This window comes from Streptomyces sp. NPDC005774 (assembly GCF_042871645.1).
Classification (GTDB): domain Bacteria; phylum Actinomycetota; class Actinomycetes; order Streptomycetales; family Streptomycetaceae; genus Streptomyces; species Streptomyces pratens.
Genome location: NZ_JBIAIV010000015.1, coordinates 1 through 57671 on the forward strand (window position 1 = coordinate 1; position 57671 = coordinate 57671).

The following is a 57671-nucleotide window of genomic DNA, read 5'->3' on the forward strand; positions in this document are numbered from 1 at the left end:
TTGTTGGAAGCGTCAGAACTCCCATCATCCCAGGTCAGCGGGCACCTCTTCTGATTTCTCCGTCCACAGCCCGACCGCTACGCGGTGGATCGAGGCTGAGGGGGGACCGCTGCAGCAATGCAGCGGTCCTACCCGACGAGCGGTGGTTCGGCTTTCTGGCCGACCAGATGATCCGCCGCGGCGCGCACAAGAACGTGCAGGCGCTCGAAGCCGACATCCGCGCGTGGGTCAAGGACTGGAGCGAGGACCCCAGGCCGTTCATCTGGACGAAGACAGCCGAGGAGATCCTCGAATCCCTCGCCCGCTTCTGCCGACGGATCTCTGGCGCAGGACACTAGTCCCGCTCTCCCTCCGCTTGCGAGGGAGTGGTCCGGTCAGGCTCCGTGAGCTGTTCCTCCTCGTCCCGTTCTCCCTCGGCCTGGGAGGGAGTGGTCCAGTCAGGCTCCATGAACCGTTCCTCCTCGTCCCGCTCTCCCTCCGCCTGTGAGGGGGTGGTCTCGCTCATCACATCGCCTTCTTTCCGGTTTGCGGTTTCCGGTTTTCGCGGGCCGGGTCGTGGCCGGGGAACCGGAAGCCGCCGCCACGGGCTTTCGAGTTCCCCGGGTCCCCGGGGAAAGCGTGCGTCAACCATCCGCGGGTGCCCCGTAGTGGCCAGTGCCGTGCGGCACCAGCCGACGGAGGTGCCGCCGAACCCGCTCCGGGGACGACATCGCCCGGATTGAGAGCGTTCGAGGAGGGCACTCGATCGCGCGGGTGTACGGCCCCCTGACCCGTGGTGGAGAGGAGAGGCGCCCATGAGCGTCATCGAAGGCGCTGTCGACGTCGACGTCCCGGTCCGTATGGCCTACAACCAGTGGACCCAGTTCGAGTGCTTTCCCCGGTTCATGCGCGGCGTGCGCCGGGTGGACCGGTCGCGATCCTCCATGACGCACTGGGTGACCAGGTTCGGCGGCGTGACCCGCGAGTTCGACGCGGAGATCACCGAACAGCGCCCCGACGACCGGGTGGTGTGGCGCACGGTGGGGACGCCCCGCCTGACCGGTGAGGTGAGCTTCCGGGCGCTGGGGGAGACCCGTTGCCGCGTCGCCTTCCGTATCGATTTCACTCCGCGCGGTGCCGCCGAGCGGGCCGGGGACGCCCTGGGGCTGGTCCGCCGGCAGGTGCGGGAGGACTTCTGGCGCTTCAAAAAGTACATCGAGGGCCAGGGCCGGGAGAGCGGACAGTGGCGGGGAACGATCAGTGGCGGCCATGTGAAACCGGACTCCGACCGTCTGCCGCCGCGAGTGCCGAACTGGCCGACCGGCTGAGAGCCGGCCGTGACACCATATTCCATAAGGTGATATTCCGTAGATAGCCATAATTTGCCCCCTTCCATGCTCGGTGGGGAGCGGAGCAGGCGAGTGGAACAGAGCGGAAGGCTGACGTGGTGCGAGAGTCATCGAACGGCGATCCGGGCGGCGAGCAGGCGAAGGTCACTCCGCCGAAGACATGGGCGGCCGGTGTCCCGGCGGTGGCCCACGCGGTGCGGTACTCCCTCGCCGAGACTTCGGCCCGACGTACGGCACTGAACCTGCTCGACATCAACCAGACCAAGGGCTTCGACTGCCCGGGCTGCGCCTGGCCGGACCCCGCGCCGGGCCAACGCCACACGAACGAGTACTGCGAGAACGGCGCCAAACACGCCAACGACGACGCCACCACGCGACGCATCACCCCCGAGTTCTTCCGGCGGCATTCGGTCTCCGAACTGGCACGCAGCTCGGACCGGTGGCTGAACCAGCAGGGGCGGCTCACCCAGCCCATGGTGAAGCGGCCGGGCGCGGATCACTACGAGCCGATCAGCTGGCACGACGCCCTGGGGCTGATCGCCGACGAACTGCGGGCCATGGACTCGCCCGACGAGGCGATCTTCTACACCTCCGGCCGGGCCGGCAACGAGACGGCCTTCGTCCTCCAGCTCTTCGCCCGGGCCCTGGGGACCAACAACCTGCCCGACTGCTCCAACATGTGCCACGAGTCGAGCGGCGCGGCGCTGCACGAGACGCTGGGCACCGGCAAGGGCAACGTGAGCCTGCTGGACATCCACCACGCCGATCTCGTGCTCACCCTGGGGCAGAACCCGGGCAGCAACCACCCCCGCATGCTCTCCGCGCTGGAGGAGACCAAGCGCGGAGGCGGGCAGATCGTCGCCGTCAACCCGCTCCCCGAAGCGGGCCTCATGCGCTTCAAGAACCCGCAGAAACCAAGCGGGATCGTCGGCCGGGGCACCAACATCGCCGACCAGTTCCTCCAGATCCGGCTCGGCGGCGATCTCGCCCTCTTCCAGGCTCTGAACCTGCTCCTGCTGGAGGCCGAGGACGCCGCGCCGGGGACGGTGCTGGACCGGGAGTTCATCGACCACCACACCAGTGGGTTCGAGGAATTCGCCGACCACATCCGCACCACCGTCTCCTGGCCGGACGTCCTGGCGGCCACCGGCCTGGCCCGCCGCCAGATCGAGGAACTGCGGGACCGGGTCCTGGCCAGCGAGCGGATCATCGTCTGCTGGGCGATGGGACTCACCCAGCACAAGCACGCCGTGCCCACCATCCGTGAACTGGTGAACTTCCAGCTCCTGCGGGGGAACATCGGCAGGCCCGGAGCCGGCGTCTGCCCCGTACGCGGACACAGCAACGTCCAGGGGGACCGGACCATGGGCATCTGGGAGCGGATGCCCCAGGAATTCCTGGACGCCCTCGAACGCGAGTTCTCCTTCACTCCGCCCGCCCGGCACGGCCTGGACACGGTGAACTCCGTCCGGGCCATGCTCGAAGGCCGGGCCAGGGTCTTCCTCGGCCTCGCGGGCAACTTCGTACGGGCCGCCCCCGACAGCGACCTGACCGAGAAGGCGATGCGTCGCTGCCGCCTCACCGCGCACATCTCCACCAAGCTGAACCGCTCCCACGCCGTCTGCGGCGACACCGCGCTGATCCTGCCGACCCTCGGCCGCAGCGAGAGGGACTGCCAGAACGGCGAGGAGCAGTTCATCACCGTCGAGGACTCCATGAGCCAGGTGCACGCCTCGTCCGGACGCCTGGAGCCGGCCTCCAGCCACCTGCTCAGCGAGGTCGCGATCCTCAGCAGGCTGGCCCGCCGGACACTGGCCGACAAGGTGCCCGTGCCCTGGGAGGACTTCGAGGCGGACTACGGCACCATCCGGGACCGCATCGCGCGGGTCGTCCCCGGCTTCGAGAACTTCAACAGCAGGGTGCGCAAGCCGGGCGGCTTCGGCCTGCCGAACCCGGTGAACGAGGGTGTCTTCCCCACCCCCGGCGGCAAGGCGCTGTTCACCCTCAACGGCTTCGATTCGCTGCGCGCCCCCGACGGGCATCTCCTCCTGCAGACGCTGCGCTCCCACGATCAGTGGAACACGGTGCCCTACACCACCAACGACCGGTACCGGGGCATCCACGGCTCGCGTCGCATCGTGCTCGTCCACCCCGCCGACCTGCGTGCCCTCGGATTCGAGGACGGCTCCCAGGTGGACGTGGTCAGTGTCTGGGAGGACGGCACCGAACGCCGTGCAGAGGACTTCCGGCTCGTCTCCTATCCCACGACCGCCGGCTGCGCCGCCGCCTACTACCCGGAGGCCAACGTCCTGGTGCCGCTGGACAGCGTGGCCGACACCAGCAACACGCCGACGTACAAAGGCATCGTCGTACGCCTGGAGCCACGCTCGGGCGACCGCGCATCCGGGGCCGTGGAGCGCCCCTGACGACACCGGTGAGCGGCGTCGACAACGGCAGGTCGATGATCGGGAGCCGTGCCCATACCTCCCGATCCAGCCGTCCTGTATCCCGACATCGCGATCCATGGCAGCCTCGGCGCGGCGCTGCGGGCCGTGACAGAGGACCGTCTGACCTCTGTCCCGATGGCGAGCTCGGAATCCGAGCCACTGACCTTCGCCTCGATCGACTGCACCCTGCCGTACCGCAACCCATTGCGGATCGACGCCCGGCTCCACGAGCGGCGATGGTCGATCAGGGGCACCGACTCGTTCCAGGACCTGGAACTCCTCGACGGCAGGACGGATGATCTGGCGCAGGTCGCCGCAGCCGCACGGGCATGGCGCGACGGGGAAGCACTCGGCGACATCCGACGAGCCGCCCCGTTCGTGCACCTGAGCGGCCGCTTCGAGGTGCCGGACCTCGACCCCGCCCGCTTGACGGAAAGCGAGTGGCACCACCTGCGCACGGAGGCAAGCGAGCTGGAGTACCCCTGGGGACCCGCCTACCAGGCATTGGTCGAAGCAGCCCACGCCGAACCGGCACTGCGCCGGCTCTATCCCTTTACCAGCCACTGGGCCCTGCGTTTTTCCACCACAACTCGCCCGGGTATTACTGTCGTGGGACCGATACTGACCGCCCACGGTGTCGACCGGTACACAGTCTCCATGGCCATGGCAAGCGGGGACGGCTTCCAGTTCAGCACGGCACGTGAGGCGGTGGCGGCGGCCGTGCGCCAACTGGCTTCCGATCTTGCCCCGGTCGCCCTCGGCGGTTGACACAGGACCCGACTGCGGGGGCGGAATTCGGGCCGAGCCGCGAGGGCCCTGCTCGCCTTGTTCAGGCGGGTGAGGCATTCCTGCACGTCAGCGGGCTGAGCGGTGAGCGCTTCGGTTGTCGACGTTGCTCGGCTTGTGCAAATCACCAACGCCCAGCGCGCCGACGCCCGCCAGTTTCTCGGTGCTGCGGTTGAGAAGCGACCTACGACGCAGAACCGACCGCCTTCGTGATCTGCACGCGCATCCGGGCCGACGGGACGATGGCGTCCCGCTGTGTGGCGCAGGGGATCTCCGCGGCCCCGACACCGCGGGGCCGGAGACGGGTGCCCTGCGGAAAAGCGTGAGCAGTCGGCGGACATGTGTCATGTAAGCGCTCAAACGAGCGGCATCGGGACAGTGGTGGCCAAAGTGCTCACGCTTTTGGGGCGGTGTGTCGCCCCCGGGGCGTGGGCGAGTGTCCCGGGGGGCGACACGCGGCGAGGCCGCCCTCCCCCGGAGCGGTCACGGAGGACCGCCCGCACGAGCAGCCGGCCGCCCCCGGCAAGGCCCGGTACACCGCCTTGCCGGGTCGCTCGATCTCCCTCCCGCCGAGCGGCGCGACCGGCCCCGACCCGCGACGCCATCTTCAGATTCCTTACACCACACAGCGGGACGCCACGACGGGACGCACACCCCCATCCGCTTCGACCATGCCCGCAAGACCCGCAGGGCCTCACTGTCCCGCCCCTACGGACAGGCCGGAGGGAGCGGCGGCGGGTGGCCGTCGGGTGCAGGGCCGCCGATTCCGACCTTGGGCCCCATCGGGGCAGCGGCCAAGCCTTGGGAGGCCACCCGTCGCGGGTCGGCAGCGGTGCCGCCGCTTGCTCCATCAGTGGTCGAGGTCGACTCCCTCTCCAGCCGACGCGCGAAAACCTGTGATCGTCAGGGTAGACATTGGGCGGTGGTGTGGTTATGGTTTCTCTCGTAGCCGAGATCGAGCAAGGCCCGGCAGAGATGAACTGCCGGGCAGCGGTACACGCAGTTGCAGTACGTAGTGCGCAGGACGGTGCGGTGGTGGAGTTTCGAAGCCAGAGCGGTTGCAGGGCGGCGACGGGGCTGACGACCGGACCGGGTGGCCCGCAGTGATCAGGGGCCGCCGCCGGCAGGACCGCGGTTGACGCGGTGGCAGTACCGGTAAGTGCAGTTCGCGGTACCCCGCAGTGAAGTCAGTGAGCAGTACCTCGGTGAAGGCGTCGGCTGCGGGCGCGCGCACCGGGAGGTTCGGCAGTGGGGTTCCAAGCCGGAGCAGGCGCAGGACGGGCGACGGGGCTGGCTGTCGAAGAGTGGCGCTTCGCGAGGCCACCAGTAGTTCGCATCACCGGTAGTACGCAAGAGAGCAGTACCAGCAGTAGGCAAGTGATTGATCACCGAGGGAAGAACGGAGGAGCCAGGCGCCATCAGGATCGCCCGGGCGGATGTCTGAGCCCGGGTACCGCAGGACATCGATAGTGAGGTGGTCTCCGGTCGAGCAACCGCGATCCCCGCACCCCCGACAGCATCTCGGTCGGGTCTGCGGACACAGAAGGCCGGCGCAGTACCAGGGTCGGCAGATGGTATAGCAGTTCCTTCGGGGCCCTGGTGCCAATGGCACCAGGGCCCCTCCACGCGTTCCGCGGGGAGGGGCGGTGGCGGCACGCGACTCGTACGGCCGTCTCGATGACGACGGCCACCCCACCCGCACCATGGACCGGACCACCGGACCACCGGACCACCGGACCACCGGACCACCGGCGTCCTGGGGCGGTGCACCCGGGTTCCGGCGGATCGGCACGGCGGCGCCGACGTGTTCGTGAACGGTGACCGCTCTGCCCGCATCTTTGCGCTCCGGGTGGATTAATAGCTACGACCGCGAGGTGAGAGTTCAACGCGCCGCGTCGGGAGTGTTCTTACCCCACCAGACAGAATGGAATTACATATCACACGCCGGCCACTATGGCGTGCTACTGTCGATATCAGTTGCAGTCTTGGTTCCCATACTTCAAGCGCCTCCAGCGGCACTTTCAGCCGGGGAGCATTTTTGTATTTCCGGTCGTTCCGGGAGGGGCATCATCGCGGCGACCCGGTATCCGCATATTACGGGTCCCGGCGTGCTTACTGCCCCAAAGGAGATATGACATGGCGTCTGGCACCGTGAAATGGTTCAACGCGGCAAAGGGGTTCGGCTTCATCGAGCAGGAGGACGGCGGCGCCGACGTGTTCGCCCACTTCTCGAACATCGCCGCCCAGGGCTTCCGCGAACTGCTCGAAGGCCAGAAGGTCACCTTCGACATCGCGCCGAGCCAGAAGGGCCTGACGGCCGAGAACATCGTTCCGGCCTGACGCCGACGCCCACTCTGCGGCGGGGGTCCGCACCTCTCGGGGTACGGGCACCCGCTGCGGGCATTTCCCGTAGTGGGCTCACACGCGGGGCCGCCATTGCCCGCATCCGTACCTGATTCACTACAGGTCGGATTTTCTTTCCCATTCCGTTCGGCTCTTTCCGGTGATCCTCGCACCGCTTTCGCGTGACGGGAATTCCTTGATACGGGCCGCATCGAGGAAGGTTCTGAATGAACCCCGCACCTACGGAAGGTCACTCCTCCCACAGCCGGACCAGCGGCCCCGCTTTCGGCTCGCTCGCCCCGAGTGGTGGGAAAACGGTGGGCATGGATATCCGTCGCAGGAACAACATCACCGTCACCGGCCGTGTGGACGGGCCGGTGCTCCTGCTGGCGCACGGGTTCGGCTGTGACCAGAACATGTGGCGCCTGGTGGTCCCCCTGCTGGCCGAGGAATTCCGGTTGGTGCTCTTCGACTACGTGGGCTCCGGCCGCTCGGACCCTTCGGCCTGGAGCGAACAGCGCTACAGCTCTTTGGAGGGTTACGCCTCGGACGTGCTGGATGTCTGCGAGGAACTGGACCTGCGGGATGTGATCTTTGTGGGGCATTCGGTCAGTGCCATGGTCGGGGTCCTCGCAGCGGCCGAGGCACCCCAGCGGTTCTCCCGCCTGGTGATGGTGGCGCCGTCGCCCTGCTACATCGACGAGGACGGGTACCGGGGCGGGTTCAGCGCGGACGACATCGGTGAGCTGCTGGAGTCGCTGGAGTCGAACTACCTGGGCTGGTCGGCGGCGATGGCCCCGATGATCATGGGGAACGCGGACCGGCCCGAACTCGGCCAGGAGCTGACCACCTCGTTCTGCGCGACCGACCCGGACATGGCCCGGGTCTTCGCCCGCACGACGTTCCTGTCCGACAGCCGCGAAGACCTCAAGACGGTCACGGTGCCGACGCTGGTGCTGGAGTGCGAGAAGGACGTGATCGCCCCCCGCGAGGTCGGTGCCTACGTCAACGACGCGATCCCGGACAGCCGCCTGGTCACCTTGGATGCGACGGGGCACTGCCCGCAACTGAGCGCACCGCAGGCCACCGCGGTGGCGATCACCGACTTCATAAAAGCGGTCCGCTGATGGGCCGCGGCGGCCAACGTCCGGACGGGGAGCAGGACATGGAAGCCACCAATGTGGCCTTCGCCGTCCTGCTGGAGGACAGCGCGGAGGAGCTGTACGACCAGGCGCCCTGCGGCTATCTGTCGACGCTGATGGACGGCACCATCGCGAAGATCAACGCCACCCTTCTGGAGTGGCTGGGCCTTTCACGGCAGCAGGTGGTGGGACGGATGCGGTTCACCGATCTGCTCACCGTGGGCGGCAAGCTCTACCACGAGACGCACTTTGCCCCGCTGTTGCAGATGAACGGCGAGGTCGGCGGCATCGCCCTGGACATCAAAGCCACCGACGGGCAGCGGATGCCGGTGCTCGTCACCTCGAAGGTGAAGAGCAGCGACGACTGCGAACCGATGCTCATCCGCACCACGATCTTCGACGCCCGAGACCGCCGCGCCTACGAGACCGAGCTGCTGCGCGGACGCCGGGAAGCCGAAGAAGCGCGCCGGCAGGCCGAGGTCGACCGCAAACGACTCCAAGAGGCCCTCGCCGTCCTCCAGCAGAGCCTGCTGCCCGCCGAGCTCCCCACGGTTCCGGGACTGGAAACCGGCTCCCACTACCACACCGCCTCTCCGGATCTCCTCGGCGGAGACTTCTACGACCTGTTCCCCCTCGGCGCGGACCGGTGGGCGTTCTTCCTCGGCGACGTGTGCGGCAAAGGCCCCCAGGCCGCCGCAGTCACCTCGCTGGCCCGCTACACGCTGCGGGCGGCAGCCCTGCACGACCCGGACCCCGTCACCGTGCTGACCACCCTGAACACCGTGCTGCACGAGCGGTACACCGGCAGCGACCCCCGGTACTGCACCGCCGTCTTCGGCGTCCTGCACCCGGGCAGCGACCACGTCGGCGTGCACTTGGCCTCCGGCGGCCACCCCTCCGCACTGATCCAGCGCGCCGACGGCACCGCGCATTACCTGCCCACTCCCGACGGCATGCTCATCGGCGCCCTGCCCCAGGCCCAGTTCACCCCCGCCCGCACCAGGCTGTCCCCCGGCGACACCCTGCTGCTCTACACCGACGGCCTGACCGAAGCCCGCACCGGGCCCCAGCGTGAGCTCTACGGTGAGGACGCCCTGCGCGCCTTCACCTCCGAACAGCCCGCCACGGGACCCCAGGCCCTCATCACCGCTCTGACCGGGCTCCTCGCCGGCTTCGGCGACGGACTCGACGACGACACAGCGCTGCTCGCCCTCGGCGTGCCCGCCCCGCTCCCCACCCTCACGAGTGAAGACCTGACATGAGCCCGCTGACGATCACTGCCCGAGACGCAGCCACCGGTCCCGTACTGGAGATCACCGGTGACCTCGACCACACGACGGCACCCGAACTCCGTCAGGCCGTGAACCGTCTCACCCTGGCCGGTGGGCAACTGCTGGTCCTGGACCTGGCCGGCTTGGAATTCTGCGACTCCAGCGGCATCACCGCTTTACTGGCGGCACGCAACCTGGCTGTGGAACAGAGCGGCGACATGGCCTTGGCCGCAGTCCCCGCCAACACCGCCCGGATCCTGCGCATCGCCGGCCTGGACCGAGTCTTCACCCTCCACCCCGACACATCGACAGCCACCGAGTCCAGCTCCACATCCCGTTGATCATCAGGACCGCGCCACCGGACACCGGATCGAGCCCGCAGGAAGGGAGCGATCACCCTCTCGACGTGACGTGACGTGCCGATGACCTCGCACATGGAGTGCGTGGCGATTCCCGCGCCCACCGCGGAGGAGCTCTGCCCTGCGGTGGTGCGGCCAGGGTGTGTCGCTCGGGCCGTTTCCCTCAACGGGGTCGATGAGCAGTGTCCGCCCCCGTGCTGCTCCGGAGCCGTTGCGACCCTTGCCGCGCGACTTCCGCGAAGCCGAAGGTGCCGCCGCTCGGGCGGCCGACCGCGGGCTGCGCGTCCGCCGTGAGTGCGCCGCTCCGTTCGGGCACGGCCTCCGGGCGGGCGGCGGCAGACGGTGCGGCGGCAGAGGGTGCGGCGGCAGGGGGTGCGGCTTCCAGTTCGGCCGGTGCCCCGGTCACCGCTCGTGGCCCGTGGGCCGAGTCCGCCCGGCGTCGGCGGTGCCTCTGGGCGCGGCCGGTCGCCTGGTACCAGGAGGCGGCCAGCACGACTCCGAGCGCGGCTTCCACCAGATCGCCGCCGTAGTACATGACCTGGACGCCGGTGTGCAGGTCGGCGGTGGCGAGGACGGTGCCGGGCGACGGAGACGCGTACAGGGTCTTGGCGAGCACGGCGTGCGCGGCGCCGGCGGCCAGCAGGGTTGTCCCGCACAAGGGCAGGCCCCAGCGGCGGCGCACCGGGTCGAGCCGGCAGACGGCGAAGGTGAAGAGCAGCCCGGCGGCCAGGACGTGCGCGTGCACCACGGCGTGCAGCGGGGGACGGTGCTGCATGGCCGAGAACAGTTCCGTGCGGTACAGCAGCCACAGCCCTCCGACATCGAGCAGAGCCGCCAGTGGTGGGAAGACCAGCCAACCGACGGGGCGGGAACGCGCGAGAGACAGCAGACCCCGCCGCGCCGGGCCGGGAGGCAGAACGCGCAGGGCCAGAGTGAGGGGGCGGGCCAGTACGAGCAGCAGAGGGGCCGCCATGCCCAGGATCAGGTGCTGGACCATGTGGGCGGTGAACGGCCCGCCCGGCCGTGGGCCCGCGGCCGCCCACGCCACACCGGCACTCCCGGCGGTGAAGGACGCCCCCCGCCACCAGGACCAGGTGTCCCCGCGACGCCACAGACGGCGCGTGGCCGTCCCATAGGCGACGGTCACCAGGAGCGCGACCACCACGGAGGCCAGTTCCCACAGGTCAGACGGGCCGGGGCCCGCGGCCGGATGGGCGTGCGCGAGGATCACGACGCCGACCCGGACCGCCCGAGGCGGGCGGCGCGGACACCGAGCACCAGGCCGGTCAGGAGCAGAACCAGACCGCCGAGGTTCCAGGCCCAGTCGTACGGGGCGAGGTCCACGCCGTAGCGGATCTGGTGCAGGCGCAGCAACTTGTGGTCGACGATCCCGTCGAACAACTGAAAGAGCCCCAGCCCCAGGAAGAAGCCGGCCCACGAGTGGACCGGGGCCAGAGCGCCGCGGCGGCGAAGATCCGCGTAGAGGAAGAACCCGGCGACCAGCGCCAGCAGCTCACCGGTGTGCAGCAACCCGTCCGACAGGAGACCCACGCCGGTGGTGGAGCGGTCGTAGAAGTGGTGCCACCCCAGGATCTGGTGGAAAACGATCTCGTCGACCGCGGCCATCACCGCCGCCCCGATCACACCGCACACCACCATCGACCTGCGTGGCTCAGGCCCTGCCCGGCGGACGGGGGGCCGGTGGACCGATGCGTTCATGGGGGCTGCCTTCCCGATACGGACTCCACCTGCCGACCCGTACGCCTACCCACTCGCAGGGCGGCGAGGCGGCCGACCGCGGCATCCGGGTGAGCCGCCCGGCAACCGGACGGCGCCCCGTCCGGCCGGAGACTTCAGGGGGACGGGACGGGGTACTCGGCGGGGCGTGATCAAGCACGCACCGCGGCAGGGACCGGCCGCGAACGACCGCCCGGCACCGCAGGCGCTCCCGCGCCGCGTCGGGGGAGGAGGACGGTGTCACCCGTGAGGCTGCTACTGGTCTCCGATACGCATGTGCCGCTACGCGCCAAGCAGCTGCCCTCCGAACTGCTGGACGAGGTGGAGCGAGCCAACGTCGTGGTGCACGCGGGGGACTGGGTCGACGCCCCCACGCTCGACCTGCTGGAGGCACGGGCACGGCGGCTGATCGGTGTGTTCGGCAACAACGACGGTCCCGAGCTGCGCGAGCGGCTGCCCGAGGTGGCCCGAGCGGAGCTGGGAGGCCTGCGGTTCGGCGTCGTTCACGAGACGGGCCCGGCACGGGGGCGGGAAGCCCGCTGCGCCCAGCGGTTTCCCGACCTGGACATCCTGGTCTTCGGTCACAGCCACATCCCCTGGGACACCAGTGCGCCGGGCGGCCCGCGCCTGCTGAACCCGGGGTCGCCGACGGACCGCAGGCGGCAGCCGTACTGCACGTACATGACGCTCGCCGTGACGGACGGCGTGCCGGGCGAGGTCACCCTGCACCGGCTGCCGAGGCGCTGACCGGCGGTCCGCCCGCCACGCGGCAGAAGCCGGTGGAAGCCGGTCAGGTGACGTTCACCGTCGGGCCGTCCGGCGTGATGGTCGCCACCCGGCCCCGGTCGCAGTGGACGACTCGCTCACCGAGGCCGCGACGGTCCATCTCCTCGAGAAACGCGCTCAGCGGCGACTTCATCACCGTGTAGTCGTCATAGTGCACGGGAAGCACGAACCGCGGACCGAGACGCCGGCTGAGTTCCGCTCCTTGCCTGCCGTCCATGGTGACCACGAAACCCCCCGGCAGCCGAGTGCCGCCCAGGTGCAGAACCGCGAGGTCCGTGTCCGGGTAGCGCCTGCCGATCTCCTCCACTCCGTCGAAGAAGAGCGTGTCCCCCGACACGTACACGCGCAGGCGCACCGGCCCGCCCACCGGGCCGAACTCCAGCATGCTCCCCATGACCGGCGGCAGGAGACCGCGCAGAGGCCCGACGGCGTGGCGTCCGGGCAGCGCGGTCAGGCGAACCTGGTGGTCTTCCTTGGCGAGGGTGTGGTGCTGCCACTCCCGCAGACCCCTGACGTGGGGGAAACCCTGAAAGACCCGGAGACGTCGCGCCGCGTGCGGGGTGGTGAGGATGGGCAGGGCCCGGTCGAGGTTTCTGCGGGCCACCCGGTCCCAGTGGTCCCCGTGCAGATGGGAGAGAACAACGGCGTCCAGGTCGGCGGGAAGCTGGTCCACGGTGACGGCCGGCTCCTTCAGCCGCTTCGTCAGCAGTCCGTACCCCAGATGCGCGTGCTGCCCGCGGTGCAGGAAGTTCGGGTCGGTGAGCAGGTTCAGGGATCCGTACCGTACGAGCAGGGTCGCGTTGCCGATGAACTGGACGTGCACCGCCGAGTCGACCGATGACAGCATCGTGACTCCTTCCCTGTCCGGCGCGCCCCCGCAGCACGCGCTCCGCGTCACAGGCAACCTCTTCCCGAGGCGCCACCTCCGTCAGGCAGGCGCTGGGGCTCTGCCTGACGGACGCTCGCGAGGACGGCCGTCGGGTGGGCTACGGAAGAGGGGTGCCGCCGGTGGCGTTGACGATCTCGGCGGTGATGTAACTCGCCTGGGGCGAGGCGAGGAAGACGTAGCAGGGGGCCATTTCCGCGGGCTGGGCGGGCCGGCCCAGAGGGGACTGCTTACCGAACTCGGCCGTGTCGGGCAGGGTCGCGGGAATCAACGGCGTCCAGACCGGGCCGGGTGCCACCGCGTTGACCCGGATACCGTCCTGCGCCACCATCTGCGCGAGGCCCTGGGTGAAGGTGACGATCGCGCCCTTGGTCATGGCGTAGTCCAGCAGATGCGGGCTCGGCTTGTACGCCTGGACCGAAGCCGAGTTGATGATGCATCCGCCTTTGGGCATGAAGGGCAGCGCCATTTTGGACAGCCAGAACATGCCGTAGAGATTCGTGCGGACCACACGGTCGAACTGGTCCGTGGAGATGGCGCTGATTCCGTCGGGCTGGGACATCTGGTAGGCGGCGTTGTTGACGAGGATGTCGATGCGCTCGAACTCGGAGACCGCTCGTTCGACGAGTTCCCGGCATTGCGTTTCTTCGCGGATGTCGCAGGCGACCGCTACGGCCTTTCGCCCCGCTTCCTCGATCAGCCGCACCGTCTCGCGGGCGTCCTCCTCCTCCGATTCCAGATGGCTGAACAGCACGTCGGCGCCCTCGCGGGCGTAGGCGAGCGCGACAGCCCGCCCGATGCCGGAGTCCCCGCCCGTCACCAGGGCCTTGCGGTCGGTGAGGAGACCGTGCCCCCGGTAGGACTTCTCGCCGTGGTCCGGCGGCGGGTCCATGGGGCCCGTCCAGCCCGGAACCGACTGCTCCTGCTGGGGGAATTCCGGCTGGGGGTGCTTGGTCACGGGGTCGTGGGAGCCCTGTTCGCCGTTCGTCATCTTCCGCCTCCTGCGTCAGTAGAGGAGAACTTTCCTGTTCCCGGAACGGAGCGACCGAATCCAGGTGGTCTTCCCACGTGGGCCATGGGGAAAGGGCGGTACCTGGCGCGATGTCCGGCGGGCGGCGGATCCCTCGGATGCCTGCGAGAGTGAACGAATGAGGCCGGAGGGGCCGGGTACCGGAAGGCCTGGTGCGTCCGACGAGAGCTGGAGGACCGATGGCTGTACGACACCGATTGGTCAAACGTTCCGTAGAGGACGTCTGGGCGGTTCTCGCGGACAGTACGCGTTACGGCGACTGGGTGGTGGGCACATCGGATTCGCGGCCCGGAGAGGGCGTATGGCCGCAGGTCGGCTCCAGCATCACGTACAAGATCCGGCTGGGACGGTGGTCGGTGGCGGGAAGCACCGTCGTCCGGCGTTGTGAGGCGCCGCACGTGTTGGAACTGGAGGCCGATGGCGGGCGGCTCGGCACCGCACGAATCGCCGTCGAGGTTCGGCAGTGGGGCGAGAACGCGTTGGTGACCATGGACGAACACCCCCTGCGTGGACCGGCCGGGAAGCTCCACAACACAGCCGTGGACGCGCTGATCCAGCTGCGCCACCGCATGATGCTCGCCCGTTTGGCCGACACGGTGGAGAAGACCCCGAAACACGCGCACGAACCGGCCTGACAACGGGCCGGCCCCTGCCCGAGGGGCCGGGGAGCCCTGGGGGCCGGGGGAGCCCTGGGGGCCCGGCAGAGCGACGGGCCCGTCGAGAACGCCAGGAGGCGACGATGCCGGACGCGGTGGTCATCGGTGCGGGACCCAATGGTCTCGTCGCCGCGAACAAGCTCGTCGACGCGGGATGGAGCGTGGAGGTTCTGGAGGCCCAGCCGGAACCCGGCGGCGCGGTCCGCAGCGATCGCGGCGTCCACCCCGACTACGTGAGCGACGTCTTCAGCGCTTTCTACCCCCTTGCCGCCGCCTCCCCGGTACTCCGGGAGCTGGAGCTGGGGAAGGAAGGGCTCGCCTGGAGTCATGCCCCGCGCGTCCTGGCGCACCCGTTGCCGGACGGCCGGTGCGCCGTCCTCGCACGCTCGGCCGCCGACACGGCGGCGGGCCTGGACACGTTCGTGGCGGGCGACGGGGCCGCCTGGCTCGACCTGTGCAGCACGTGGGAGCGCCTGAGCCCGGACGTCCTGCGTGCTCTCTTCACCCCCTTCCCCCCGGTCCGGGCCTCTCTCCGGCTCGCCGCCGGGCTCCGGGCGGCCGGGGGTCTTCGCCTGGCACGGACCCTGCTGCTGCCCGTCCGTCGCCTGGGGGAGGAGTCGTTCCGCGGCGAGGCGGGACGGCTGCTGCTCGCCGGCAGCGCGCTGCACGCGGATCTCGGCCCCGAAGCGGTGGGCAGCGGGGGCTTCGGATGGCTGATGTGCATGCTCGGACAGGCCTACGGCTTTCCCGTGCCGGTGGGAGGAGCAGGGGCGCTCACGGCGGCCCTGGTGCGCCGGCTGGAGCGGCGCGGCGGTGCGGTCCGCTGCGGGGAGCGCGTGACCGAGATCGTCGTACGCGGCGGGCGGGCCGTCGGCGTACGCACCGCGGGGGGCGAGTCCGTACCGGCGCGTCGTGCCGTACTCGCCGACGTGTCCGCACCGGCCCTGTACGGCGAACTGGTCGACGCACAGCACCTCCCCGGCCGGCTGCTGAAGGACCTGGGCCGGTTCCAGTGGGACTCCGGGACCTTCAAGGTCGACTGGGCGCTGAACGGCCCCGTGCCCTGGACGGCAGGGCAGGCGGCCTCGGCGGGAACGGTCCACCTGGCCGACGGCGTCGACGGTCTCACCCGCTTCGCCGCCCAGCTCGCGACGGGCCGGGTGCCCGACCGGCCCTTCATCCTCTTCGGGCAGATGTCCACCACGGACGCCACCCGCTCACCGGCCGGCACCGAATCGGCCTGGGCCTACACCCACGTCCCGCAACGGATCAAAGGCGACGCGGGCGAGGACGGGCTGACCGGGCTCTGGGACCGGCGGGAGGAGGAAGCCATGGCCGACCGCATGGAGAACGAAGTCGAACGCTGGGCGCCGGGATTCCGCTCCCGCGTCACGGCCCGGCGTATTCTCTCGCCGCGCACACTCGAGTCCATGGACGCCAACCTGCACGAGGGCGCGATCAACGGCGGAACGGCGTCCCTGCACCAGCAACTGCTGTTCCGGCCGACGCCCGGCACCGGACGCCCCGAGACGCCGGTGAAGGGCCTGTACCTCGCCTCGGCCTCCGCACACCCCGGCGGCGGAGTGCACGGCGCCCCCGGCGCCAACGCGGCCCGTGCCGCGCTGAGCGGCCTCGGCCGCCTGCGCTCGGCCGACGCGCCGTGGAACACCCGTGCGGGACGGAACACCGGGGAGCAGCCACCGCGCAGGCGCAGCAGCGGTACGGGTGCTCCCGGCGGAGTGGGGTAAGCCGCCCGGCCCTTCGACCTGCCGCGTCGGCATGCGAGACGCCTGGTTGAGGACTCCGGCAGCCACACCGAGTGGCTTCGGGCAGGCAACATCCAGCACATGACGTATGTCGTCCAGCCCTTGCCCGGAAGCTGAGCCGGCCGCATCTGCCAGGTGGAGACATCTCCAGAGGGCCGGTCGAGTGCAGGCCCTCCTCACCGGGCGGCCGTGCTCGGTAGGTGTTTTGATCCCTGGCCGTGGGGTGGGTACGGCTGGATGATCTGGGTTGTGGGGGCTGACAAGACGGCTCGGCGGTACTGCCGAAAGTGCGGTGATCCGCTGCCGCGGACAAGGGCGGCGGAGGCGGTGTTCTGCTCGGGTCGGTGCAGGTCACGGCGGTGGCGGAGGCTTCAGCAGACCCGGCGGAGAGTCATCGCGATGCAGTAGGGCGAGCAGGCGGAGTGCCCGGTGTGCGGGCGGTCGTGGACGGCGGGGGTGGAGCGGTCGAGGGCGGCGGTGTACTGCTCGGACCGCTGCCGGGTGAAGGCATGCCGTCAGCGGCGGGCGTCACGGAACGGCGTCACGGAACGGCGTTACGGAACGGCGTTACGGAAACGCCGTAGCCGAACGCCTCGCGGTCACCTCGCACGCCCCTGGTCTTGCAGGGAAGTCGGGAGCGGTTGCCTGGTGCTTCGAGCGCCCCCGGTTCACGCCCTGCCCCGGCGTGTCGCGCCCGCGTCACGGTGGACGGTGACCGGGGCCGGCGCCCCTTCTTACCGGTCACGTCATGGTGACCGGGCCGGGGGCCTGCCCGTGATGATCACGGTGACGCCCGCCCGCTGAGCCGGCAGGACCGAGTTCGCCACTTCCGCTGACCTGTCGGCTCCCGCAGTGTGATGATCGAACCCGTGATCAGCAAGGGGACTGGACCGGCCGGACGCAGTACGTGGTTCGGGATAGCGGCGGCAGCGCTCCCGCTGTACCTGACGATGATCGCCGCATCAGCCGGCGCTCTGGTAGACACCGCGCTGCTCGGCAACCACTCCACCGCTACGCTCGCGGCCTTCGCCGTCGCCATGGCCGTGTTCAGCCCCGCTACCGCCACGGTGGCGGGCGCGCTGCGCGGCGTGATGCCGTTTGTCACGCCGCGCAAGGGGGATCCTGACCGTCTCCTGTCCGTGGTGCGCAGCGGGATGTGGCTCGCGATCACCGTGGGTGCCATCGCCGCGGCGGCGGTTGCGTCAGTTCCTCTGATCGGCCAAGCGGCCGGGGTCCCCCGCATCGTTCTCGACCAGCTGGGGATCTTCCCCTTCCTGCTGGCCGGCAGCGTGCTCGCCATCGCGGTCAGCTCGTCAGCTACGTCCGTCCTGGTTGCGCTGGGCCACTCAAAGCTGGTGATGCAGGCCGGACTGCTCGGCACTGCCGCATCCGCCACGCTCTCCGTCCTCCTCGTGGGTGGTCCCGGCCCGCTGCCGGGTTACGGCCTGACCGGGGCAGGCGTCGCCATGCTCGCCTCCAGCATGATCAGCGCCTGCCTCAACCAGGTGGCCCTCCGCCGCTCTACCGTGCTGATCGGCCGCTCTCTATATCCAGGCCGGCCTAATGTGAAGCAGGTCTGGACATTGGGCGCCGTGGGGATTCCGCTGGCCGGCACGGTACTCGTCAAGTTCGCCGTCCTGGGCGTGTTGACCTTCGCGGCGGCCAGGATCGGGACCAACAGCGCCGCGGTGCACAGCGTCGGCATCTCCCTGGTCAACCTCATCTTCACAGCTGCGGTGGCGGTCGGTCAGGCCACCATCCCTCTGATCTCCGACTATGCGGAGAAGCACGACCGCGTGAGTATCCGCCGCAGCGTTCGGGCGGGAACGTGGCTGGCACTGGCCGTTGTGGGGTTCATCGCGGCAACGGTGATGGTCCTCAGTTCGTGGGTCGTTCCGCTGTTCACCCAGGATGCCGATGTGCGGCCGCAGATCACGGACCTTCTGCCGCTGGTGCTGGCCGTGGTCGTCACCGACGCGCTGCAGGCAGTCGTCGGTTTCGGCCTCATCGGTCTCAAGCGCACCGTGCCGAGTTTCGTGTCGACCTTCATCTGCTACGGAGTCCTGGCCGCTGTCGCCGCTCCGGTAGCCACAGCCGGAGGGCTTGCCGCCCTGTGGACGGCTCTCGCCCTTGCCAACCTCCTCCAGGCAGTGAGCAAGGCCTACTCCTTTTACCGACACAGCACATTCACCGAGAACCGCGAACACGTGCCAGCCGCCACGTGAGAGAGGCACCGGCCGGTGCTGCGCTCCGTCCTCGACAGCAGTCGATGACCCCGCGGCGACGAACGCGCGGCGCCTTCTGACTGAAGTACGAGGTAGCTCAGGCTATCTGGATGCGCTCAAGCCAGGTCACCACCTGCCAATGAGTTCTAACCCGGTGTCAAGTTCAAAAACACCTACTTCAGCTCTGGTGCAGGCGTTTCAGGGCCAGGGAGAGCCCGACGCCCTTCGCGTGGTGCTTGAGCTGTTTGTGGTCGGGGTCGCGGTCGGTCTCGATCGTGAATTTTTCCCTTCTCCCGGTAATATCTTTCGGCTTCGAAATCGAAAAGCAGCACATCGTCGGCGGTCATCGGCTGCTCGGACGTATTTTTGTCCCAGAATGTCAATGCTCCTTTGAAGAACACCTCCGTCTCCGAGGTCAACCTGACCACCAGGCCGCCCTCCACTGTGAGGCAGTACTCGTAGAACGCCCTCTGATCCTCGTCCGGCTGATTCCCGCGTCCGTGCTCCGACTTGTGCCAGGACCGGGACTGCAGTACCCAGAATTCGTCGGTCCCGGTCCGCGGCACGTCGACGGTGTAGGTCTCCTCCCGCGTGAACAACCCGAACGGCCCGCTCCTGACCTGGCGGACGCGCTCCGACCGTTCGACGACCTGCCGACTCCCGCGTGGTGCCCGGGTTTCCCGGGCCACCTTTTCCGCCTGTGGCTGTTGTGCCCGATGGAGTCTCGCACCCAGGACCCGCATCTGGACGGGCAACCGGTCGAGGCACTGCGCAACGACGGGGAACTGGCCTACCTGGAAGGGGGGTTCCTGAAGCAGCCGGCGTGACAGACCGAAGGAGGCGTGCATGTCGGCCGGAGCAGCAGCCGCGCGTCACTTGCCGCAGAGGCGCGCAACGCTCGGCGCAGGCACTGGATACCCGCTGCCGCGAGATTGATCATGGGCTTGGCCAGCGGATTCGGCCGTGCTCCGGCTATAGCTCGAACGCCGGCTGCCTGGAGGCCTCGAGCGCGGCGTGGTGGGCTTCGGCCCGGGTACGGGCTTGGTGGTCCTGGCCGTAGTGCAGGTGGCAGCCCTGGCACATCGCGCGGAGGTCGGGGAGGTGGTGGTAGCGGGTGCCCGGCGAGCCGCCGAGGAGCTTGGCGATGGAGGTGATTGAGCGGTCTGGGGCGGGCAGGAGATCGCGGGCGGCGCGGATGACTTCCTCGGTGGCAACGATGCGCGGGCGGGCGAGGGCGTGCGGAGGGGCCGCTGATCGCGTGAATGCAGTCGGGCCATGGTGGACACCCGGCTCAGGGCACCTTCGCAAGGTTGCCGGCGATTGCGGCCTCCAAGGTGATGCTGTGGGTGGGGGCTGAGCTGTCCGCTGCCCAGCAGACGTAGCCGTCGGGACGGATGAGCAAGGAAGCAGCACCCAGGTCGTCGGCGGACGTGGCGCGGACGAGGTCGACCCGTGCGGGGAGACGGAGGTCGGCCGGGACGGCTCCGGCCAGGTCGAGCAGGACGGCGTGCCCCGAGCCGAACAGCGTCGACAGCCGGGTGGAGCCGGCCTCGGTGACCAGATCGGCGTCCGGCATGCGTTGTCCGGTGAGCGGATGGTCGCCGGACAGCTCGTAGCGCAGCGACAGGCCGGACATCAGTCCTGCGAGGTGGCGGTTGGTGTCGGGCAGTCGCAGCAGGTCGATGAAGATGTCGCGCAGGGCGGCCACGTCCTCGCTCGGGTTCGGGTCTGCCAGGACCCGCTGTGCCGACGTGTGGTGCAGGACCTGGGCTCCGACCGGGTGCCGTTCGGCGTGGTAGGTGTCCAGGAGGCCGTCCGGGGCTCGGTCCTGGAGGGTCGAGGCCAGTTTCCAACCGAGGTTGAACGCGTCCTGGATGCCGAGGTTGAGGCCCTGGCCGCCCAGTGGGGGGTGGATGTGTGCGGCGTCGCCGGCGAACAGGACGCGGCCCGCACGGTAGTGCTCCAGCTGGCGAGTGGCGTCGCTGAACCGGGAGGAGTTCTCCACGGTGGCGAGGGTGGTCTCATCGCCGTACACGGCGTGCAGCGCGGTGGTGATCTCCTCGGGGGAGACGGTGTCGGGGCTGTCGGTGGCGGTGTCCGCCTTGTCCGTGCGCCCGAAGGTGAAGCGGTACCGGTCGCCGCCGAGGGGGACCAGCATGGCCCAGTAGCCGTCCGCCTGGCGCATCAGCGTGCTCATGTGTCCGATCTGCTGCGGCACCAGCGGCGACACGGTGGACAGGCGGACATCGGCCAGCACCGCCTGATGGGTCCCGGGCCTGCCGGGAAACGGCAGCCCGAGCAGTTTTCGCACGGTGCTGTGGCCGCCGTCGCACGCCACCAGGTAGCGCGCCCGCACCCGCAGACCCTCCGCCGTCACGACCACACCGTCGTCGTCCGACTCGACCCCCGAGACGGCGTTTCCGCGCAGAACCCGCGCGCCGACGGCGATCGCCCGCTCCTCGAACACGTCCTCGACCTCCCACTGGGCGATCGCGATCGGGAAAGGGTGCCTGGTCTGCCAGGGGGTGCAGTCCAAGGGCACGGGCAGGGCCGCGAAGTGCCCGCCGGCCGGCGCATGGGGCGTGGCCCGCTTCAGCAACGGCTCCAGCAGTCCGCGCGATTCCAGCAGCTCCGCGGTACGCGGCTGGATCCCGCCGCCCTTCACCTGCTCGATGCGCTGCGGCAGCTTCTCCAGCACCAGCGCCTCCACCCCGGCCAGGGCCAGCTCGTACGCCAGCATCAGTCCGGTCGGGCCGGCGCCCGAGACGACGACCTCGGTCTCGATCTCAGCCAGCATCCTCACTCCATCTCACTCGTCTCTCGCCTTGGTGGAAATATACACCGGGTGCAGAAATGCCCTTGGGGGAGCTTTCTGTTACGGTGTGCGTCGTGGACGGCAAGCCAGGACTGCGGGAGCGAAAGAAGCAGCGGACCCGCGCGGCGATCTCCGATGCGGCGATCGCGCTGTTCCTCGAACACGGCTTCAATCAGGTCTCAGTGGTCCGGGTGGCCGAGGCGGCCGAGGTGTCGAAGCGCACGCTCTTCGCCTACTTCCCGACCAAGGAAGACCTCGTGGTGCATCGGCTCGCCGACCACGAGACCGAACTCGCACGCGTCGTGCGGGCCCGCCCACCCCGCACTGACCCGCTGACCGCGGTGCGTGAGCACTACCTCAAGGGGCTGCGCGAGCGGGACCCGATCACCGGACTCAACGACCATCCCCAGGTGCGCAGAGTCCACCGGATGATCGTCGACGCGCCCTCGCTGGTGGCCCGGATGGAGCGGTTCAAGACCGGCGCCGAACGCGCGCTCGCCCAGGCGCTGCACGAGACGGCAGCCATTCCAGAACTCACGGCACGGCTGGCCGCCGCCCAGATCGTCGTGGTCCGCTGGACACTGGCAGAGGACAACGCCGATCGCCTGGCGGCCGGAGAGTCGGCCGACGCCCGCTATGCGGGGGCGGTGGCTGACGCAGAACACGCCTTCGCGCTGCTGGAGAACGGGTTGCGACAACCGTTCCCGCAGCAGTAACTGTCGAAAGCCAAGTACTTTACTGGTGAAGAGGCGGTATTGCCGGTGTGCATGATTCCTCAGCCTCACCACGATGGCACCACAGGCCTGTCCTGAGGTGGGAGGCCCACAGGCCATACGCCGGAGCGGCAGTCGTGTGATCATGCCCGCACGACAGCCGGCCGGATCATCTTCCTTAACGGCACGTCCAGTTCAGGAAAGTCGAGCATAGCCTGCGAACTGCTCAACGTTCTCGACGACGGTGTCTTCTTCCACTTGGCGGTGGACAGCTTCAACGTGATGCGCACCAAGCGGGCCCTCGGCCCGAGGAGCTCGACACGGCGCTGCGACGGACCAGGATGGGCTTCCACCGCTCGATTGCGGCCATGGCCGAGGTGGGCAACGACGTGATCGTGGACCACGTGCTCAGCGAGCCGTGGCGGCTGCTCGACTGCCTGTCGGTCCTGCACCCCGAGGACGTGCTGTTCATGGGTGTCCACTGTCCGTTGGAGGAACTCACGCATCGGGAGCGGGCACGCGGAGATCGCCCGCCCGGCCTTGCCGCGCATCAGTCATGTCCGGCCTTACGAAGATCTTCGCCCGCAGGGTGCCGGTGGTCAGGCGTAGTTCCAGGGCCAGTGGGAACAGCCCGGACAGCAGCCGGTCCGCCTGCCCGCGCTCACCGGTCCAAGGCAGCATGCAAGGGCGGAACGGCCGACCGCTCGCCGGTGCTCGCGTCCGCGGTCCGGTCCGTGCGGAGGGGAAGGGCCGCTGTTCGCACGTCTGTCCCGGTCTGTCGCTCGATCCGGTAATGCACGCCCTGCGCAGTGAGCGTGGCGTCAAGCTGATGCCGACGGTTGCCGCGAGTCGGCGACCGCGGTGGGTGAACCGGTACGAGGGGGCATCAGCATGACCGACACTCCGCGCAGTGGACCGCGCGCCGAGGAGCAGGCGGTTCTGCTCGTCGCAGGGCTGGCGGACCTTGCGGTGAGCACCGTGGGATCGGCCGTCGGGACGGTCCGGCAGATGCTGCGCCGTTCCGACGGCGCCGACATCGCCAAGGACACGCAGCAGGACCTGATGTCCCGGGGCCGTATCGCACTGGACCGCTGCGCCGTCGCCCCCGCCGCCCACCTGGAGGTGCTGGCCCAGCACGTTCTCGCCCGGCGGGCGGCATGCGGTGGCGATGTCTGAGCGGTGGGAGCCGGCCGCGTTCAAGGAACGCATCGACACGATTCTGGGTGAATTCCTGGTCGAGGAAGCCGGACACCTCGTCCGGATCGACCCCGCTCTCCAGCCGGTGGGTGAACAGCTGCAGTCGGCGGCCGGGCACGGCAAGCGGCTGCGCGCGGCCTTCTGCTACTGGGGGTGGCGTGCCGCCGGCCAGCCCGACAGCGACGCCCTGGTGCGAGCGGCGGCCTCCATGGAACTGATCCACGCGGCGGCGATCGTCCACGACGACATCATCGACGACAGCCTCCTGCGCCATCACCTGCCCACCGTCCACACCGCCCTGCGGACCTACCTGGCCGGGCGACCGCGGGCGCGCTCCGCCGCCCGCTCCCTGGCCATGCTGGTCGGCGATCACCTGATGTCCCTCGCAGGGCAGTTGTTCGCCGTGAGCGGCCTGCCCGCCGCCTACCTCACCCGAGCCCGGCCGATGTGGGCGCAACTCGCCCGGGAACTGATCGCGGGGGAGTGCCTGGAGATCCTGAGTACGGGCACCGGTCCGGACCCGGACGTGTCCCTGAAGGTCGTGCGTTACAAGACCGCCAAGTACACCGTCGAGCAACCCCTGCTCATCGGCAGCCTGCTCGCGGGCGCCTCCCCCGTACTGCGTGCCGGCCTGTCCGCCTACGGGCTGCCGCTGGGGGAGGCGTTCCAGCTGCGCGACGACCTGCTGGGGCTGTTCGGCGAGCCCGGTGACACGGGCAAGGACAGCCGGGACGACCTCCGCGGCCACCGGCCCACCACCCTGCTGGCCAAGGCCTGGCAGGCCGCTCTTCCCGCCCAGCGTGATCACCTCGCCGGCGTGTTGGGACGCCGGGACCTCGACGAGGAACAGTTGCGGGACGTGCGGGATCTGATGACCGCGCTCAAGGCCCCCCAGGCGGTGGAGCACATGATCGTCTCCCGGGTGAGGGAAGCCGTCGGCCACCTCGACGGGCTCGGCATGCCGCAGCACGCGCGGCGGGCCCTTACCGATCTTGCCCGCTCCGTCACCGACCGCCGCAACTGACGTCACCGACCGCCGTAACTGACGTCACCGACCGCCGTAACTGACCCGTCCGTAAAGGCCGTCGGCCCAGGTGCCGTGCTGCCCGATGAACAGGGACCGCTGACATGACGACCTACACCGAAGCCTCGATGAACGCCCTGCGCCACTCCGGCGACGAACTCGCCGACGCCGTCGTGGCCACCCTGTTCGAACGGGGAGAGGTGGGCACGTTCAACACCCTGATGCGCCACGTCTCCACCGCCGGCTCCCCCCTGCCCGAAGGGCTGCCCTACGTCGCCCGCGAGTACCTGCAGGCCACCAGCATGCCGCCGTCCTGGGTGGACTGGGGCGAGATGGAGAAGGCGCGGCTGTTCTTCATCGACAACAACGTCCACATCTCCACCGCGCTGTCCTTCGCCTCGATGCCCGCCTGCTACGTCGTCCCGCACGTGGCGCGGCTGCTGTCCACCACCCACGGACTGGACTACCCGTCCAAACGGATGGCGGAGACCGGCCAGTTCACCGTCTACCTGATGCAGCCCGACGCCTTCGAGGCCGGCAGCCGCTTCCTCCCCGCCGCGCAGAAGGTGCGCCTCCTGCACGCGTCGATCCGCCACCACCTCAAGCGAGAGAACCGCTGGGACACCGAGACGCTCGGGACGCCGATCTGCCAGGAGGACCTGATCGGCGGCCAGATGTTCTTCTCCCTCCTCGTCCTCGACAGCCTGCACCGCCTGAACATCCACATGTCCACCGAGGGCGCCGAAGCGTACTTCTACGCCTGGCGCGTGGTCGGAGCGATCCTCGGCGTCGACCAGGACGCCGTGCCCAAGAACCTGGAGGAAGCCCGGCAGTTCCTCGACCTGTACATGATCCGCCACATGGGCCCCTCCGAGGAGGGCGCCCACCTGACCCGGCAACTGATCGACCTCTACGAGGACGTCGTCCCCGGCACCTTCTTCGACCCCATCGTCTCCGCCCTCATCCGCTACCTCATCGGTGACACCTGCGCCGACTGGCTCCAGGTGCCCCGCACCGCCTGGGACAACGTCGCCAAGGCCGTCCCGTCCCTGCTCGGCGTCCTGGAAGGCATCGAGGACCGCTCTCCGCTCGGCGCCTGGGCCCTGGACCGCCTCGGCCACCTCACCACCGTGCTCGAGCTGTCCTCCCTCACCCGCGGTCGCGTCATGCACTACGCCATTCCCGAACAGCTGAAGAAGGACTACGGGGTCAGTGGCACCGTGCGCCGCTCCCACCGCTGGACTCCTCCCGCACCCACGGTCACGACCTGAGGGTGGGGCCGGCCCAGTACTCGTTCCCGTAGTCGATCGGGCTCTTGAACCCGCGCACGCTGTGTAGGCGGCGGGTGTTGTAGAGGTCGGCGATCCAGGTGGCGATCCTGATCCGGGCCTCGGTGCGGGTGTGGAAGGTGTGAAGCTTCCCCGCACGGGCCGACGCCGCTCTCGTCGGGCTGCTGCCGGAATTCTGCTGATCTCGGCCGCCGGTGCCCTGGCCCTGGAGATTCGGCGGTGTGCCGACCGCCCTGGCGGTCGGCGTGCCAACGCTGTGCGGCGCCGTGGTGGGCGTACTTCTTATGCCAGGCCATTCCCGCTCGAATCCGAGGTAGTCACCATGTCTCCCACCCGCGGCGCAGCCTCGTCCATTGCCCCGCCCGCACCGGGCCGGCCCGATCGGCCGCGCGGTGGCCGGTTCGGCGCCCTGGCCGTCTGGGCGCAGCGTCACCGCTGGGCCGCCCTGCTGCTCTGGGTGGCCGTCCTGGCCGCCGTCACGCTGGGTTCGCAGGCCGCAGGCTCCGCGTACAAGAACGACTTCTCCCTGCCGGGCACCGAATCCCAGGCCGCCACCGACCTGTTCAAGAAGCACGGTTCCGCCCAGGCCGGCGACAGCGTCGAGATCGTGCTGAAGGACGGCCGGGGCATCGACGGCCGCAAGGCCGCCGTCGAGGAGATGCTGGCCGAGGTGAAGGGGCTGCCGAGCGTCGCCGAGGTACGCAGCCCGTACGCCGATGCCTCCGCCGTGTCCGAGGACGGCACGATCGGCTACGCCACCGTGACACTCGAAGGCAAGGCCGAGGCCGTGCCCGAGGAGGACGTCACCGCGATCATCGACACCGCCAAGGGTGCCGAGGCGGACGGGCTCCAGGTCGAGCTCGGTGGCGAGGCCGTGCGCGGCGCCCAGGAGAAGGGAGCCCCGACCGCGGAACTCGCCGGCATCCTGGCCGCCGTGATCATCCTCGGGCTGCTCTTCGGCTCTGTCGTGGCGGCCGCCGTACCGCTGATCACCGCCCTCTTCGCGGTCGGCGCCGCCATCGGCCTGATCGTTCTCGCCTCGCACGTCTTCACCGTCGCCGACTTCACGCCGCCCATCACGATGCTCGTCGGACTCGGCGTCGGTGTCGACTACGCCCTGCTGATCTTTTACCGCTACCGGCACGAGCTCACCGACGGCGCCGACCCGGCCGAAGCCGGCCGTAGGGCCCTGGACGCCGCCGGTCGCACGGTCTTCTTCGCCGGATGCACCGTGATCATCGCCCTGCTGGGTCTGGTCGCGCTCGGCCTCGGCTCGCTGCAGGGCATGGCCCTCGCCCTGGCACTGACCGTGCTGACCACCATGGCCGCCTCGCTGGTCCTGCTGCCCGCACTGCTGGCGGTGGTGGGCAAACACATCCAGCGCCGCGTGCTGAAGCACGCGGCCAAGGCCACGGCCGAGGGCAAGGTCGAAGGCCGCCGCTGGCGGGCCCTGGCCGCAGCCGTGCAGCGCCGTCCGCTGTCGGCGCTACTGGTCGCCGTCCTCGCCCTGCTGGCCCTGTCCGCACCGGCGCTGGGCATGCGGCTCGGCTTCGCCGACGCGGGCAACGACCTGAGGACCACGACCTCCAGGCAGGCCTACGACCTGCTCGCCGAGGGCTTCGGTCCGGGCTTCAACGGTCCGCTGGTCGTCCTGGTGCAGGGCGACGAGGCCGTCGGCAAGGGCGTCCAGTCCGAGCTGGCCAAGGCCGAGGGCGTGGTCGCGACCACCCCCGCGATGCCCTCCGAGGACGGCACCCTGTCCACCGTGATCGTCTTCCCGAAGACAGCACCGCAGGACGAGGGAACCACCGATCTCGTGCATCACCTGCGCGATGACGTGGCCCCGGGGCTGGAGCGCGACACCGGGGCCGAGATCCTGGTCGGCGGTTCCACCGCAGCCTCCCAGGACTTCGCGGACACGGTCTCGCAGCGGCTGCCGCTGTTCGTCGCCGTCGTCGTCGGGCTGTCGTCGCTGCTGCTGATGCTGGTCTTCCGGTCGGTGCTGATCCCCATCAAGGCAGCCCTGCTGAACCTGCTCTCGATCTCCGCCGCGCTCGGCGCCATGACCCTGGTGTTCCAGCAGGGCTGGTTCGGGGTGCAGCCGGGGCCGATCGAAGCCTTCCTCCCCGTGCTGATCTTCGCCATCGTGTTCGGGCTGTCCATGGACTACGAGGTGTTCCTGGTCTCACGGATCCACGAGGAGTGGGAGCGTACGAAGGACCACTCCCTCGCGGTGCGGGAAGGACTGGCCACCACCGGCAAGGTGATCATGGCGGCCGGGGCCATCATGGTCGTGGTGTTCGCCGCCTTCATGCTGAGCCCCGACCGGATGCTCCAGCAGTTCGGGCTGGGCCTCGCCGTGGCGATCCTGATGGACGCGGTGGTCATCCGCTGCCTGATCGTCCCCGCCGTCATGCAACTGCTCGGCAAGTGGGCCTGGTGGCTGCCCGCCCCGCTCGCCCGGCGACTGCCCAAGGTGGTGCTCGAGCGCCCCGCGGACGGCTGACGACCGACCGGGAAGAGCCTGCCCCTGATAGGCGGATTCCAACGAGCGTCACTCCACGTGGCTGGTCGGATCAGGCGGCGAGGAGTCCACGCATGCGCTCGGCCGGACACCCCGGCCGAGCAGGTGTGGGCGGCCGGCGCCGACACGGTCGCGGAAAAGATCTACGGCCCACATTTCGAGGAACTCGCCCGGCAGTGGTGCTTCGAACACGCCGCACCGGAGACCTCGGGTGGCCGGGCCAGCTGGGTTCGCCCGACCGAGATCGCCTGCCGGGAACACCGCCGCGGGCATGAACTGGACCTGGTGGTCGCGGAGTCACCGGCTTTCGGCACCGAGCGGATCACCGCGATCGGAGAGGCCAAGGGCACCGCCACGCCCGTCGGACTGCCGCAGCTCGAGCGCCTCGAGCACCTGCGGGGGCTGCTGCCCAGCGCCAGGGTCGGGGCCCTGCTCGAACTCCTGATCTTCGCCCGCTCCGGTTTCACGAACGACCTCCGGCGCGAGGCCGGCCGGCGCAACGATGTGGAACTCGTCGATCTGGGCCGCTTGTACCAAGGGGAGTGACCTTGTGACAAGAGCGAGGCGACTGGCTGACACCGGGCCCGCTTCTGCGACCCTCGCCGCCGGCCTGCCCCTGCCGGCCCCGTATGTCCGGGCCGCTAGGGAGCGCGGCCGCGCCGTCGACCATGGTGGGCGCGGGGTTCGGCGCGGACGAGAACCGGGGCCGTGGCCTGGTCCTCGTCGACGCGCTCGCCGTCGACCGGGGCGTACGCGACCGCCTCGGTCCGGCGAGACGGTACGGGCCGAGTGTGCGACGGCTTCCCGGGCCTGACAGCGCATGATCGCGGACATGTCTGACCGGAGCCCGGTGGGATCGTCCGGAGGCCCGGTGGGAGCGTCCGGAGGGCGATTGCCTGCCACGGCGGACGGAGGGTGAGCCGGTCGGTGGTGGGTGACGAGCGCACTCGCGCCCTGCGGATGAACACCAGAGGTGAGCGGGCCGGCACACGAAAATTGGACATCCCGTACAGTCGCAGGCGCCGTTTTGGAACAATGGATTGACGATGACCTCCGAGACCTCCCAGATGCCCGAACTCTCACAGCCCGCCGGCCCTGCCCCCGCTGGTCCCGCCCCCGCCGACTACTCCCCCTTCGCCCACCTCACCGTCCCCAACGCCCCCCTCTACCGGCAGGTGATGCGCGCCTTCCTCACCGCCAAGGAGCGGTTCGCGGTGCATCTGCGGCCGGAGGACGTGCACGCGGCCCTGGACGCGGGGAGCCGGCCCGCCGACGTCGAGGCGGTGACGCAGGCGTTGGACAAGCTCGTGGACTGGGGGAACTTGCGGGCCGATCCGGACCACGCGCGGGTGACGGCGGTCGAGGACTTCTACCGCAGGCGCTTCATCTACCAGCTCACCCGGGCCGGTGAGGCCGCCGAGGCGGCGCTGGGGACGTACGACGAGGTGCTGGGGCGGCGCGGTGAGCTCCAGGCGGTCGCGCTGCACGACATCGTCACGCAGTTGCGGGCGCTCCTGGTGATCGCCGCGGAGGAGGAGCCCGACCCGGCCAAGGCGTACGTCGCCCTGTCCGTATTGACGGCGCGGTTCACCGACCTCGCGGACAACGCCCGCGCCTTCATGGGCTCGCTGCAGCGGACCATCGACCTGCACGACATCGAGGTCGAGGCGTTCCTCGCGTACAAGGACCGGCTGATCCAGTACCTGGAGCGGTTCATCCAGGACCTCATCACCCTCGGCGGGCGGATCGCCCTGCTGATCGGGGAGCTGGAGGAGCAGGGGAGGGTGGAGCCGCTGCTGCGGCTCGCCGCTGCTCGCGAGTCCGCCGACGCCGCTCCCGAGGACGCCGGGCACGCGGAGGCCGCGGCCTACGAGAAGTGGTCCGCCCGGTGGTCGGGGCTCGCGCAGTGGTTCGTGTCGGGGGAGGGGCGGGAGTCGCAGGCCAGGCTGCTGCGCGGTCGGGCCCTCGGGTCGATTCCGCAGCTCCTGGCGGTGGTACGGCAGCTCAACGAGCGGCGGGCCGGGCGGTCCGACCGCTCGGCCGACTTCCGCACGCTGGCGCGCTGGTTCGCCCAGGCGCCGGACGACGCGGCGCGGCACCGGCTGTGGCGGGTGGCGTTCGGGCTGCACTCCTCCCGGCACCTCACCGTCGACGCCGACACCCTCGCCGAGCGGGCGGCCTCACCGGAGCCGGCCTCCACCCCGTGGAGTGAGGCTCGACCGCTGCGCATCAGTCCCCAACTGCGCCGGACCGGCAGCTACGAACGACGCGGCAAGCCCCGCAAGGTGGCGGACCGGGGCGAGGCGAAGCGCAGGCTCGCCGAGCTCGCCGCCCGGCAGACGGAAGAGACCCGGCGGGCACGGGACCGGCTCGTGACGGGCGGGCAGGTGCGGCTGTCCCGGCTCGGCGAACTCGACCCGCTCACTTTCCAGTTGTTCCTGCGCCTGCTCGGCGACGCGCTCGCCACCTGGCGGCCGGGCACGACCACCACCGCAGCCACCAGCGGGGACGGCTCCATGGAGATCCGGCTGACCGCGCTCGACGACGGATCGACGGCCGAAGTGCACACCCCCGACGGTGTGTTCAGCGGCCCCGACCACCTGATCGACATCATCGACCTCACGGCGGGGCACGGTAACCGCGCCGCACCCGCACCCGTCCCCGTCCCCGCCCCACGAGAGGGTGCCTCTCCCCGGTTCACGGAGGACCGATGAGCGGCCCCCTCGCCGAGATCCTGGACGGCCAGCGGCAGGCCGACCTCCAGAAGGCCGCACGCGCCCTGCTGAAGGAGCCGCTGCTCACGGCCGACGGCCCGTACTCCGACGCGTTCCGGCTGGTGCGCCGGCACACCGCCGAACTGCGTGAGTGGTTCGAGCGCAACGTCGGCTGGACGCTGCGCACGGACGCCGACGCCGCACGGCTGCGCAAGACACCGGGCACCCTCACCGATCCCACGCACCCGGCGCGCGAGGCCGCCCGCAGTGCCCTGCCCTTCACCCGGCGTCGCTACGTCCTGCTCTGCCTGACGCTGGCCGTGCTGGAGCGGGGCGAGTCGCAGGTGGCCCTCGGACGCCTCGCCGAACAGGTCGTCCTGGCCGCCGCCGACCCCGAACTCGTCGCCGCCGGGATCACGTTCACCCTGGAACGGCGCGACGAGCGCCTCGACCTCGCGGCCGTCGTACGCCTGCTGCTGCGGCTCGGGGTGCTGCGACGGGTGGCCGGCGACGAGGAGGCCTACGTCAGCGGATCGGGCGACGTGCTGTACGACGTGCGGCGGCGCGTGCTGGCAGGGATGCCGGCGTCCTTGCGGGGCCCCTCGCTGGTCGAGGCCGAGGAGTTCGAGGAACGCCTGGGGGAGATGACCGCGCGGACCGCCCTCGACAGCGACGAGCTCAGGTTCCGCGCGATCCGCTGGAAACTGACCCGCGTCCTCCTGGACGACCCGGTGCTCTACTACGACGGCCTCACCGATGAGGAACTGGCCTACCTCACCCGGCAGCGCGGCTTCATCACGGCGCGCATCAACGAACTGACCGGACTCGTCCCGGAGGTCCGCGCCGAAGGCATCGCCATGGTCGACCCGATGGACGATCTCACGGACGTACGCATGCCGGAACAGGGCACCCACGGCCACATCACCCTGCTGCTGGCCGGTTACCTGGCGCGGGCGGGCAGGCCCGTCGAACCGGCGGAGCTGGCGTTCCGCATACGGGAACTGGCCGCGGAACACGGCGGATTCTGGTCCAAATCGGCGCGGGAGCCGGGCGCGGAGCCCGAACTCGTCGAGCAGGCGCTGACGAAGCTGGTGGCGCTGGGACTCGCCGAGCGAACCGAACGGGGAGTCGTACCCCGCCCGGCCCTCGCGCGCTATGCGGTCGGCGAGCCCGTCGTGAGGGAACCCGAACGGAACCGCCGGACTTCCACGACCGTGCAGCACGAAAGGTGAACCACCCTGTGAACGCGCCGGACATGCCCCTGGCCCCCGCTCTCCCCAGCCCCGCCCCCGGCCGGTGGCGGCCCCTGCGCATCGGGCTCGTCGACCTGTTCCACTACGACGTCGAGGAGTTCTGGTTCCGCGACGGCCGGCTGCTGCTGCGGGGCAACAACGGCACCGGCAAGTCGAAGGTGCTCGCCCTCACCCTGCCGTTCCTCCTGGACGGCGACCTCTCCGCCCGCCGCGTCGAACCCGACGGCGACCCGGGCAAGCGCATGGAGTGGAACCTGCTCCTGGGCGGCGCACACCCGCACCCCGAACGCCTCGGCTACACCTGGATCGAGTTCGGACGGCTCGACGACACCACGGGCGAGGCGCATTTCCGCACCCTGCTGTGCGGGCTGAAGGCGGTCGCCGGGCGCGGCATCGCCCGCCACTGGTTCGCGGTGACGGACCAGCGCGTCGGCGCCGGTCTCGACCTGCTGGACGCGACCCGGACGGCGCTGTCCCGGGACCGGCTCGCGGAGGCCGTCGGCAGCCACGGCATGGTGTACGACACGGCGAAGACGTACCGCAGAGCCGTCGACGAAGCCCTCTTCGGGCTCGGGGAGCGGCGCTACGGTGCCCTCGTCGACCTCCTGATCCAGCTGCGCCAGCCCCAGCTGTCCAAGCGCCCGAGCGAAGCCGCCCTGTCCCGGGCGCTGACCGAGGCGCTGCCGCCGATGGACCAGGCCGTCGTCGCCGACGCGGCGGAGGCGTTCCGGTCGCTGGACGAGGAGAAGGAGGAACTGCGGGCGGCCCGCGAGGCCGAACAGGCCTCCTCGGCGTTCCTCGACCACTACCGGCGCTACGCCCGTCTCGCCTCCCGGCGCCGTGCGCGCCTGCCCCGCCGCGAACACGCACGGTACGAGAACCTCCAGCGGGAACTCCTCAAGGCGCAGACGGACCGGGACCAGGCCATGGCGGACCGGGAGGAGGCCCGTGCGAGGAGCGCCGCACTCGGCGAACGGGCCGCGCGGCTGGCCGCCCAGGACGCCGCACTGCGGTCCGGGCCCGAGATGCGCGACGCCCGCGCCCTCGACCGGGCGGCGGCCGACGCCTCCCGCACGGCCGGAGAGCTGACGCGGGCCGAGGGGGACCGGCGGACGGCGGCCGAGGCGCACACCCGGGCCCTGGGCCGGCTCGGCACCGCGGGCAACCGGCTCACGGCCGCCCAGGAGACCCTCGACGACGTCCAGGACCGTGTGGCGGAGAGCGCCGCCGCGGCCCGGATCGATGTCCCCAGGACGCAGGGAGACCCCGAACCGGTCCTGCGCCGCGAGGCGGACGAGACGACGGCGGGCAGGCGGCGCGCCGTCGAGCACGTGGCGGAACTCGCCACCCGGACCGAGCGCGCCGAGGAGCGGCGCGGGGCCGCCCGCCTGCGCGCCGACGAGGCCGACGAGGAGGCCGTGCACGGCGGGGAGCGGCTGGCCGAGGCACAGGAGAACGTCACCGGAGCGGGGCAGGCGCTCGTCACGGCTGTGCGGGAGCACCTCTCCGGGTGCGTGGAACTGCGGATGCCCGGACTGCCGGGGGTGCTGGACGCCGTACAGGACTGGGTGAGCGGTCTCGACGGCCCGCTGCCGGCGCGTACGGCGGCGGCCGAGGCACATCGCACCGCCGCCTCCCGCCTGGCCGACCGGGCGGCCGGGCTGGCCCACCGCGAGGCGGCGACGGCGGAGCGGCAGCGGCTGGCGCTGGAAGAACTGACCGCCCTCGAAACCGGCGGGGAGCGCGGCCCGGCGGCACCCCACACACGCACGCCCGACGTACGGGACCGGGGCCCCGGCGCCCCGCTGTGGCGGCTCGTCGACTTCCGAGCGCACGTCACCGAGGCCGACCGCGCGGGACTGGAAGCCGCGTTGGAAGCCTCGGGGCTCCTCGACGCCTGGGTACGGCCGGACGGCTCCGCGGTCGCGGCGGACGGCCATGACGTGCTGCTCGACCCGGCCGGGCTGCTCGGCGGGGCAGGCCTCGACCGCGCGCTGTGCCCGGCGGTCGACCCGGCGGACGCGGGGGCCGCCGCCGTGGGGGAGGAGACGGTCGCGCGCCTGCTCGCCTCGATCGGGCTGGCCGCGGGGACCGGCGACGGTCCCGAGGGGGCCTCCTGGGAGGCCGGCGGCCACGACACCTGGGTCTGCGCGGACGGGCACTTCCGGGTCGGCGCGCTCACCGGAAGCTGGGCCAAGGACAGCGCCCAGTACGTCGGAGAAGGAGCGCGGGAACAGGCACGCCGTACCCGGATCGGCGAACTGCGCACCGAAATCGACGGGTTGGCGGCGGAACGGGAAAAACTGGCCGAGGAGGCCCGCGCCGTGGCCGAGCGCCGCGCCGTGCTCGACGCCGAACTCGCCGCGCTGCCGGGCGACGACCACCTGCGCCACGCACACGCACGCGTCACCGCCGCGGCCGACGCGGCCCACCGGGCCCGCGCCCGGCAGGACGAACGGGCCGCGGAACTGGCCCTGGCGGCGGAACAGGCCGACCGCGCGGCGGCCGAACTCGCCGAGACCGCGACCGCCCTGCACCTCCCCGTCGACCGCACGGCACTGGGCGCCGTGCGCCAGGCGCTCGCCGACCACACCGCTCTCCTGGCGGCCCTGTGGCCCGCGCTGCGCGAACGCGCGGACGCCGGGCGCGCGGTGACCGGCGAGCAGGCGGAGACCCGCCGGGCCGAAGCCCTCGTGTCCGAACTCGCGGAGCGTGCGACACAGACGGCCCGGGTCGCCGCGGCGGCGGACGAACACCTCACGACACTCCGCTCCACCGTCGGAGCGGCCGTCGCCGAGCTCCAACGGCAGCTGGAGGAGACGGCCGAGGCGGTCCGCGCCTGCGAGAGCGAACAGGGGCAGGCGCAGGCGGACCACGGTGACGCCGACCGGCGGGCCAGCCGCGCCGAAGGGCGCATCGAGCGGCTCGCCGAGGACATCACCGAGGCGACCGCCGCGCGTGAGGAAGCCGTCGCGGCGCTCCAGCGGTTCGCCTCGACGGGACTGCTCGCCGTCGCGCTGCCCGACCTCCCCGTACCGGACGACGACGCGGGGACGTGGGCGGCGACCCCCGCCGTCACCCTCGCGCGCGCCGTCGAGTCCCGGCTCTCCTCGGTCGACGACTCGGACGCGGCCTGGGAACGTGTGCAGAAACGGCTGAGCGAGGAGTTCGGCAGGCTCCAGGACGCGCTGTCGCGGCACGGCCACACCGCCACCGCCCGCCCGAGCGAGGACGGCATGCGGGTCGACATCGTCTACCAGGGCCGGGAACGGGCCGTGCCCGAACTCGCCGAGGCGCTGGCCGTCGAGGTCGCGGAACTGACCCGCATCCTGTCCGCACACGAGCGCGAGATCCTGCAGACCCATCTGATCACCGAGGTCGCCGGGACGCTCCAGGAACTGATCGGGGCGGCCGAACGGCAGGTGAACGTCATGAACAGGGAACTGGAGGAACGCCCGACCTCCACGGGAATGAAGCTGCGACTGGTGTGGAGAGCGTCCCGCCGGGCCCCGCAGGGGCTGGCCCAGGCCCGTGAACGGCTGCGCCAGTCCGCCGACGCCTGGTCGCTCGAGGACCGGGCCGCGGTCGGCTCCTTCCTCCAGGAGCAGATCGCCCGCCGGCAGGCCGACGACAGCGTGGGCAGCTGGCTGGAGGACCTCACCGCCGCCCTCGACTACCGGGCCTGGCACGAGTTCGGCGTCGAACGCCACCAGCACGGCAAGTGGGTGCCGGCCACCGGCCCCGCCTCGGGCGGGGAACGGGTACTGGCCGCATCCGTGCCCCTCTTCGCCGCCGCGTCCTCCCACTACGCGAGCGCGGGCGGCGCCCATGCCCCGCGCCTGGTCACCCTGGACGAGGCGTTCGCCGGCGTCGACGACGACTCGCGCGCCAAGTGCCTCGGTCTGCTGCGCGCCTTCGACCTCGACGTCGTCATGACCAGTGAACGCGAGTGGGCCTGCTACCCGCAGGTGCCCGGCATCGCCATCGCCCAGCTCTCGCGCGTCGACGACATCGACGCCGTACTGGTCACGCGGTGGGAGTGGGACGGCAGCGACCGGCGGCGCGGCACGGAGCCCGGTGCACGGGCGGACGCGTCGACGGCGGCCTCCCCTGCCGGCACCCCGGGTGAGGCGCCCGGGGGGCCGGCGGATGCCCGGGGTGGGCCGGTGCGGATCGCCGTCGCCGACGACACCGGCGGACCGGAATCCCCGTGGACGTGAATCCTGCGGCGACTCCGCCTGCCCGCGGCGGCCGGAGCTCCGGAATTCGGACGGCGGCCGGACAGGAGACACCGGCGGACGATGCCGTCGTGGAGGCGACGCCGGCCGCCCCGTCACCGGTCGGGGACGCCGCACTGCCGCCGGTCGGGGACGCCTCTCCGTCACTGGCCGGGGACGCCGCGCCGCCGCCGGCCGGAGACCAGGCCGACATCGGCATCGACGCCGAGCGTCTCGGTCGTCTGCTCGGTGATCCCGGCCTCGCCTGGCTCGTGGGCCGTGCCCGGCAGCGCATGGCACGCGGGCGGCCGCTCACCGGCTCCGTCACCCTGTCCGACCCCGACGCATCCCAACGCCGGGCCGCCGAGCGCCTGCTGGGGCGGGCGCCACGAGCCGGTGGTTCCCTGAGCGTTCGCCTCGACACCGTGGACGCGGTCCTGCGCCGCTCCGGTGTCAGTCCCGACGGGCTGGCGGCCGCCGTGGTGGCTCTCACCGGCCCCGTCCCACTCCGCGCGGAGACGCGGGACCGGGAGGAACGCGCCTGGGAAGAGGCGTACACCCCGCTCGACGCCCTGGACGCCGAGCTGACCCCCTGGACGGAGCGGATCCGCGCGGACGGTCTCGTACGACGGCTCGTCCGTACGCCGGAAGCGGCCGGCCCTCTGGTGGAAGCCGCCGTGCGTGTGCTGCGCGCGCTGCCCGTGTCACCTCCGACCTCGCGCGCGACGTTCGCGGCACGCAACCTTTCCGGCGCCCACGCCCTGGACGAGGGGACTCCGCTCGCCACTCTCGTCCTGTCCGGGCTCCGTTCCCTCACCGGCTTTCCCGACGGCGCCGGTGCCCGATGGCGGCGGGAGGCGTGGGCCTCGGCGGGGCTGCTCATGGACGACCTGTCCTCGACCGTCCTCATCCTCAACCTGCGCGGTATCCCGCCACTCGACTGGATGGCCGACGCGGGTGAGCCCACGGTACTGACGCTCCGCTCTCTCACCCGTCACACACCGGTCGCCCCCGCCGCGACGACCGAAACCGTCCACGTCTGTGAGAACCCGGCCGTGCTGTCCGCGGCCGCCGACGCCTTCGGCCCGGCGTGTCCGCCCCTGGTGTGCCTCCAGGGGCAGCCGTCGGCCGCCGCCCTCACCTTGTTGCGGGGCCTGGCCGCGCAGGGAGCCGGCCTTCTCTACCACGGCGACTTCGACTGGGGCGGTGTGCGTATCGCCGCGGCGTTGGGACGAAGCGTCCCTTGGCGGCCGTGGCGCTACACGGCCGCCCACTACCGCGCGGCAGCGGCCCGGGTGACCGAAGCCCCGAACCTGACAGGACCGCCCGCCGCGACGCCGTGGGATCCGGCCCTGGCCGTCGCTCTCGCCGAGTGCGGTGTCCGGGTCGAGGAGGAAGTGGTGCTGGACGACCTGCTGGCGGACCTGGGACGGGGAGCTTGCTGAAGTGCGCCCCGAGAGGCGCGGCGCGGGCACGGAACACTGCCGTCGCCATCGGTCCCGGGTGTCCACGGATGTTCCCGCAGGTCATCTGGTTCTGCCGCGTTGGCCGACCTGTGTTCAACGATGTGCCGAAGTCGGACTCGAGGCGATGGGACCCGGCCACCCTCTCCGTCAAAGTAGGTCGAGTCAGGCGTTCCGGTCGAAGTCCCGCGTTCAGGCGCTTCAGTGTCTGCGCTGGTCCTCGCCGTGGTCACCGTGTGACGTCCAGCTCGGTGTACATGCCGGCTATGTAGTGGCCGGGGAAGTTGCAGAGCAACTCGTAGCGGCCGGGCTGCAACGTCACCGTGGTCCAGGCCATCGCGCCGGGCGCGATGCCGTGCCCGGCCCCCGCACCGCAGCTGCGTGACGCCTCGCCCAGGCTCCCCGCCTCATTGACCCGCCCATCAGCTCGGGTGGGGCGTTCCCCTGCGGCCTGCCCTGCCGACAGGGGCAGCACCATCACCTCGTGTGGGAGGGCGCCAACGTTGACCGCCCGCAGCGACACCTTGCCGGCCGGGACCGTGCTCGGCGTGGCGCGCAGATACATCATGCCCATGCCCTGCCGGCCGGGGCCCGGGGTGCGCCAGTGGGGACGGCCCATCATGCCCGGACCCATGTCCCCCACGGTCACATCCATCAGGTGTCCTTGCAGAGCAGGCGAACTGCAGTGCGCCCCCGGCGCTCGCCAGGCTGCCGGCGCACTGCCGCGGAAGGCGCCGGTGGCGGCGAACAGCAGGGTGGTCGCGATGCCCAGCACCAGTGCGGCGACCGCCCCGGCGGCCAGCAACCTCCCGCGCGGCCGGTTCGCGCTCACCGGTGCTCCCGCAACAGCGCGAGCCGGCGTTTGTACTCGTCCTCGTCGATCTCCCCGCGGGCGAACCGCTCGGCGAGCAGGTCCTCCGCTCGCCTGCTTCTCCACCCGGGCTCACCGGAGGAGGGAGGCGGGCCGCCCTGGTGGCCGTGATGGCTGCCCGCGAGGTAGCGGACAAGCGCGACGACACCGGCGATCACCAGCGCCCAGAACAGCACCATGAAGATGGCCATGAAGAACCAGCCGCCCCAGCCCCAGCCGCCGTCGTACCACATCATGCCGATCACCTTCCTCGGGCAAGCCCCACCTCCAGCATGCGTCACCGAAGGCCACCGAGCCTTGCCTGCTCACCACCCTCCCGCAGCGCGGGGTGGCCGGAGAAGGGGCCGCTCGGGCCGCCCCCCGCCGACGACCGGCCTGCGAACTCCGACCGTGGTCTGGAGACAGGCCGGCCCCACCGGCGGTTCGTTCAGACCCGGCGGCGAGGGCCCTTGGGCGCGGAGGTCCGGCTTACCCGGGCGGTGTCAGCAGCCGCATTCCTCACCGCGCCAGGATTCGATGCCCTCGCGCACCGCGAGGCCGGCGACGGGCAGGCCCACGACCAGGTCGAGTCATCACAGCCCGAACAGCGTGTTTGTGCAACATCCCGCGAGTTCGCCGTGCCCCTCGGTTTCCGGCATGGGGTCTGACCAGGCACCTCGTCACTCTCGGCCTGTGTGTCTGGGTAGGGATCATGATGGTTATTCAGAAATCCCGAAGACCCATCATGATCTATGCGGATCCACTGCTCCCGTCTGCCGGGCTGACCTGCGGCAACGGGAGATGAAAGCCAGGACGAACCTGCGGGATGCCGCATATCGGGCCGGTACGGGAGGACCGGCCGGCAGATGGTGCAAACGGAGGGGGAAGCAGGTATGGAGGGGGCTCCGTGATCCAGCGGTACGCGGACGTGCTGGGCGAGGTACGGCGAAACTTCGGCAAACGGATCCCGCCCGAAGGGAACGCCGGTATCGGACCGACCTCCCTCGGTCCCACCGAGTTTCAGGCTGCCGCGCTGGTCTATCTGGAGCGGTACCTGTCCAGGCGGTTCACCCTCCTAGTCCCGTTCTCCCTCCGCTTGCGAGGGAGTGGTCTGGTACGGCTCCGTGAGCTGTTCCTCCTCATCCCGTTCTCCCTCCGCTTGTGAGGGAGTGGTCCGGTACGGCTCCGTGAGCTGTTCTTCCTCGGGCGCGCCCTCGGCCTGTGAGGGGGTGGTCTTGCTCATCACGTCACCTTCTTTCCGGCTTTCGCGGGCCGTGGCCGCGGAATCGGAGGCCGCCACCGCGGGCTTTCGAGTTCCCCGAGTCCCCGGGAAAAGCGTGCGTCAACCATCCGCGGGGCCCCGCAGGGGCCAGTGGCGCGCGGCACCGGCCGACGGAGGCGCCGCCGAACCCGCCCCGGCGCCGATCCGCTCGGGCGGGGCGGGGAACCGCGTCGGCACGGGGGGCCGTTCGACGGCGGGCGGTGCTCACCCGGTACGCAGGACGACGCTCCGCCGCCTCCAGCAGCAGACCCCGCAAGAACCTTGGCTGGAGCGCACCCTCCGAAACTCTCGGCAATCATCTAATATCGACGCAAAACGGAATTATTGCGACGATTCTTGAATTCGGTCTCCGCGCCCGCCGCTGCTGGAGCACTGCGTACGGTTCGGGATCCGCCCTGGCCGACGGGAGCAACGGCTCCACCCGTGCCCACCGCTCGTCCCTCGGGCCGGACCGGTGACCAGGTGTCGTCAGGGCGGATCCGATCGGGCAGGGAGCGGCATCCCGGTCGCTCTGTCCGAGTGAGGGCGTTTACCGCGGCTGTTCCGGGTGAACCCGGCTCCGGGAACCGAGACGTGCTGGTGAGGAGCTGCCGAGGAGCTGCCGAGGACCGCTCAGGCGCGTCCGTGCCACGAATGCGGGCGGGGAGTGCCCCGCCCACTTCGCTGGTCGCGCGTTCGCGCACCGGTGCCGGAACAGCCGGCTCGTCGCAGCCACGAGACGAAAGGCAGAGCCATGACGGAGATCCGACCCGCCACCACGACCGACTCGGGCGCTCCCGCCGAGAGCGACGAACACTCGCTCACCGTAGGACCCGGGGGCCCGATCCTTCTGCAGGACGCCTATCTGATCGAGCAGATGGCGCAGTTCAATCGGGAGCGGATCCCCGAGCGCCAGCCACACGCCAAGGGAAGCGGGGCCTTCGGCCACTTCGAGGTGACGCACGACGTCAGCGCGTACACCAAGGCGGCCCTGTTCCAGCCGGGCGTCCGCACCGACCTGGTCATTCGCTTCTCGACCGTGGCCGGCGAGCGCGGCAGCCCGGACACCTGGCGCGACCCGCGCGGCTTCGCGGTGAAGTTCTACACCAGCGAAGGCAACTACGACATGGTCGGCAACAACACGCCGGTCTTCTTCATGAAGGACCCGATGAAGTTCCAGCACTTCATCCGCTCCCAGAAGCGCCGCGCGGACAACAACCTGCGTGACAACGACATGCAGTGGGACTTCTGGACCCTCTCCCCGGAATCCGCGCACCAGGTCACCTGGCTCATGGGAGACCGGGGCATTCCGCGGACCTGGCGCCACATGAACGGCTACACCTCCCACACCTACATGTGGATCAACGCCGAGGGCGAGCGGTTCTGGGTGAAGTACCACTTCAAGACCGATCAGGGCATCGAGTTCTTCACCCAGCACGAGGGCGACCAGATGGCGGCGGTGGACACGGACTACCACATGCGGGACCTGTTCGAGCACATCCGCGACGGCGAATTCCCCAGTTGGACCCTGCACGTGCAGGTCATGCCGTACGAGGACGCCGTGGGGTACCGGTTCAACCCGTTCGACCTCACCAAGGTGTGGCCGCACGGCGACTACCCGCTCATCCCGGTCGGCCGGATGACGCTCGACCGCAATCCGACCGACAACCACGCCGAGATCGAGCAGGCGGCCTTCCAGCCCAACAACCTGGTCCCGGGCATCGGACCGAGCCCGGACCGCATGCTCCTGGCCCGGCTGTTCTCCTACGCGGACGCCCACCGCGCCCGTCTCGGGACCAACTACCAGCAGCTCCCCGTGAACGCGCCCGTCGTCGACGTCCACACCTACTCCAAGGACGGGGCGATGGCCTACCGGAAGACGACGGATCCGGTCTACGCGCCGAACTCCAAGGGCGGCCCCGCGGCAGACACCGCCCGCTACGGCAGCCCGCCCAGCTGGGAGGCCGACGGCGAGATCACCCGCGCCGCCTACGTCTCCCACCCGGAGGACGACGACTGGGGGCAGCCCGGCACCCTGGTGCGCGAGGTCCTGGACGACGCCGCCCGCGACCGCCTGGTCGACAACGTCGTCGGACACCTCCTCAACGGCGTCACCGAACCCGTCCTCGAGCGGGCCTTCACGTACTGGTCCAACATCGACGAGAACATCGGCAAGCGCATCGCGGACGGGGTACGGGCCAAGGCCCATGAGAAGGACCCCAAGGCCGCCGAGCAGGGCAATCCCGCACGGAGCACCATGCAGCACAAGGCGTGAGGGCCGTACCGAGCCGGCCGGGGCAAGGCGGAGTCACCGTCACCCGCAGCACCCGGCCGGCCAGGGTGAGGAGCGTGGGCATCTGGCTCGACCACGCTCGACGTGGCGCGCGGCCGCCTGGCCGGAACATTCCCCCGCGCGTCCTGCTCATGGTGACGCACGGTCCGGCCGGCGTTCCGGTCGGGAACAGTCCGCGTCAGAGCTGCGCCGCGGCGTCGAACAGCAGCGCCCGGAGCCACTCGATGAAGTACTGGTCGGCCAGTCGGGGGTTCCAGACCATGTCGATCCCCAGGCCGGGCAGCGGGAACGGGAACTCCTCGATCCGCAGGTCGGTGAGGGTCCGCATGGTGGCGGCCACCTGGTAGCGGAAGAGCGCGACCCCGCCCGCGCGGGCGACGAGGAAGGGGACGAGCAGGAAGTCGGAACTCAACTGGCCGACGCGGTAAGGGATGCCCTTCTCCTCGAGCACGGAATACGGGAAGACCCGCCGGTCGGTGTCGACGACGATGTGCGGCTGGGTGGTCAGGAGGTCGAGCGCGCTCGCTTCCGGTGGCGTGTCCGGTGAGGCCACCACCACGCAGCGGTCGTTGTACAGCCGCTCGCGCGGGTACGGCGAGAAGTGCCCCTCGGAGATCAGTACGACGTCGACGCCCATGTCGGTGAAGGTGGCCTCGGTCGGGACCGTGATCGTCCGCAGGCGCAGCGTGGCATGAGGGGCGCGTTCGGCAAGGAGCCGCGTCAGTGGGGGGCCGATGACGAACGCGGTGCTGTTCGTCAGGGCGACCGTGATGACGCGCCGGTCCGTGGCGGGGTCGAAGTAGGGGAAGTTCACGATGTGTGCCGCCTGTTGCAGCGCACTGCGCAGCGGTGGGATCAGCTCCAGGGCGCGCGGGGTCAGCGTCACGCCCGTCCCTTGCCGGACGACGAGCTCGTCACCCAGCAGCCGTCGCATTCTCGTGAGGGCGTGGCTCATCGCCGGCTGCGACAGACCGACCCGCTGCGCCGCCTTGGTCACCGAACGCTCTTCGAGGAGCGCGAGAAGGGGCACCAGCAGGTTGAGGTTGACCGACGCCAGCCGGTCCAGTCCCGAACCCGTGATGCCCTCTTCTCCGTCGCCCATGGAACCGACCCTACGCGGCCGCCTGAGTCATACGGCGCAGCCGGGGAATGGGGATCCGGTAGTTGAGCGCCGCGGCCACACCGCTGCCGTGGTCCTGCGACCAGCGCATCAGCGCCGGCCCGCCACCGGGCTCCCCGTCGACGTACTCGGGTTCTCCTTCCAGCGGCAGATGGCCCACCGCCTTGAGGGTCAGTCCGAACTGCTCGGTCCAGAAGTACGGTTGGAACTGGAGCGGTGGCGCCTCGTCGCCCCGGACCAGAGCCCTCGCGGCGACCTTCGCCTGTTCGATCGCGCTGCTCCAGAAGGGGACGCGGCGCAGACCGTTCGGAGTGTGGACGGCCGCGAGGTCGCCGACGGCCGCGACGTCGGGGCGGACGAGCCCGCGCGAGTCGACCGCGATGGCACCCTTCGCCGCGAGACCCGTGTCCGCGAGCCACTCCGTGTTGGGTAGGTCGCCGACGGCGGATATGAGCATGTCCGCCTCGAGGACCGCGCCCTCGTGGAGGACGACCCGGGTGCTTTCCCCACGCCGTTCCAGCCGTGCCAGCTCGGTCTCGACGATGGTGAGCCCCAGGTCCAGTCCGGCCTTGACGAAGACGCCGGCGAGGTGCGGACCGAGCTGGAGGATCAGTGGGGCCCCTTGGGAGACGAGGGTGACCCGGCAGCCGGCGGCCAGGCACCCCGAGGCGATCTCCATGCCGAGCGGGCCTCCGCCGACCACGACGACCGACGGCCGGCCCGCCAGCCGCTTCCGCAGAGCGAGGGCGTCGTCGAGCCCGCGCAGGGTGAGCTCCTCGGGAAGGTCGGACAGCCGTCGCGCCCGGGAGCCGGTGGCGAGGACGACGCGGTCGTACGGCAGATCCGTACCGTCGTCGAGCGTGACCAGCCGGCGGTCGAGGTCGAGTCCGGTGGCGCGGACGCCCAGGAGCTCGGTCGCCCCGTGGCCGGTCGGCGGGAGCTCGTGCGACGACAGGTCGTCGCCGTCGAGCAGGAGCGCCTTCGACAGGGCCGGGCGGCTGTACGCCGGGTGCTGTTCGTCGCCGACGACGGTCAGTTCGCCGTCGAAGCCGGCCTCGCGGAGCGTGTCGGCCGCGGTGAGCCCGGCGATCCCGTTGCCGACGACGACGACGCGGTTCACGGTGCCGGTGCTCATACGACCCTCAGCGCTGCGACCGGGCACACGCGGGCGGCGGCGTTCGCCAGGGCGACGTCGGCCCCGTCGACCTCTTCGCGGTCGAGGACGAGCTCGCCGTCGTCGTCGAGGTGCATGAGCTGCGGGGCGGCCTCCTCGCACAGGCCGTGGCCCTCACAGCGGGGACGGTCAAGAACGATCTTCATGCGGGGATCACCTCCAGGACGGGGAGCTCTTCGATGCTCCGGGTGGTGTTGCTGGGAACGCGGACCTCGGGTCCGACGACGAGGCGCTTGACGCGCCGGGAGAGCGCCTCGATCACGGCGTGGGCCTCCAGGCGGGCGAGCCCCTGGCCCGCGCAGCCGTGCGGGCCGTAGCCGAACGAGAGGTGGTCGACCGGATTGCGCTCGACGAGGAAGGAGTCCGGGTTCTCGTAGTGCCGGGCGTCGTGGTTTCCTGCGCCGAGCAGGATCGCGATCTGCGCGCCCGCCGGGATGACGGTCCCGTCGATGTCGACGTCCTTGGTGGCGCGTCGGCCCCAGGCGTGGATGGGCGCCCAGAAGCGCAGCACCTCGTTGAACGCCGCCGGCACCCGCGACGGGTCCTCGCGGACCAGGTCGAGCTGGTCGGGGTGCGAGCCGAAGAGGGCGACGACGTTGCCGATCGCCGCGATGGTGGTGTCGACGCCGGCGCCGAGGTACTGGTGGATGATGTGGCCGGCCGTGCCCGGCGGGATGGTGCCCCGTGCCTCGGCGTCGAAGATGCCGCGGCCCACGGAGCCCTCGGCCAGGTCCTCGGCCTTGACCTCGGAGCACCATCCGTAGAGCTCGCCGGCGATGGGGAAGTTCTCGGCCGTGCGCTGGTTCATCGGGCCGAGGACCTGCATGGCCGCCTGCCCCCAGCGCAGCATGTTGTCGCGCACGTGGCCCTCGAAGCCGATCAGGTCCGCGACGACCTCCAGCGGGAACGCCCGGGCGAGGGCGTCGATCGCCTCGAAGGAACCCTTCTCGACGAGCTCGGCGACGAGAGCGTCCGCCTTCGCCTCGATCTGCCCCTTCATGCCGCGCAGCGCGCGCGGGGAGAGGTTCTCGGTGAGCGTGGCGCGCAGCTGGGTGTGCACCGGCGGGTCGGACGCGAGCGAGGTGCCGGTGATCGCCTCGTTGGCCATCGGATTGAAGGCGATCGAGGTCGAGGAGAACGACTCCCAGTCCGCCAGTGCGTCACGGATGACGTCGTACCGCGTCAGCGCGTAGACGTCGTTCTTACGGAGGTGGACGACGGGGCCCAGCTCTCGCAGTTCGGCGTAGACGGGGTAGGGGTCGACCAGGACGTCGTCGGCGAAAAGGTCGACGTCGGAGGCAGGGGGAGGAGTCATGCCCCCAGTGAAGTGGCCGGTCTTACATCCAGCAAATGAATGATTTACATGGATCGACATGCACGCGATTCATGCTTCAGCTGGAGCCCGCACGGGCCGCCCTGTCCGACGGTAGCCGCCGGGCCGGGCCTGACGTGCCCGAATCGCTCTCCCTGCATTGTTTTTCAGGATGTTCACTTCGTTGACGTCGTGTAAACCCAATGGTTAATGTCGCCGCAGCCGACGGGTGCTGTGCATCCCGCACCGGGCGCGCGAGGCGGGCATGAGTGCCAAGAGCGCCCCGTGCACCCCGTGTGCACCCCATGCACCCCATTCCCCTCCGTGAACCGTGGCAGGACGGCCGACGGCGGCGCCGGCGAGGTCGATGCCGGCGAGGTGGCGTACGAGTTCGGTGATGCGGTTCCCGGCGGGCCGCGGGTCGACCTCGACCACGCGCGGCCCGGCGGAGGTCGGCTTGATCCCGGTGTGCGTCACCGTGGCGTCGGTCGGGCCGAGCACCTTGAGCACGCCGAGCACCTTGAGTACGCCGGGTGCGGTGTGCCCGGCGGCCTCCGTGTCCGCGGCCGGCAGGGCCCGGGGAACATGTGGCCGGTCTCGATGAACGCGGGTGCTCCGCCGGCGCTCTTGCCGGTCACGCCGACCGTGGACCGCGCCCGCGTGCGAAACCGTCTCGACCCTCACCTCCGGGCCGTCCAGGAGTTCTTCGAGCAGGCCGACGGGTGCCCGCCGCCGCCCGCGCGCGTCGACCGGGAAGCCGGCCGGCCCTCTTACCGCTGCGGCGAGCTGCTCCTCGTCGTCCATACGCCGCATGTGCATGCCCACACACAGCACGTACATGCCCACGCACAGGCCGACGGGCTTGACCACCAGCGGGTGGCCGATCTCCCGCGCCGCCCGCGTGAGGCCGGCCCACGCCTCGTGCACCGCGAACCGCGGCCCGGGTAACCAGCTTCGGCAAGGACGTGACGGGTGGCGGCCTTGCGGCAGGCGTTGCGGACCGACTCGCGTGTACTGCCCGAGGGGGCCGGAAGAGGCCTGAGGGGGCAGGGAGGGACGGCCGTCGCGCCCGTAACTGCGCCCCGCGTGCCACCCGTGCCCCCGGTTCATTCGATCAGGGCCTTTGGGGTCGATTTCTCCGTATCGGAGTCCTTTCCTCCTCGAGGATCGGCCTGCGGCGGACGCGGGAGGGGCGTCGCACCGTGTGGTTCCGACGAGCCGCGCGGCCCAGGAGAAGCGACGAACAGGAGAGGGGGACGGCATGCACCTGACACCCCACGAGCAGGAGCGCCTGCTGGTCCACGTGGCGGCGGATGTCGCCCGGCGACGCCGTGAGCGAGGACTGCTGCTGAACTATCCCGAGGTCATGGCGCTGCTGACGGCGCACGTCTACGAAGAGGCGCGGGCCGGGGCGACGGTCGACTCCGTGATGGAGTCCGGGCGTCATGTGCTGCGGCGCGGCGATGTCATGGACGGCGTACCGGAGATGATCGCCCACGTCCAGGTCGAGGCGACGTTCCCGGACGGAACGAAGCTGGTGACCCTTCACGAGCCGTTCGACGCGGCGGCCGCCGAGGTCGACGTCCACCCGGGCAAAACGGAACCGCTGCCGGACGAGGACGAGTACAGGGTGGCCTTCAACGAGGGCTCCACGCCCGTGCCGCTGCAGGTGTCCAATCCTTCGGACCGTCCGATCCAGGTCGGCTCCCACTTCCACTTCGCCGAGGTCAACGAAGGGCTCGACTTTCCCCGCGAGGCCGCCCACGGCATGCGGTTGCACATCGCGTCCGGCACGTCCGAGCGGTTCGAACCCGGTGACGAGCGGACCGTGTCGCTGGTGCCCATCGCCGGCGACCGGATCGTCGGCGGACTCCAGGCCGGCAAGAGCGAAGAGGAGAAGCACCTCGATGCCCGACGAGACCGATAACCCCTCGGCCCCACTGCTGCGGTCCCGCTACACCGACCTCTACGGCCCCACGGCCGGTGACCGAATCCGGCTCGCCGACACCAACCTCGTCCTCAGGATCGAGGAGGACTGGTGCGGTGGCCCGGGACGCAGCGGCGACGAGATGGTCTTCGGCGGCGGCAAAGTGATCCGCGAGTCCATGGGCCAGTCGCACATCCCCCGCGACGATCCGCGCAAGCCGGTGGACACGGTGATCACCGGCGCTCTGATCCTGGACCACTGGGGTGTGGTGAAGGCCGACATCGGACTGCGCGACGGCCGGATCCAGGCGATCGGCAAGGCGTACAACCCCGAGACCATGTCGCCGCGCCCCAACGACGACCCGCGCGCGTCCGACTTCGTCGTGGGGCCCGAGACGGAGGTGATCTCCGGAAAGGGACGCATCCTGACCGCCGGCGGCGTCGACACACACGTGCACTTCCTGTGCCCCGGCCAGATCCACGAGGCGCTCGCCTCGGGCGTGACGACACTGATCGGGGGCGGCACCGGCCCCGCCGAGGGCAGTACGGCCACGACCGTCACGCCCGGCAAGTGGCACATCCAGCGGATGTTCGAGGCACTCGACGCCTACCCGGTGAACATCGGCCTGCTCGCCAAGGGCAGCACGGTCTCCGAGAAGGCGCTGCTCGACCAGGTCGCCGCCGGCGCCCTCGGCTTCAAGATCCACGAGGACTGGGGCGCGACCCCCGCGGTGATCGACGCGGCCCTGACGGTGTGCGAGGAGACCGGGGTCCAGGTCGCCCTGCACGCCGACTCCCTGAACGAGTCCGGCTTCGTGCAGCACACCTTCGCCGCCACCAAGAAGGACCGCCGCACCAAGGACGCCAAGTACCGCAGCCTGCACATCTTCCACATCGAAGGCGCCGGCGGCGGCCACGCGCCCGACATGATCAGCCTCGTGAGCAAGCCGAACGTGCTGCCCGCGTCGACGAACCCCACCCGGCCCCTGACGGTCAACACCGTCAAGGAACACGTCGACATGATGATCGTGTGCCACCACCTCAACCCCGAGGTCGAGGCCGACATGAAGTTCGCCGACTCGCGGATCCGGCCCTCCACGATGGCCGCCGAGGACCTGCTGCACGACATGGGCGCCATCTCGATGATGTCCTCCGACGCCCAGGCCATGGGCCGCATCGGAGAAATGGTCATGCGGACCTGGCAGACCGCGCACGTCATGAAATCCCGCTACGGCCACCTGCGGGAGGACGACGCCGGCGCGGACAACTTCAGGGCCCGGCGCTACGTCGCCAAATACACCGTCAACCCGGCCATCACCCACGGCATCGACCACGAGGTCGGCTCCGTCGAGCCGGGCAAACTCGCCGACCTGGTCCTCTGGGAACCCAAGTTCTTCGGCGTGAAACCCCACATGGTCATCAAGGGCGGCCAGATCGCCTACGCGCAGATCGGCGACGCCAACGCCTCCATCCCCACCCCGCAGCCCTATCTGCCGCGCCCGGTCTGGGGCTCCCGGGGCCGGTCCCCGGCGGCGAACTCCTTCAACTTCGTCGCGGAGGCGGCCCTCGACGGCGAACTCTCCCGGACCGGACTGCTCAAACCCCTGCGCGCGATCCGCTCCACCCGAGAGGTCACCAAGGCCGACATGGTGCACAACAACGGCCTGCCGGACATCGTCGTCGACCCCGACACCTTCGAGGTCACCATCGGCGGCGCCACCACCTCCGACGTCCGCACCATGGTGGACGGACACGAGGTCGGGCGGAACTACGCGACGGAACTGCCCATGGCCCAGCGCTACTTCCTGTTCTGACTGTTCCGACAGTTCCGGCACCCCCGACCCGGGCCGGCCGCACCGACGTGGGCCGGCCCCGCGCCTCGCGAAAGGAGGACCTGTCACCCCATGAGCCGCACCGCCCTGCTCATCCTGGCCGACGGCCGCTTCCCCGCCGGCGGGCACGCCCATTCCGGCGGGATGGAGGCCGCCGTCGCCTCCGGAGGCGTGCACGACACCGCGAGCCTGGAGGCGTTCTGCCGCGGGCGGCTGCACACCGCCGGACTGACCGCGGCCGGCCTCGCCGCCGCGGCCGCCACCGGATACGACGTCCTGGCCCTGGACGACGCCGCCGACACCCGCACCCCGGCACCGGCGCTGCGTCGCGTCGCGCGCCGCCTGGGCCGGCAGATGATGCGCGCCGCCCGCGCCACCTGGCCCTGCGCCGGCCTCGACCACCTCGCCCGCCACCGGCCGCAGGGGGCCCACCAGCCGGTCGTCCTCGGCGTCACGGCCCGCGCCGCCGGACTCACCGCGCTCGACGCCGCCCACGCCGCCGTGTACGAGAGCGTCGGTGGGCCGGCGACCGCGGCGGTGCGCCTGCTGAGCCTCGACCCCTTCGAGGCCACCGCGGTGCTGGCCCGGCTCGCCGACGACCTCGACGCCGTCGCCGACACCGCGTCCGACGCGGCGGGGCGCGTCGCCGCCGAGGGCGTCACCGTCCTGCCCGCCGCGTCCGCACCCCTGCTGGACATCACCGGCGAGCAGCATGCCGCCTGGACCGTTCGCCTCTTCGCTTCCTGACCACATCCGGACCGACCCTGGAGTCCCCGTGCATCTGGACCACGCCGTGACCATGCCGCAGCGCCACACCTACAGCGCCGACCCCCGGCGCCCGGACGGCAGCCGCCGCGCCCTGCGGATCGGCTTCGGCGGACCGGTCGGCTCGGGCAAGACCGCGACCGTCGCCGCACTGTGCCGCACGCTGCGGGACCGGCTGTCGATCGCCGTGGTCACCAACGACATCTACACCCAGGAGGACGCGGCGTTCCTGCGCCGCGAGGCGGTGCTGCCACCGGAGCGGATCACCGCCGTGGAGACGGGAGCCTGCCCGCACACCGCGATCCGCGACGACATCTCCGCCAACCTCGAAGCGGTCGAGCAGCTCGAACAGACCCTGGAACCGCTCGACCTGATCCTCATCGAGTCCGGAGGGGACAACCTCACCGCGACCTTCTCCCGCGGACTCGTCGACCACCAGGTCTTCGTCATCGACGTGGCCGGCGGCGACGACATCCCGCGCAAGGGAGGCCCGGGCATCACCACCGCCGATCTCCTCGTGGTCAACAAGACCGACCTGGCCCCGTACGTCGGAGCCGACCTGGACGCCATGGCGGCCGATGCCCGCAAGCAGCGCAAGGACCTGCCGTTCGCCTTCACCAGCCTGACGGCAGCCGACGGGGTCCGCCCGGTCGCCGACTGGGTCACCGAATGCCTCGCCGCCTGGCATGCCGGAGCCACCCGGTGAGAGCCGCCGCACCGCTGCCGGCCGCTCGCCCCGTCGTTCCTCACCCCGTCGACCCCGCCCCTGCCCACCCCGCAGGTGTCCGCGCCACCGCCCGCCTGCGAGCCACCCACAACGGCCGCGCCACGACGGTCCCTCTCCTGCACAGCGACGGACCCTTCCACCTGCGCCGGCTCCGGCCCCGCGGAGAGTGGGCACGGGTCTGCGTGCTGGGCGCGATGAGCGCGCCCCTCGGCGGAGACAGACTCGCGCTCGACGTCACCGCCGAGGCGCGCACCCGGCTGGAGGTGACCGCGGCCGCCGCCACCATCGCGCTGCGCGGCCCCACCGCCGACCCCGCCACCTACGACGTACGGCTCACCGTCGGCGAGGACGCCTCCCTGCGCTGGCTGCCCCAGCCGCTGATCAGCACCCGGGGCAGCACCGTGCACCAGACGTACCGGGTGGAACTCACCGGCAGCTCCCGGCTGCTCCTGCGTGAGGAGCAGCTCCTCGGACGCACCGCCGAGCCACCGGGCCACCTGTCCACGCGGCTGACCGTACGGCGCGACGGCCGGCCGATCCTCGACCAGCACACCGTCTACGGCACCCCGGCGCCGGCCTGGGACGGACCCGCCGTGCTGGGCGGCCACCGCGCGACCGGCCAGCTCCTCCTCGTCGACCCCGGCCTGATGGCGCCCCCGGCGCCCGTCCTCCTCGGCGACCCGGTGCGGGGACACTGCGTTCTGGTACCGCTCGCCGACGGCCCGGCACTGCTCGCCACCGCTGTCGCACCGACCCCCGCCCAACTGCGCCGCCTGCTCGACGCGGCTCTCACCCGGGTGTCCGGCGCGGAGACATAGCCCGGGGCACGGCTCGGCGTACTGCTGTGAGGGGTGCGGTGCTCCGGGGCGATGCCGCTTCGCATACGACACGTTCGACCAGGAGAAGCCTCCCGAGGAAGGCCGAACGGGCGTTACGGCGAGACACGAAGACCTCCGTGCGGTGAGTTCCTGGACAGCTCCCGCCGCACCGGGGGTCTTCGCCGTGTTCAGGACCCGACCGGCGTCGCCGACGCTCGTGATCGACACATCTGGGGCACGGCCGCCGCGGCACCGCGGTGTCCCTCGCCGGCCCAGCAAGAGATGCCTGCTCGGTCGAGGACGCCGAGGATGCCTTACGGGGCCTCCACGGTGTCCGGTTGTGCCGCAGCGCCGGACGGTGCGGCGCATGTGTCGGCTTTCGTGCCGAGGGGTACCCGCCGCCAGTCGATGTCACCCCTGTCCGAGTGCTGATCGCACTGCGTGTGGCACTGCCCGTCGTAAGGATCGGAACCAAGTGAGCGAGAAGAAGACACCCGTGTCGGCCGCCGCGGAGAAGATCGTGGAGAAGGTGCAGGAGGTCGTTCACGGGCCGCACGAGATTCCCGGGGCCCCGGGACCGGAAGCCGCGCCGGCCGAGGAGCCGACCGAGGCGCGTGAGCCGCTCCCGCCCAAGCACGACCAACGCGGACCGGACACGTACGGCCCCACCGGCCAGCCCACCGGAGCCCGGCAGGGCCGGATGGCCCAGGACGGCGCGTACCTCACCACCGCCCAGGGCGCGCGCCTGTACGACACGGACCACTCGCTGAAGGCGGGGCCCCGCGGCCCGGTGCTGCTCCAGGACCACCACCTGCGGGAGAAGATCACCCACTTCGACCACGAGCGCATCCCCGAGCGGGTGGTGCACGCCCGCGGTGCCGCCGCCCACGGGGTCTTCCGGAGCTATGGCGTCGCGGCGGGCGTCACCAAGGCCGGCTTCCTCACCGAGGGCGTCGAGACGCCGGTGTTCGTCCGCTTCTCCACGGTGCTGGGATCGCGCGGTTCGGCCGACACCGTGCGGGACACGCGGGGCTTCGCGACGAAGTTCTACACCGACGAGGGTGTCTTCGACCTGGTCGGCAACAACATTCCGGTGTTCTTCATCCAGGACGCGATCAAGTTCCCCGACGTGATCCACGCCGGCAAGCCGCACCCGGACCGGGAGATCCCGCAGGCGCAGAGCGCCCACGACACGTTCTGGGACTTCGTCACCCTCCACACGGAGGCGACGCACCACACACTGTGGAACATGTCGGACCGCGGCATCCCGCGCTCGTACCGGATGATGGAGGGTTTCGGGGTCCACACCTTCCGGCTGGTCAACGCCGACGGCGCCACCACGCTGGTGAAGTTCCACTGGAAGCCGAAGCTGGGTGTGCACTCGCAGGTGTGGGAGGAAGCGCAGCTCGCCGCGGGCGTGGACCCGGACTTCCACCGCCGCGACCTCGCCGACGCGATCGAGGCGGGCGCCTTCCCCCAGTGGGAACTGGGCGTGCAGACCTTCCCGGACACCGAGGACCAGATGTTCGAGGGCATCGACCTGCTGGACCCGACGAAGATCGTGCCCGAGGAGCTGGCGCCGGTCCGCCCGATCGGCCTGATGACCCTCAACGCCAACCCGTCGAACTTCTTCGCCGAGACCGAGCAGGTCGCCTTCCACGTCGGTCACCTGGTTCCCGGCATCGACGTCACCGACGACCCCCTGCTGCAGGGGCGCCTCTTCTCCTACCTCGACACCCAGATCAGCCGGCTGGGCGGCCCCAACTTCGGGCAGCTGCCGATCAACCGCACGCACGCCCCCGTCAACGACATGCTGCGGGACGGCATGCACCAGACCGCGGTGCACCGCGGCGTGGCACCGTACCGGCCCAACTCCCTGGACGGGGGCTGCCCGTTCCTCGCGGGAGCGGACACCGGGGCCTACATCGAAGTGCCCGCCGAGGTGCCCGCCGCCCGCAAGGTGCGTGACGCGGCGGCTTCCTTCGACGACCACTTCAGCCAGCCCCGGCTGTTCTGGCTCAGCATGTCTCCCACGGAGCGCGAGCACATCGTCGCCGCCTACACCTTCGAGCTCGGCAAGTGCTGGGAGACGTCCATCAAGGAACGGGGGCTGAAGTCGCTCGCCAACATCGGCCCGGACCTCTGCAAGCAGGTCGCGGCCGGCCTGGGCCTTCCGGCCCCCGAGCCGACCGTCCCCCCGGCCGTGGTCGAGCCGAGCCCCGCACTGTCCCAGCTCGGCGAGGACTGGCCGGTCGACGGCCGGATCATCGGCATCGTCACCGACGGTGCGGAAGACCTGGACGGCGTACGGGAGACGCGCCGTGCGGTCCTCGACGCCGGCATGGTCCCGCTGGTCGTCGCACCGGCGGGCGGCAGCCTGGACCCCGACGGCGACCCGGTCACCGTGCAGCGCACCTTCGCCACCGCCCGGTCCGTCGAGTTCGACGCGATCCTGCTGGCCGGGGCGCCGGCTCCGGCCGCCGACGCCTACGGGGCCCGCGACGCCAAGGCCGACGACGGTGCCGCCGCGGCCACCGGCGTGGACCCCCGGCTGCTGCTGATGGTCACCGAGGCGTACCGCCACGGCAAGGCCCTCGGGGCCTGGGGCGGAGGGACCGGTGTTCTGGAGGCGGCCGGCCTGTCCGCGGCCTCCGTGGGCGTGGTGGTCGGCGAGCGCGCGGCCGCGGTGCTGCATGACGTGACGGGTCTCCTCGCGGGCCACCGCGCCTGGGACCGCTTCACCCCCGCTCTCTGACAGGTACGCCCGGCCGGGGGACGAGCAGGTGAGCCCGTCCGCGGACACGGGGAAGGGGCGGCACGGGTTCCGGGGACTCCCGTGCCGCCCCGACCGCGCGCGAAGACCCCTTTCCGGAGCCTCTGCCCGCCTCCCCGCGCAGCCCACCCGAAGCGTTTTCGCCCTCCTTCACCGGAAAGCCCGCACACCATGGACCACTCGACAGCTCCCGTACTCGACGCTCCGACGGCGTGCGACGCCGCCCCGGGCGGTCCGCCGGGCCTCGACGAACGAGGGCCACCAGCGCCTCAGCATGCGACAGCAGCCACAGGGCAGAAGATCGGGGACCGCTGCTCGAGTGGCGGTGGGTCATAGGCACACCGAACCTGAATGGGGTGGGCACGCGCCTGGTGAGACGGACGAAGACCGGTACCTGTTCGTACCCTCATGGAGGCTTCAGATGGCGACTGCCGCCGCACGCACGGCCGACCTCGGGAACCTGTGGACCCTGCCCGGGGTCTACGCCCCCCAGGCCGACACCCACCTGCTCGCACAGGCGCTTCGCATCGAAGGCATCACGGCGGACACGGACGTCCTCGACGTCTGCACCGGAAGCGGCGCGCTCGCCGTGCTGGCCGCCCGGACGGGGGCACGGGTGACGGCGACCGACATCTCATGGCGGGCGGTGATGACCGCTCGGATGAACGCCCTCCGTGCCGGACACCGCGTCCGGGTCCGGCGCGGCGACCTCACCGGGCCGGTGGCGCGGCAGCGCTTCGACATGGTGGTGAGCAACCCGCCGTACGTGCCCACGCCCCACGCGCGCCGCCCCCGCCGCCACAGACCCGCGGTCGCCTGGGACGCCGGTCACGGCGGACGGCAGGCCGTCGACCGGATCTGCGCGCACGCCCGGAACGTGCTGCGACCGCACGGCGTCCTGCTCATGGTGCACTCCGGGTTCTGCGGTGTGGAGGAAACGCTGAGGCAGCTGACCGACAGCGGGCTGCGCTGCTCGGTGACGGACCGCTCCTACGTGCCCTTCGGTCCCGTGCTCACCGAGCGGCTCCCGTGGCTGCGGGCCCAGGGCCTGATCGGCCCCGGCGAGGACAAAGAGGAACTGGTGGTCATCCGTGCCGAACGAAGCTGACCGGCCCAGGCGGGTGACCGTCGACGGCAACGGGCCGATGCTGATCGAAGGACCGGTGGAGATCGTCCGGGAGGACGGCACGATCGCCACCTCCGACCGGTTCGTCGTCGCCGTCTGCACCTGCCGCCGCAGCCGCATCCTCCCGTGGTGCGACACCAGCCACCGCCGCAGGAAACCCCCCGGCGCCGCGCCCCGCGAGGACGGCGACCAGCCGCACGGCCACGACCCGAAGGACACCAAGGACACCAAGGACACCCATGACGGCGACCACCACTGACCACAGCCCTGCCGCCGCCTTTGTGCCCGCGCCCAGGGGACCGCTCTCGGCCGGTCTGTTCGCCGCCCTCGCCTCACCGGGGCAGGCCCCTCCCGACGCGGACGCGGCCGCGGCCGCCGACCCGTACGGGGAGGACCTGCACCTGGCCCTCTACGTGCTCTACGAGCTGCACTACCGCGGTTTCGCCGACGTCGCGGAGGACCGTGAGTGGGACCCCGCGCTCATGCCCCTGCGCCGGGCCCTCGAAGAGCGTTTCCTCGACGCCCTGCGCGCCGACGTGCCCGCCGGCCGCACCACGGACGAGGCGTTCGGCGAGCTGCTGGTGGAGTCCACCGACCACAGTGACAGCGTCGCCCACCACCTCGAGCACCACGGGGAGCTGTGGCAGATCCGGGAGTACGCCGCGCTGCGCTCGCTCTACCACCTCAAGGAGGCGGACCCCCACGCATGGGTCATTCCCCGGCTGCGCGGACGGGCCAAGGCGGGCATGGTCGCCATCGAGTACGACGAGTTCGGTGCCGGCCGGGCCGAGAACATCCACGCCCGGCTCTTCGCCGAGCTGATGGAGGACCTGGGGCTGGACACACGCTACGGCCACTATCTGGAGGCGGCGCCCGCCTGTGCCCTCGCCGTCGTGAACGTGATGACGCTGTTCGGCCTGCACCGCGCGCTGCGGGGAGCGCTGGTCGGCCACTTCGCCTGTGTCGAGGTCACCTCGTCGCCGGGCTCCCGCCGGCTCGCCGCGGCGATGAGGCGCACCGGCGCCGGCCCCGCGGCCGAGCGTTTCTACGCGGAGCACGTGGAAGCGGACGCCGTACACGAACAGGTCGTACGCCGGGAAGTGATCGGGGGCCTGCTCGCCGACGAGCCGCACCTGGAACCGGACGTGGCTTTCGGAGCGGATGCCACCGTCCATCTGGAGGGCCTGCTGTCGTCCCATCTCCTGAAGGCATGGCGGACCGGACAGTCGGCGCTGCGCCAGGGGTAGTGGCCAGGGCAGCGGCCGGGGTGCTTCACCGCGCCCCGGCCGGGCGTCGGCGGGCGCTCACACCGTCCGTGAGGGCAACGGTCGTACGGCCGGGCCGTGCAGCACCTCGCCGTCGACGCCGAAACGTGAACCGTGGCAAGGGCACTCCCACGTGGTTTCCGCCTCGTTGAAGGCGACCAGGCACCCGAGGTGGGTGCACCGCGCCGACACGGCGTGCACGGTTCCGCCCTCGTCGCGGTAGACGGCGCAGCGCCGCCCCTCGACGCGCACGACCGCGCCCGATCCGGGGGCGATCTCGGCGACGGAGTCGACATGGCTGCTCTTCAGCCGGTCGCCCACGAAGTGCCGGGCGACGTCCGCCTGTTGCTTCAGCAGCGCCGCGCCCTCCCGGACGGTGCTCCGCAGCCGGCGCGGATCGTAGAGCCCCGCCCACTCGGGTTCCGCGCCGGTGATCAGTGATGCCAGCAACTGCCCGG

Annotated in this window: 46 protein-coding genes and 3 pseudogenes (1 of these 49 running past the window's edge); 33 read left to right on the plus strand and 16 right to left on the minus strand. The window is 70.9% G+C overall.

Annotated elements, in window-relative coordinates; genetic code table 11:
* Positions 1–338, plus strand: a pseudogene (locus ACFYQA_RS16035) (hypothetical protein); the annotation flags it as partial.
* Here ACFYQA_RS16035 and ACFYQA_RS16040 read toward each other — a convergent pair.
* Entirely contained in the window at positions 335–505 is a 171-nt protein-coding gene (locus ACFYQA_RS16040) for a hypothetical protein (RefSeq protein WP_388917267.1), read from the minus strand. The pseudogene ACFYQA_RS16035 and the gene ACFYQA_RS16040 overlap by 4 nt on opposite strands.
* A 289-nt stretch (positions 506–794) precedes the next feature.
* Between ACFYQA_RS16040 and ACFYQA_RS16045 the strand changes: the two genes are divergently transcribed.
* The 7 genes from ACFYQA_RS16045 to ACFYQA_RS16075 all read left to right on the plus strand — a co-directional run bounded on the left by ACFYQA_RS16045 (position 795) and on the right by ACFYQA_RS16075 (position 9658).
* Positions 795–1307: an SRPBCC family protein gene (locus ACFYQA_RS16045; protein ID WP_388917270.1), complete on the plus strand. Its 513-nt coding sequence runs from the start codon at positions 795–797 to the stop codon at positions 1305–1307.
* Positions 1308–1426: 119 nt separating this feature from the next.
* Positions 1427–3754 carry an FdhF/YdeP family oxidoreductase gene (locus tag ACFYQA_RS16050; protein WP_388917273.1) on the plus strand — a complete coding sequence of 776 codons (2328 nt, stop codon included), beginning with the start codon at positions 1427–1429 and terminating at the stop codon, positions 3752–3754.
* Positions 3755–3802: 48 nt separating this feature from the next.
* On the plus strand, positions 3803–4543 hold the full coding sequence (locus ACFYQA_RS16055) for a DUF6193 family natural product biosynthesis protein (RefSeq protein ID WP_388917276.1): 741 nt from the start codon (positions 3803–3805) through the stop codon (positions 4541–4543).
* A gap of 2154 nt (positions 4544–6697) precedes the next feature.
* Positions 6698–6901, plus strand: coding sequence for a cold-shock protein (locus ACFYQA_RS16060; RefSeq protein WP_388917279.1), 204 nt, complete (start codon positions 6698–6700; stop codon positions 6899–6901).
* Between the two features lie 326 nt (positions 6902–7227).
* On the plus strand, positions 7228–8031 hold the full coding sequence (locus ACFYQA_RS16065) for an alpha/beta fold hydrolase (RefSeq protein WP_388917282.1): 804 nt from the start codon (positions 7228–7230) through the stop codon (positions 8029–8031).
* On the plus strand, positions 8031–9308 hold the full coding sequence (locus ACFYQA_RS16070; protein ID WP_388917285.1) for a PP2C family protein-serine/threonine phosphatase: 1278 nt from the start codon (positions 8031–8033) through the stop codon (positions 9306–9308). The genes ACFYQA_RS16065 and ACFYQA_RS16070 overlap by 1 nt, the downstream gene beginning before the upstream one ends.
* On the plus strand, positions 9305–9658 hold the full coding sequence (locus tag ACFYQA_RS16075) for an STAS domain-containing protein (protein ID WP_388917288.1): 354 nt from the start codon (positions 9305–9307) through the stop codon (positions 9656–9658). Before ACFYQA_RS16070 ends, ACFYQA_RS16075 begins: the two co-directional genes overlap by 4 nt.
* 181 nt (positions 9659–9839) lie before the next feature.
* Here the strand turns inward: ACFYQA_RS16075 and ACFYQA_RS16080 are convergent, their stop codons facing one another.
* Positions 9840–10907, minus strand: coding sequence for a cytochrome c oxidase assembly protein (locus tag ACFYQA_RS16080; protein ID WP_388917291.1), 1068 nt, complete (start codon positions 10905–10907; stop codon positions 9840–9842).
* Entirely contained in the window at positions 10904–11395 is a 492-nt protein-coding gene (locus tag ACFYQA_RS16085; RefSeq protein ID WP_388917294.1) for a DUF2243 domain-containing protein, read from the minus strand. Before ACFYQA_RS16085 ends, ACFYQA_RS16080 begins: the two co-directional genes overlap by 4 nt.
* A gap of 264 nt (positions 11396–11659) precedes the next feature.
* On the opposite strand from ACFYQA_RS16085, the gene ACFYQA_RS16090 reads away from it, so the two are divergent.
* The gene (locus tag ACFYQA_RS16090) at positions 11660–12160 is read left to right on the plus strand and encodes a metallophosphoesterase family protein (protein WP_388917296.1); all 501 of its coding nucleotides are present in this window, start codon (positions 11660–11662) and stop codon (positions 12158–12160) included.
* 43 nt (positions 12161–12203) lie between these two features.
* Here ACFYQA_RS16090 and ACFYQA_RS16095 read toward each other — a convergent pair whose 3' ends face one another.
* Both ACFYQA_RS16095 and ACFYQA_RS16100 read right to left on the minus strand, forming a co-directional pair.
* Positions 12204–13046 (minus strand): MBL fold metallo-hydrolase, encoded by an 843-nt coding sequence (locus tag ACFYQA_RS16095; RefSeq protein ID WP_388917299.1) that lies wholly within the window; start codon positions 13044–13046, stop codon positions 12204–12206.
* Between the two features lie 139 nt (positions 13047–13185).
* Positions 13186–14076, minus strand: a complete 891-nt coding sequence (locus ACFYQA_RS16100) for an SDR family oxidoreductase (protein WP_388917302.1) — start codon at positions 14074–14076, stop codon at positions 13186–13188.
* A gap of 218 nt (positions 14077–14294) precedes the next feature.
* On the opposite strand from ACFYQA_RS16100, the gene ACFYQA_RS16105 reads away from it, so the two are divergent.
* The 3 genes from ACFYQA_RS16105 (at position 14295) to ACFYQA_RS16115 (ending at position 18762) form a co-directional block, all read left to right on the plus strand.
* On the plus strand, positions 14295–14750 hold the full coding sequence (locus ACFYQA_RS16105) for an SRPBCC family protein (protein WP_388917305.1): 456 nt from the start codon (positions 14295–14297) through the stop codon (positions 14748–14750).
* A 104-nt stretch (positions 14751–14854) separates the two neighbouring features.
* Complete coding sequence (locus ACFYQA_RS16110; protein WP_388917308.1) at positions 14855–16519, plus strand: phytoene desaturase family protein; 1665 nt, start codon at positions 14855–14857, stop codon at positions 16517–16519.
* A gap of 875 nt (positions 16520–17394) precedes the next feature.
* Entirely contained in the window at positions 17395–18762 is a 1368-nt protein-coding gene (locus tag ACFYQA_RS16115) for an MATE family efflux transporter (RefSeq protein WP_388917310.1), read from the plus strand.
* Positions 18763–20053: 1291 nt separating this feature from the next.
* Here ACFYQA_RS16115 and ACFYQA_RS16120 read toward each other — a convergent pair.
* Positions 20054–21559 carry an FAD-dependent monooxygenase gene (locus ACFYQA_RS16120; RefSeq protein WP_388917312.1) on the minus strand — a complete coding sequence of 502 codons (1506 nt, stop codon included), beginning with the start codon at positions 21557–21559 and terminating at the stop codon, positions 20054–20056.
* Positions 21560–21651: 92 nt separating this feature from the next.
* Here ACFYQA_RS16120 and ACFYQA_RS16125 point away from each other — a divergent pair, with 92 nt between their 5' ends.
* Together ACFYQA_RS16125 and ACFYQA_RS16130 are read left to right on the plus strand one after the other, a co-directional pair.
* Positions 21652–22293 carry a TetR/AcrR family transcriptional regulator gene (locus tag ACFYQA_RS16125; protein ID WP_388917315.1) on the plus strand — a complete coding sequence of 214 codons (642 nt, stop codon included), beginning with the start codon at positions 21652–21654 and terminating at the stop codon, positions 22291–22293.
* Positions 22294–22458: 165 nt separating this feature from the next.
* Positions 22459–22844 (plus strand): annotated as a pseudogene (locus ACFYQA_RS16130) (chloramphenicol phosphotransferase CPT family protein); the annotation flags it as partial.
* On the opposite strand, the gene ACFYQA_RS16135 reads toward ACFYQA_RS16130, so the two are convergent.
* Entirely contained in the window at positions 22789–22971 is a 183-nt protein-coding gene (locus ACFYQA_RS16135; RefSeq protein ID WP_388917318.1) for a hypothetical protein, read from the minus strand. The pseudogene ACFYQA_RS16130 and the gene ACFYQA_RS16135 overlap by 56 nt on opposite strands.
* A gap of 210 nt (positions 22972–23181) precedes the next feature.
* Between ACFYQA_RS16135 and ACFYQA_RS16140 the strand changes: the two genes are divergently transcribed.
* The 9 genes from ACFYQA_RS16140 to ACFYQA_RS16180 all read left to right on the plus strand — a co-directional run bounded on the left by ACFYQA_RS16140 (position 23182) and on the right by ACFYQA_RS16180 (position 37953).
* Complete coding sequence (locus ACFYQA_RS16140; protein ID WP_388917321.1) at positions 23182–23466, plus strand: polyprenyl synthetase; 285 nt, start codon at positions 23182–23184, stop codon at positions 23464–23466.
* Positions 23459–24511: a polyprenyl synthetase family protein gene (locus ACFYQA_RS16145; protein WP_388917324.1), complete on the plus strand. Its 1053-nt coding sequence runs from the start codon at positions 23459–23461 to the stop codon at positions 24509–24511. Before ACFYQA_RS16140 ends, ACFYQA_RS16145 begins: the two co-directional genes overlap by 8 nt.
* A 104-nt stretch (positions 24512–24615) precedes the next feature.
* Positions 24616–25782, plus strand: a complete 1167-nt coding sequence (locus ACFYQA_RS16150; protein ID WP_388917327.1) for an oxygenase MpaB family protein — start codon at positions 24616–24618, stop codon at positions 25780–25782.
* Positions 25783–26122: 340 nt separating this feature from the next.
* Positions 26123–28306, plus strand: coding sequence for an MMPL family transporter (locus ACFYQA_RS16155; protein ID WP_388917330.1), 2184 nt, complete (start codon positions 26123–26125; stop codon positions 28304–28306).
* A gap of 57 nt (positions 28307–28363) precedes the next feature.
* Entirely contained in the window at positions 28364–28870 is a 507-nt protein-coding gene (locus tag ACFYQA_RS16160) for a hypothetical protein (RefSeq protein ID WP_388917333.1), read from the plus strand.
* Positions 28871–29370: 500 nt separating this feature from the next.
* On the plus strand, positions 29371–31038 hold the full coding sequence (locus tag ACFYQA_RS16165; RefSeq protein WP_388917336.1) for a TIGR02677 family protein: 1668 nt from the start codon (positions 29371–29373) through the stop codon (positions 31036–31038).
* A complete protein-coding gene (locus ACFYQA_RS16170) occupies positions 31035–32270 on the plus strand; it encodes a TIGR02678 family protein (protein WP_388917339.1) in 1236 nt (411 codons plus the stop codon). Before ACFYQA_RS16165 ends, ACFYQA_RS16170 begins: the two co-directional genes overlap by 4 nt.
* Positions 32271–32278: 8 nt before the next feature.
* Complete coding sequence (locus ACFYQA_RS16175; protein WP_388917342.1) at positions 32279–36511, plus strand: TIGR02680 family protein; 4233 nt, start codon at positions 32279–32281, stop codon at positions 36509–36511.
* Positions 36512–36600: 89 nt separating this feature from the next.
* A complete protein-coding gene (locus ACFYQA_RS16180; RefSeq protein ID WP_388917346.1) occupies positions 36601–37953 on the plus strand; it encodes a TIGR02679 family protein in 1353 nt (450 codons plus the stop codon).
* Between the two features lie 247 nt (positions 37954–38200).
* Here ACFYQA_RS16180 and ACFYQA_RS16185 read toward each other — a convergent pair whose 3' ends face one another.
* The 3 genes from ACFYQA_RS16185 to ACFYQA_RS16195 form a co-directional block, all read right to left on the minus strand.
* Positions 38201–38803: a hypothetical protein gene (locus ACFYQA_RS16185; protein ID WP_388917349.1), complete on the minus strand. Its 603-nt coding sequence runs from the start codon at positions 38801–38803 to the stop codon at positions 38201–38203.
* On the minus strand, positions 38800–39078 hold the full coding sequence (locus ACFYQA_RS16190; protein WP_386401790.1) for an SHOCT domain-containing protein: 279 nt from the start codon (positions 39076–39078) through the stop codon (positions 38800–38802). The genes ACFYQA_RS16185 and ACFYQA_RS16190 overlap by 4 nt, the downstream gene beginning before the upstream one ends.
* A gap of 818 nt (positions 39079–39896) precedes the next feature.
* Positions 39897–40064, minus strand: coding sequence for a hypothetical protein (locus ACFYQA_RS16195; RefSeq protein WP_386401788.1), 168 nt, complete (start codon positions 40062–40064; stop codon positions 39897–39899).
* Between the two features lie 772 nt (positions 40065–40836).
* Here ACFYQA_RS16195 and ACFYQA_RS16200 point away from each other — a divergent pair.
* Positions 40837–42357 carry a catalase gene (locus ACFYQA_RS16200; protein ID WP_388917353.1) on the plus strand — a complete coding sequence of 507 codons (1521 nt, stop codon included), beginning with the start codon at positions 40837–40839 and terminating at the stop codon, positions 42355–42357.
* A 196-nt stretch (positions 42358–42553) separates the two neighbouring features.
* Here ACFYQA_RS16200 and ACFYQA_RS16205 read toward each other — a convergent pair whose 3' ends face one another.
* From ACFYQA_RS16205 to ACFYQA_RS16225, 5 genes and pseudogenes are all read right to left on the minus strand, one after another.
* Positions 42554–43477, minus strand: a complete 924-nt coding sequence (locus ACFYQA_RS16205; protein ID WP_388917356.1) for a LysR family transcriptional regulator — start codon at positions 43475–43477, stop codon at positions 42554–42556.
* Between the two features lie 10 nt (positions 43478–43487).
* The gene (locus tag ACFYQA_RS16210) at positions 43488–44630 is read right to left on the minus strand and encodes an NAD(P)/FAD-dependent oxidoreductase (protein WP_388917359.1); all 1143 of its coding nucleotides are present in this window, start codon (positions 44628–44630) and stop codon (positions 43488–43490) included.
* Positions 44627–44815 (minus strand): ferredoxin, encoded by a 189-nt coding sequence (locus ACFYQA_RS16215; protein WP_388917362.1) that lies wholly within the window; start codon positions 44813–44815, stop codon positions 44627–44629. The genes ACFYQA_RS16210 and ACFYQA_RS16215 overlap by 4 nt, the downstream gene beginning before the upstream one ends.
* Entirely contained in the window at positions 44812–45984 is a 1173-nt protein-coding gene (locus ACFYQA_RS16220) for a cytochrome P450 (protein WP_388917365.1), read from the minus strand. The genes ACFYQA_RS16215 and ACFYQA_RS16220 overlap by 4 nt, the downstream gene beginning before the upstream one ends.
* A 342-nt stretch (positions 45985–46326) precedes the next feature.
* Positions 46327–47015: pseudogene (locus ACFYQA_RS16225) on the minus strand (acetyl-CoA carboxylase biotin carboxylase subunit family protein); the annotation flags it as partial.
* 227 nt (positions 47016–47242) lie between these two features.
* On the opposite strand from ACFYQA_RS16225, the gene ACFYQA_RS16230 reads away from it, so the two are divergent.
* From ACFYQA_RS16230 to ACFYQA_RS16270, 9 genes are all read left to right on the plus strand, one after another.
* Positions 47243–47908, plus strand: coding sequence for an urease subunit gamma (locus ACFYQA_RS16230; RefSeq protein ID WP_388917368.1), 666 nt, complete (start codon positions 47243–47245; stop codon positions 47906–47908).
* Positions 47889–49721, plus strand: coding sequence for an urease subunit alpha (locus tag ACFYQA_RS16235; protein WP_388917371.1), 1833 nt, complete (start codon positions 47889–47891; stop codon positions 49719–49721). The genes ACFYQA_RS16230 and ACFYQA_RS16235 overlap by 20 nt, the downstream gene beginning before the upstream one ends.
* Positions 49722–49811: 90 nt before the next feature.
* Positions 49812–50486 (plus strand): urease accessory protein UreF, encoded by a 675-nt coding sequence (locus tag ACFYQA_RS16240; RefSeq protein ID WP_388917374.1) that lies wholly within the window; start codon positions 49812–49814, stop codon positions 50484–50486.
* 28 nt (positions 50487–50514) lie between these two features.
* Positions 50515–51210 carry an urease accessory protein UreG gene (gene ureG, locus ACFYQA_RS16245; protein WP_388917377.1) on the plus strand — a complete coding sequence of 232 codons (696 nt, stop codon included), beginning with the start codon at positions 50515–50517 and terminating at the stop codon, positions 51208–51210.
* Complete coding sequence (locus ACFYQA_RS16250; protein WP_388917380.1) at positions 51207–52049, plus strand: urease accessory protein UreD; 843 nt, start codon at positions 51207–51209, stop codon at positions 52047–52049. Before ureG ends, ACFYQA_RS16250 begins: the two co-directional genes overlap by 4 nt.
* A gap of 475 nt (positions 52050–52524) precedes the next feature.
* Positions 52525–54804: a catalase gene (locus tag ACFYQA_RS16255; protein ID WP_388917383.1), complete on the plus strand. Its 2280-nt coding sequence runs from the start codon at positions 52525–52527 to the stop codon at positions 54802–54804.
* A 439-nt stretch (positions 54805–55243) separates the two neighbouring features.
* Entirely contained in the window at positions 55244–55930 is a 687-nt protein-coding gene (locus tag ACFYQA_RS16260) for a HemK2/MTQ2 family protein methyltransferase (RefSeq protein ID WP_388917386.1), read from the plus strand.
* Complete coding sequence (locus ACFYQA_RS16265) at positions 55914–56207, plus strand: CDGSH iron-sulfur domain-containing protein (RefSeq protein ID WP_388917389.1); 294 nt, start codon at positions 55914–55916, stop codon at positions 56205–56207. Before ACFYQA_RS16260 ends, ACFYQA_RS16265 begins: the two co-directional genes overlap by 17 nt.
* A complete protein-coding gene (locus ACFYQA_RS16270; RefSeq protein WP_388917392.1) occupies positions 56188–57195 on the plus strand; it encodes an iron-containing redox enzyme family protein in 1008 nt (335 codons plus the stop codon). Before ACFYQA_RS16265 ends, ACFYQA_RS16270 begins: the two co-directional genes overlap by 20 nt.
* A gap of 57 nt (positions 57196–57252) precedes the next feature.
* On the opposite strand, the gene ACFYQA_RS16275 is transcribed toward ACFYQA_RS16270, so the two are convergent.
* A protein-coding gene (locus tag ACFYQA_RS16275; RefSeq protein ID WP_388917395.1) for an FAD-dependent oxidoreductase crosses the window boundary here: on the minus strand, positions 57253–57671 show its final stretch. It continues 1114 nt past the right edge of the window; the window shows 419 of its 1533 coding nt (coding positions 1115–1533); the start codon falls outside the window, past its right edge — the gene reads right to left on this strand; its stop codon occupies positions 57253–57255.

Bases quoted from the DNA above. Each gene is read 5' to 3' on its own strand.
- ACFYQA_RS16220 (WP_388917365.1), bottom strand. From the start codon at position 45,984: ATGACTCCTCCCCCTGCCTCCGACGTCGACCTTTTCGCCGACGACGTC.
- ACFYQA_RS16155 (WP_388917330.1), top strand. From the start codon at position 26,123: ATGTCTCCCACCCGCGGCGCAGCCTCGTCCATTGCCCCGCCCGCACCG.
- ACFYQA_RS16115 (WP_388917310.1), top strand. From the start codon at position 17,395: ATGATCGAACCCGTGATCAGCAAGGGGACTGGACCGGCCGGACGCAGT.
- ACFYQA_RS16150 (WP_388917327.1), top strand. From the start codon at position 24,616: ATGACGACCTACACCGAAGCCTCGATGAACGCCCTGCGCCACTCCGGC.
- ACFYQA_RS16045 (WP_388917270.1), top strand. From the start codon at position 795: ATGAGCGTCATCGAAGGCGCTGTCGACGTCGACGTCCCGGTCCGTATG.
- ACFYQA_RS16200 (WP_388917353.1), top strand. From the start codon at position 40,837: ATGACGGAGATCCGACCCGCCACCACGACCGACTCGGGCGCTCCCGCC.
- ACFYQA_RS16140 (WP_388917321.1), top strand. From the start codon at position 23,182: ATGACCGACACTCCGCGCAGTGGACCGCGCGCCGAGGAGCAGGCGGTT.
- ACFYQA_RS16215 (WP_388917362.1), bottom strand. From the start codon at position 44,815: ATGAAGATCGTTCTTGACCGTCCCCGCTGTGAGGGCCACGGCCTGTGC.
- ACFYQA_RS16240 (WP_388917374.1), top strand. From the start codon at position 49,812: ATGAGCCGCACCGCCCTGCTCATCCTGGCCGACGGCCGCTTCCCCGCC.
- ACFYQA_RS16040 (WP_388917267.1), bottom strand. From the start codon at position 505: ATGAGCGAGACCACCCCCTCACAGGCGGAGGGAGAGCGGGACGAGGAG.
- ACFYQA_RS16230 (WP_388917368.1), top strand. From the start codon at position 47,243: ATGCACCTGACACCCCACGAGCAGGAGCGCCTGCTGGTCCACGTGGCG.
- ACFYQA_RS16100 (WP_388917302.1), bottom strand. From the start codon at position 14,076: ATGACGAACGGCGAACAGGGCTCCCACGACCCCGTGACCAAGCACCCC.
- ACFYQA_RS16205 (WP_388917356.1), bottom strand. From the start codon at position 43,477: ATGGGCGACGGAGAAGAGGGCATCACGGGTTCGGGACTGGACCGGCTG.
- ACFYQA_RS16235 (WP_388917371.1), top strand. From the start codon at position 47,889: ATGCCCGACGAGACCGATAACCCCTCGGCCCCACTGCTGCGGTCCCGC.
- ACFYQA_RS16085 (WP_388917294.1), bottom strand. From the start codon at position 11,395: ATGAACGCATCGGTCCACCGGCCCCCCGTCCGCCGGGCAGGGCCTGAG.
- ACFYQA_RS16165 (WP_388917336.1), top strand. From the start codon at position 29,371: ATGACCTCCGAGACCTCCCAGATGCCCGAACTCTCACAGCCCGCCGGC.
- ACFYQA_RS16195 (WP_386401788.1), bottom strand. From the start codon at position 40,064: ATGAGCAAGACCACCCCCTCACAGGCCGAGGGCGCGCCCGAGGAAGAA.
- ACFYQA_RS16120 (WP_388917312.1), bottom strand. From the start codon at position 21,559: ATGCTGGCTGAGATCGAGACCGAGGTCGTCGTCTCGGGCGCCGGCCCG.
- ACFYQA_RS16170 (WP_388917339.1), top strand. From the start codon at position 31,035: ATGAGCGGCCCCCTCGCCGAGATCCTGGACGGCCAGCGGCAGGCCGAC.
- ACFYQA_RS16110 (WP_388917308.1), top strand. From the start codon at position 14,855: ATGCCGGACGCGGTGGTCATCGGTGCGGGACCCAATGGTCTCGTCGCC.
- ACFYQA_RS16070 (WP_388917285.1), top strand. From the start codon at position 8,031: ATGGGCCGCGGCGGCCAACGTCCGGACGGGGAGCAGGACATGGAAGCC.
- ACFYQA_RS16260 (WP_388917386.1), top strand. From the start codon at position 55,244: ATGGCGACTGCCGCCGCACGCACGGCCGACCTCGGGAACCTGTGGACC.
- ACFYQA_RS16075 (WP_388917288.1), top strand. From the start codon at position 9,305: ATGAGCCCGCTGACGATCACTGCCCGAGACGCAGCCACCGGTCCCGTA.
- ACFYQA_RS16210 (WP_388917359.1), bottom strand. From the start codon at position 44,630: ATGAGCACCGGCACCGTGAACCGCGTCGTCGTCGTCGGCAACGGGATC.
- ACFYQA_RS16065 (WP_388917282.1), top strand. From the start codon at position 7,228: ATGGATATCCGTCGCAGGAACAACATCACCGTCACCGGCCGTGTGGAC.
- ACFYQA_RS16095 (WP_388917299.1), bottom strand. From the start codon at position 13,046: ATGCTGTCATCGGTCGACTCGGCGGTGCACGTCCAGTTCATCGGCAAC.
- ACFYQA_RS16060 (WP_388917279.1), top strand. From the start codon at position 6,698: ATGGCGTCTGGCACCGTGAAATGGTTCAACGCGGCAAAGGGGTTCGGC.
- ACFYQA_RS16145 (WP_388917324.1), top strand. From the start codon at position 23,459: ATGTCTGAGCGGTGGGAGCCGGCCGCGTTCAAGGAACGCATCGACACG.
- ACFYQA_RS16270 (WP_388917392.1), top strand. From the start codon at position 56,188: ATGACGGCGACCACCACTGACCACAGCCCTGCCGCCGCCTTTGTGCCC.
- ACFYQA_RS16190 (WP_386401790.1), bottom strand. From the start codon at position 39,078: ATGATGTGGTACGACGGCGGCTGGGGCTGGGGCGGCTGGTTCTTCATG.
- ACFYQA_RS16105 (WP_388917305.1), top strand. From the start codon at position 14,295: ATGGCTGTACGACACCGATTGGTCAAACGTTCCGTAGAGGACGTCTGG.
- ACFYQA_RS16135 (WP_388917318.1), bottom strand. From the start codon at position 22,971: ATGCTGCCTTGGACCGGTGAGCGCGGGCAGGCGGACCGGCTGCTGTCC.